The organism is Mesorhizobium sp. M0618 (genome assembly GCF_040320765.1).
In the GTDB taxonomy this organism is placed as follows: Bacteria; Pseudomonadota; Alphaproteobacteria; order Rhizobiales; family Rhizobiaceae; genus Mesorhizobium.
Genome location: NZ_JAMYQH010000007.1, coordinates 170500 through 216703, shown reverse-complemented (window position 1 = coordinate 216703; position 46204 = coordinate 170500). Strand labels below are relative to the sequence as shown.

47 protein-coding genes and 3 pseudogenes are annotated in these 46204 nt (G+C 61.8%); 24 read left to right on the top strand and 26 right to left on the bottom strand.

Annotated elements, in window-relative coordinates:
- Nucleotides 1-86: 86 nt before the first annotated feature.
- The 3 genes from NKJ04_RS10755 to NKJ04_RS10745 form a co-directional block, all read right to left on the bottom strand.
- On the bottom strand, nucleotides 87-446 hold the full coding sequence (locus NKJ04_RS10755) for a tRNA-binding protein (RefSeq protein WP_023809809.1): 360 nt from the start codon (nucleotides 444-446) through the stop codon (nucleotides 87-89).
- Nucleotides 447-472: 26 nt separating this feature from the next.
- Nucleotides 473-973 carry a type III secretion system chaperone family protein gene (locus tag NKJ04_RS10750; protein WP_013893499.1) on the bottom strand — a complete coding sequence of 167 codons (501 nt, stop codon included), beginning with the start codon at nucleotides 971-973 and terminating at the stop codon, nucleotides 473-475.
- Nucleotides 974-1317: 344 nt separating this feature from the next.
- A complete protein-coding gene (locus NKJ04_RS10745) occupies nucleotides 1318-1617 on the bottom strand; it encodes an accessory factor UbiK family protein (protein WP_352674795.1) in 300 nt (99 codons plus the stop codon).
- 166 nt (nucleotides 1618-1783) lie between these two features.
- Here NKJ04_RS10745 and lgt point away from each other — a divergent pair, with 166 nt between their 5' ends.
- From lgt to NKJ04_RS10710, 7 genes are all read left to right on the top strand, one after another.
- Nucleotides 1784-2638, top strand: a complete 855-nt coding sequence (lgt, locus tag NKJ04_RS10740) for a prolipoprotein diacylglyceryl transferase (protein WP_352674793.1) — start codon at nucleotides 1784-1786, stop codon at nucleotides 2636-2638.
- Nucleotides 2635-3723, top strand: coding sequence for a class I SAM-dependent methyltransferase (locus NKJ04_RS10735; protein ID WP_352674790.1), 1089 nt, complete (start codon nucleotides 2635-2637; stop codon nucleotides 3721-3723). The genes lgt and NKJ04_RS10735 overlap by 4 nt, the downstream gene beginning before the upstream one ends.
- A gap of 107 nt (nucleotides 3724-3830) precedes the next feature.
- Nucleotides 3831-4625 carry a peptidoglycan editing factor PgeF gene (gene pgeF, locus NKJ04_RS10730; RefSeq protein WP_352674788.1) on the top strand — a complete coding sequence of 265 codons (795 nt, stop codon included), beginning with the start codon at nucleotides 3831-3833 and terminating at the stop codon, nucleotides 4623-4625.
- Nucleotides 4625-5776: a M24 family metallopeptidase gene (locus tag NKJ04_RS10725; RefSeq protein ID WP_352674785.1), complete on the top strand. Its 1152-nt coding sequence runs from the start codon at nucleotides 4625-4627 to the stop codon at nucleotides 5774-5776. Before pgeF ends, NKJ04_RS10725 begins: the two co-directional genes overlap by 1 nt.
- Before the next feature lie 43 nt (nucleotides 5777-5819).
- Entirely contained in the window at nucleotides 5820-6407 is a 588-nt protein-coding gene (locus NKJ04_RS10720; protein WP_352440377.1) for a hypothetical protein, read from the top strand.
- Nucleotides 6408-6449: 42 nt separating this feature from the next.
- Entirely contained in the window at nucleotides 6450-6581 is a 132-nt protein-coding gene (locus NKJ04_RS10715; RefSeq protein ID WP_280940280.1) for a hypothetical protein, read from the top strand.
- Between the two features lie 63 nt (nucleotides 6582-6644).
- Nucleotides 6645-7580, top strand: a complete 936-nt coding sequence (locus NKJ04_RS10710; RefSeq protein WP_013530002.1) for a ribose-phosphate pyrophosphokinase — start codon at nucleotides 6645-6647, stop codon at nucleotides 7578-7580.
- A 117-nt stretch (nucleotides 7581-7697) separates the two neighbouring features.
- Here NKJ04_RS10710 and NKJ04_RS10705 read toward each other — a convergent pair whose 3' ends face one another.
- Entirely contained in the window at nucleotides 7698-8582 is an 885-nt protein-coding gene (locus NKJ04_RS10705) for an AraC family transcriptional regulator (RefSeq protein WP_023809816.1), read from the bottom strand.
- 173 nt (nucleotides 8583-8755) lie between these two features.
- On the opposite strand from NKJ04_RS10705, the gene NKJ04_RS10700 reads away from it, so the two are divergent.
- Nucleotides 8756-9997: an MFS transporter gene (locus tag NKJ04_RS10700; protein WP_023809817.1), complete on the top strand. Its 1242-nt coding sequence runs from the start codon at nucleotides 8756-8758 to the stop codon at nucleotides 9995-9997.
- Between the two features lie 76 nt (nucleotides 9998-10073).
- Here the strand turns inward: NKJ04_RS10700 and NKJ04_RS10695 are convergent, their stop codons facing one another.
- Nucleotides 10074-10931: an alpha/beta fold hydrolase gene (locus tag NKJ04_RS10695; protein WP_352674781.1), complete on the bottom strand. Its 858-nt coding sequence runs from the start codon at nucleotides 10929-10931 to the stop codon at nucleotides 10074-10076.
- Nucleotides 10932-11081: 150 nt separating this feature from the next.
- On the opposite strand from NKJ04_RS10695, the gene NKJ04_RS10690 reads away from it, so the two are divergent.
- Nucleotides 11082-11510, top strand: coding sequence for a MarR family winged helix-turn-helix transcriptional regulator (locus NKJ04_RS10690; protein WP_352553456.1), 429 nt, complete (start codon nucleotides 11082-11084; stop codon nucleotides 11508-11510).
- Nucleotides 11511-11606: 96 nt separating this feature from the next.
- Here NKJ04_RS10690 and NKJ04_RS10685 read toward each other — a convergent pair.
- The 7 genes and pseudogenes from NKJ04_RS10685 to NKJ04_RS10655 form a co-directional block, all read right to left on the bottom strand.
- Nucleotides 11607-12388, bottom strand: a pseudogene (locus tag NKJ04_RS10685) (ABC transporter ATP-binding protein).
- Nucleotides 12389-12437: 49 nt separating this feature from the next.
- Entirely contained in the window at nucleotides 12438-13787 is a 1350-nt protein-coding gene (locus NKJ04_RS10680) for an ABC transporter substrate-binding protein (RefSeq protein ID WP_352674814.1), read from the bottom strand.
- Nucleotides 13788-13873: 86 nt separating this feature from the next.
- Nucleotides 13874-15206, bottom strand: a pseudogene (locus tag NKJ04_RS10675) (ABC transporter substrate-binding protein).
- Nucleotides 15203-16273, bottom strand: a complete 1071-nt coding sequence (locus NKJ04_RS10670; RefSeq protein ID WP_352630040.1) for a branched-chain amino acid ABC transporter permease — start codon at nucleotides 16271-16273, stop codon at nucleotides 15203-15205. The pseudogene NKJ04_RS10675 and the gene NKJ04_RS10670 overlap by 4 nt, the downstream one beginning before the upstream one ends.
- A gap of 3 nt (nucleotides 16274-16276) precedes the next feature.
- Nucleotides 16277-17158: a branched-chain amino acid ABC transporter permease gene (locus NKJ04_RS10665; RefSeq protein WP_023809823.1), complete on the bottom strand. Its 882-nt coding sequence runs from the start codon at nucleotides 17156-17158 to the stop codon at nucleotides 16277-16279.
- A complete protein-coding gene (locus tag NKJ04_RS10660; protein ID WP_031212725.1) occupies nucleotides 17155-17949 on the bottom strand; it encodes an ABC transporter ATP-binding protein in 795 nt (264 codons plus the stop codon). Before NKJ04_RS10660 ends, NKJ04_RS10665 begins: the two co-directional genes overlap by 4 nt.
- 91 nt (nucleotides 17950-18040) lie before the next feature.
- Complete coding sequence (locus tag NKJ04_RS10655) at nucleotides 18041-19474, bottom strand: LLM class flavin-dependent oxidoreductase (RefSeq protein ID WP_352674777.1); 1434 nt, start codon at nucleotides 19472-19474, stop codon at nucleotides 18041-18043.
- Nucleotides 19475-19708: 234 nt separating this feature from the next.
- Here NKJ04_RS10655 and NKJ04_RS10650 point away from each other — a divergent pair, with 234 nt between their 5' ends.
- Nucleotides 19709-19885, top strand: coding sequence for a hypothetical protein (locus NKJ04_RS10650; protein WP_352674774.1), 177 nt, complete (start codon nucleotides 19709-19711; stop codon nucleotides 19883-19885).
- A gap of 71 nt (nucleotides 19886-19956) precedes the next feature.
- On the opposite strand, the gene NKJ04_RS10645 is transcribed toward NKJ04_RS10650, so the two are convergent.
- On the bottom strand, nucleotides 19957-21963 hold the full coding sequence (locus NKJ04_RS10645; RefSeq protein WP_128303836.1) for a putative bifunctional diguanylate cyclase/phosphodiesterase: 2007 nt from the start codon (nucleotides 21961-21963) through the stop codon (nucleotides 19957-19959).
- Nucleotides 21964-22255: 292 nt separating this feature from the next.
- Between NKJ04_RS10645 and NKJ04_RS10640 the strand changes: the two genes are divergently transcribed.
- From NKJ04_RS10640 to ychF, 4 genes are all read left to right on the top strand, one after another.
- A complete protein-coding gene (locus NKJ04_RS10640; protein WP_352674771.1) occupies nucleotides 22256-23290 on the top strand; it encodes a class I SAM-dependent methyltransferase in 1035 nt (344 codons plus the stop codon).
- Between the two features lie 248 nt (nucleotides 23291-23538).
- Nucleotides 23539-24180, top strand: coding sequence for a 50S ribosomal protein L25/general stress protein Ctc (locus NKJ04_RS10635; protein WP_023809827.1), 642 nt, complete (start codon nucleotides 23539-23541; stop codon nucleotides 24178-24180).
- 23 nt (nucleotides 24181-24203) lie between these two features.
- A complete protein-coding gene (pth, locus tag NKJ04_RS10630) occupies nucleotides 24204-24929 on the top strand; it encodes an aminoacyl-tRNA hydrolase (protein WP_352674767.1) in 726 nt (241 codons plus the stop codon).
- Between the two features lie 91 nt (nucleotides 24930-25020).
- Nucleotides 25021-26124, top strand: a complete 1104-nt coding sequence (gene ychF, locus NKJ04_RS10625) for a redox-regulated ATPase YchF (protein ID WP_023809829.1) — start codon at nucleotides 25021-25023, stop codon at nucleotides 26122-26124.
- 67 nt (nucleotides 26125-26191) lie between these two features.
- Here the strand turns inward: ychF and guaD are convergent, their stop codons facing one another.
- Nucleotides 26192-27556, bottom strand: coding sequence for a guanine deaminase (gene guaD / locus NKJ04_RS10620; protein WP_352674765.1), 1365 nt, complete (start codon nucleotides 27554-27556; stop codon nucleotides 26192-26194).
- A gap of 136 nt (nucleotides 27557-27692) precedes the next feature.
- Here guaD and NKJ04_RS10615 point away from each other — a divergent pair, with 136 nt between their 5' ends.
- From NKJ04_RS10615 to NKJ04_RS10600, 4 genes are all read left to right on the top strand, one after another.
- Complete coding sequence (locus NKJ04_RS10615) at nucleotides 27693-29027, top strand: uracil-xanthine permease family protein (RefSeq protein ID WP_128303755.1); 1335 nt, start codon at nucleotides 27693-27695, stop codon at nucleotides 29025-29027.
- Nucleotides 29028-29263: 236 nt separating this feature from the next.
- Entirely contained in the window at nucleotides 29264-30238 is a 975-nt protein-coding gene (corA, locus tag NKJ04_RS10610) for a magnesium/cobalt transporter CorA (protein ID WP_023809832.1), read from the top strand.
- Nucleotides 30239-30361: 123 nt separating this feature from the next.
- Nucleotides 30362-30838, top strand: coding sequence for a MaoC family dehydratase (locus tag NKJ04_RS10605; protein ID WP_023809833.1), 477 nt, complete (start codon nucleotides 30362-30364; stop codon nucleotides 30836-30838).
- On the top strand, nucleotides 30835-31305 hold the full coding sequence (locus NKJ04_RS10600) for a MaoC family dehydratase (RefSeq protein ID WP_023809834.1): 471 nt from the start codon (nucleotides 30835-30837) through the stop codon (nucleotides 31303-31305). The genes NKJ04_RS10605 and NKJ04_RS10600 overlap by 4 nt, the downstream gene beginning before the upstream one ends.
- 45 nt (nucleotides 31306-31350) lie before the next feature.
- Here NKJ04_RS10600 and NKJ04_RS10595 read toward each other — a convergent pair whose 3' ends face one another.
- The 6 genes from NKJ04_RS10595 to petA all read right to left on the bottom strand — a co-directional run bounded on the left by NKJ04_RS10595 (nucleotide 31351) and on the right by petA (nucleotide 36830).
- Nucleotides 31351-31896: an adenine phosphoribosyltransferase gene (locus NKJ04_RS10595; RefSeq protein WP_013529989.1), complete on the bottom strand. Its 546-nt coding sequence runs from the start codon at nucleotides 31894-31896 to the stop codon at nucleotides 31351-31353.
- A gap of 9 nt (nucleotides 31897-31905) precedes the next feature.
- Nucleotides 31906-33051, bottom strand: a complete 1146-nt coding sequence (locus tag NKJ04_RS10590; protein WP_128303835.1) for an alpha-hydroxy acid oxidase — start codon at nucleotides 33049-33051, stop codon at nucleotides 31906-31908.
- 176 nt (nucleotides 33052-33227) lie between these two features.
- The gene (locus tag NKJ04_RS10585; RefSeq protein WP_352674761.1) at nucleotides 33228-33923 is read right to left on the bottom strand and encodes an acid phosphatase; all 696 of its coding nucleotides are present in this window, start codon (nucleotides 33921-33923) and stop codon (nucleotides 33228-33230) included.
- A 127-nt stretch (nucleotides 33924-34050) separates the two neighbouring features.
- Nucleotides 34051-34923 (bottom strand): cytochrome c1, encoded by an 873-nt coding sequence (locus NKJ04_RS10580; RefSeq protein ID WP_352553445.1) that lies wholly within the window; start codon nucleotides 34921-34923, stop codon nucleotides 34051-34053.
- A gap of 28 nt (nucleotides 34924-34951) precedes the next feature.
- On the bottom strand, nucleotides 34952-36253 hold the full coding sequence (locus NKJ04_RS10575) for a cytochrome b (protein ID WP_013529985.1): 1302 nt from the start codon (nucleotides 36251-36253) through the stop codon (nucleotides 34952-34954).
- A 16-nt stretch (nucleotides 36254-36269) separates the two neighbouring features.
- On the bottom strand, nucleotides 36270-36830 hold the full coding sequence (petA, locus tag NKJ04_RS10570; protein ID WP_023809838.1) for a ubiquinol-cytochrome c reductase iron-sulfur subunit: 561 nt from the start codon (nucleotides 36828-36830) through the stop codon (nucleotides 36270-36272).
- Nucleotides 36831-37090: 260 nt separating this feature from the next.
- Here petA and NKJ04_RS10565 point away from each other — a divergent pair, with 260 nt between their 5' ends.
- From NKJ04_RS10565 to NKJ04_RS10555, 3 genes and pseudogenes are all read left to right on the top strand, one after another.
- Nucleotides 37091-37366, top strand: a complete 276-nt coding sequence (locus tag NKJ04_RS10565) for a type II toxin-antitoxin system Phd/YefM family antitoxin (protein ID WP_031212730.1) — start codon at nucleotides 37091-37093, stop codon at nucleotides 37364-37366.
- Nucleotides 37366-37788 (top strand): type II toxin-antitoxin system VapC family toxin, encoded by a 423-nt coding sequence (locus tag NKJ04_RS10560; protein ID WP_023809840.1) that lies wholly within the window; start codon nucleotides 37366-37368, stop codon nucleotides 37786-37788. The genes NKJ04_RS10565 and NKJ04_RS10560 overlap by 1 nt, the downstream gene beginning before the upstream one ends.
- A pseudogene (locus NKJ04_RS10555) lies at nucleotides 37789-38134 on the top strand (cupin domain-containing protein).
- A gap of 62 nt (nucleotides 38135-38196) precedes the next feature.
- Here the strand turns inward: NKJ04_RS10555 and NKJ04_RS10550 are convergent.
- The 5 genes from NKJ04_RS10550 to NKJ04_RS10530 are packed head-to-tail and all read right to left on the bottom strand — an operon-like array spanning nucleotide 38197 to nucleotide 43210.
- Nucleotides 38197-38508, bottom strand: coding sequence for a DUF6665 family protein (locus NKJ04_RS10550; protein ID WP_023809841.1), 312 nt, complete (start codon nucleotides 38506-38508; stop codon nucleotides 38197-38199).
- Nucleotide 38509: 1 nt separating this feature from the next.
- Nucleotides 38510-39001, bottom strand: coding sequence for a GNAT family N-acetyltransferase (locus tag NKJ04_RS10545; protein ID WP_352674755.1), 492 nt, complete (start codon nucleotides 38999-39001; stop codon nucleotides 38510-38512).
- 3 nt (nucleotides 39002-39004) lie between these two features.
- Complete coding sequence (locus tag NKJ04_RS10540) at nucleotides 39005-40888, bottom strand: ABC transporter ATP-binding protein (protein ID WP_352674812.1); 1884 nt, start codon at nucleotides 40886-40888, stop codon at nucleotides 39005-39007.
- Nucleotides 40889-40898: 10 nt separating this feature from the next.
- Entirely contained in the window at nucleotides 40899-42785 is a 1887-nt protein-coding gene (locus tag NKJ04_RS10535; RefSeq protein ID WP_352674752.1) for an ABC transporter ATP-binding protein, read from the bottom strand.
- A 29-nt stretch (nucleotides 42786-42814) separates the two neighbouring features.
- Nucleotides 42815-43210: a hypothetical protein gene (locus tag NKJ04_RS10530; RefSeq protein ID WP_352674750.1), complete on the bottom strand. Its 396-nt coding sequence runs from the start codon at nucleotides 43208-43210 to the stop codon at nucleotides 42815-42817.
- A gap of 464 nt (nucleotides 43211-43674) precedes the next feature.
- Between NKJ04_RS10530 and NKJ04_RS10525 the strand changes: the two genes are divergently transcribed.
- Both NKJ04_RS10525 and soxR read left to right on the top strand, forming a co-directional pair.
- Nucleotides 43675-44133 (top strand): tRNA (cytidine(34)-2'-O)-methyltransferase, encoded by a 459-nt coding sequence (locus NKJ04_RS10525; protein ID WP_128303746.1) that lies wholly within the window; start codon nucleotides 43675-43677, stop codon nucleotides 44131-44133.
- Between the two features lie 140 nt (nucleotides 44134-44273).
- Nucleotides 44274-44735: a redox-sensitive transcriptional activator SoxR gene (gene soxR, locus NKJ04_RS10520; protein ID WP_352674748.1), complete on the top strand. Its 462-nt coding sequence runs from the start codon at nucleotides 44274-44276 to the stop codon at nucleotides 44733-44735.
- Here soxR and NKJ04_RS10515 read toward each other — a convergent pair.
- Nucleotides 44732-44989, bottom strand: coding sequence for a hypothetical protein (locus tag NKJ04_RS10515; RefSeq protein ID WP_013529975.1), 258 nt, complete (start codon nucleotides 44987-44989; stop codon nucleotides 44732-44734). The genes soxR and NKJ04_RS10515 overlap by 4 nt on opposite strands.
- 167 nt (nucleotides 44990-45156) lie before the next feature.
- On the opposite strand from NKJ04_RS10515, the gene hemF reads away from it, so the two are divergent.
- Complete coding sequence (hemF, locus tag NKJ04_RS10510) at nucleotides 45157-46071, top strand: oxygen-dependent coproporphyrinogen oxidase (RefSeq protein WP_023809848.1); 915 nt, start codon at nucleotides 45157-45159, stop codon at nucleotides 46069-46071.
- The last annotated feature ends 133 nt before the right edge of the window (nucleotides 46072-46204 follow it).

Sequence of the window (46204 nt, the reverse complement as noted above, 5' to 3'; positions counted from 1 at the left end):
CTCGTCGAAACAATCGAGGCAGCCGAATGCAAGAACTACTTCGAAAACGCCGGATACGCTTCCGTCAAAACGTGAAAGGCTCTAGCCTAAAACAACCGCCCGCCATCCGGCACCTTGCGCTCAATCGCTCCGAGCACCACAGCGCCCTCTTCGTCGGGAAAGCCGAGCGTCAGCACTTCCGACATGAATGGACCGATCTGGCGCGGCGGGAAATTGACCACCGCGAACACCTGCCGGCCGATCAGCGTCTCCGGTGTATAATATTTGGTGATCTGCGCCGACGATTTCTTGATGCCGATGCCGGGGCCGAAATCGATCTTCAGCTTGAATGCGGGCTTGCGCGCCTCGGGAAACGGTTCGGCCTCGACGATCGTGCCGGCGCGGATGTCGACACGATCGAAATCGGCAAAACTGATCTCGGGCTTGCGCTCGCTGTTCGAACTCATCTTGGTCTTGTCTGCCTCACGGGGACTCAGGCGTTGCCGTAGGTCTCGAACAGCACGCCGGCCAGGGCGTCCTTGGCCGAGGTTCCCGACCAGACGACGAACTGGAACGCCTGGAAATAGCATTCGCAGGCTTCCAGCGCCGACGACAGCAACACTTCGACCTGCTGGCTCGACGGCTCGACCCCGCCGGCCAGCAGCAGCGACTGGCGGAACATAATCGCGCCCTCCTGCTCCCAGAGGTCGAAATGGCCAAACAGCATCTGCTCGTTGATCAACGACAAGAGCCGCATCACTTCCAGCGCGCGGGTCTCCGGCACCTTGATGTCGAAGGCACAGGCTAGGTGCAGCGCTTCGAAATCCTCCATCCACGAAAAGGAGACGTGATAGTCGGTCCAGCTTCCGGCAACCGAGATCGAAATCTCGTCGTCGCCTGCCCGCTCAAAGGACCAGTCGTTGTTGTGGGCCACCTGCTCGATAACATCCACCGGATGGATTTCGCGGGAGAATTCGAGTTCGAGAAGTTCCATGGAATGCTTCCTGTCGTTCTGTACGAGCGCCGCCACACGCTCCGCGGGAGGGCACACACAACGAACAATCTTGTCTAGAACTCGGACGGCCAGGACTTTCCTGCGCAAAAGACGACTTCTCGACGCAAAGACCCCAGACCGGACCCCACCGCCCGGTCGCATGACCCTGCTCCGAATCATGCAACAAATTCAGTCTATTGATCGGGAGTCGCGTGAACAGCCCAATTTTTCGCACTGCGTCATTCGCATGTGGAAAGCCGCTGTCACAAAGATTCATGCAATGCCGTTAAGCGATTCACGGCAAAGCGCTTTTCAGGATCGGGCTATGTGGAAAAGTTTAACGATTATTTTTTTGTGCGGGGCTTGGCCGCCGCCGGTGCGGCGTCACCGGCCAGTTCCGCAAGCTTCGCCTCGAGCACCTCGATACGGGCGGCAAGGCGGGTGTTTTCTTCCCGGGCCTTGGCGGCCATCTCGCGCGCGGCCTCGAACTCTTCGCGCTGCACCACGTCCATGGTGTTGAGGATGCGTTCGGCCTGGCCTTTGAAGGCGGTCTCCACCTCCCGGCGCACGCCCTGGGCAGCGCCGGCGGCATCGGTCATCAGCTTGGCGAATTCATCGAGAATGCGGTTCGGTCCGGTCGACATGGCAAATCCTCGCTTGCTCGAAATGAGGTAATGGCGCCGCGCGTCGAATGCAAGCATGTTGCGCCGCGCTGCGGCATCAAGTCGAGGGCGCCCACCTTGCCTTGACCCTGCCAAAACCCTGCCGCATGGTCCGCGCGCAAACACGTTCGCAACCGAGAGTTCCCCGTTGAACGAATATTTCCTGCTGCCTCTGGCCTCCCTACCCTTCCCCAACATCAACCCGATCCTCATCCAGATCGGGCCGCTGGCGGTGCATTGGTATGGCGTCGGCTATATCGTCGGCATCCTGTTCGCCTGGTGGTATGCCAAGCGGCTCGCCTCTAATGCCAAGCTATGGCCGAACGGCGTCCTGCCGATGAAGCCGGAGGATCTCGACGATTTCATCGTCTGGGCGGCCATCGGCGTCGTGCTGGGCGGCCGCACCGGCTATGTGCTGTTCTATGATCTGCCGCGCTACATCGCCCACCCGCTCGACATCTTGGCGGTCTGGCAAGGCGGTATGTCGTTCCATGGCGGCCTGCTCGGCGTCATCCTCGCCATGACGCTGTTTTCCATCAAGCGCGGCATCCGCATCTGGTCGCTGTTTGACGTCGTGGCGGCCGGCGTGCCGGTCGGCCTTGGCCTGGTGCGCGTCGCCAACTTCATCAACTCCGAGCTGTGGGGGCGCCCGACCGATGTGCCCTGGGCTTTCGAATTCCCCAATGGCGGGCCGTTTGCCCGTCACCCGAGCCAGCTCTACGAGGCGCTTCTCGAAGGCGTGGTGCTGTTCCTCGTGCTGCGCATCCTCACCCATTCGCGCCTCAAGTTGAAGACGCCGCGCTTCGTCGGCGGCGCCTTCATCTGCGGCTACGGCCTGTCGCGCATTTTCGTCGAGTTCTTCCGCGAGCCCGACCAGCAGCTCGGCTACCTCCTCGGCACCAACTGGCTGACCATGGGCATGATCCTGTCGACGCCGATGGTACTGGCCGGCATCTGGGCGATGCTGACCGCCAGGCCGGTGACGCAGCCGCAGCCGGCATGACAAGGCTGAAGACCCGCATCGTTGACCTGATCGAGGCCTTGGGGCCGCTTCCGATCAACGAATACATGGCGCTGTGCCTGTTCGACCCGGCGGACGGCTACTACACGACGCGCGAACCTTTTGGTGCGGCCGGCGACTTCATCACCGCGCCGGAAATCAGCCAGATGTTCGGCGAACTGGTCGCCGTGTGGATGTACCAGGCGTGGCAGGCGAGCGGCCGGCGGCTGCCGGCCACCATCGCCGAGATCGGCCCCGGCCGCGGCACGCTGATGAAGGACATGCTGCGTACGCTGTCGCGGCTCGATCCTGATCTGGCCAGCGGCGCCACCTTCGCCATGATCGAGACCAGCCCGCGCCTGACCGAGGTGCAGAAGCAGACGCTTGGTGCCACACCCTTCGCGGTTGGCTGGCATGAAACCATCGAGACCTTGCCGCAGCAACCGCTGTTCATCGTCGGCAACGAACTGTTCGACGCCGTGCCCATCCGCCAGTTCGTCCGCGCCGGCACCGGCTGGCGCGAGCGCATGGTCGGCCTCGACGAGACCAACGACCTTTGCTTCTTCGCCGGCGCCGGTTCGGTCGACCCAACGCTGCTGCCCGCCGATGCCACTCAAGCGCCGCAAGGTGCGATTGCCGAAGTGGCGCCTGCCCGCACCGCGCTCATGGCAACGATCGCCGAGCGCATATCCAGGCATGGCGGCGTTGGCCTGTTTCTCGACTACGGCCATCTCCAGCCGGGTGTCGGGGACACGCTGCAGGCCTTGCGCAGCCACGATCACGAAGATGTGCTGGCCAATCCCGGTGAGGCCGACCTCACCTCCCATGTCGATTTCGCCGCCCTTGCCATGATCGTGCGTGCACATGGCCTCGAAGCTCATCTGACGACACAGGGCGACTTCCTCCTCGGCATGGGTATCCTCGAGCGCGCCGGCCGGCTTGGCGCCGATGCCGGCCAGGCGGCGCGCGAAAGGATCGCCGGGGACGTCGAGCGCCTCGCAGGGCCGCAAGCCATGGGCGAGCTGTTCAAGGTGCTTGCGGTACTGCCCCGCGACGTGGCGGTTCGGCCCTTCGCCGGGGCGGATTGACTTTTTACCGCCACCCCTCCCAATCTCCCGTCCGCGCTTTGCAGCGCCTGTTCTCGACCAAGCACCTTCTTCTTGACGAAACCGCCCACACGGACAACAACGCCCGCATGCTGAATCAGACCAAACCGGATCCCGTTCGGTCGCCGCTGCTGGACAAGGCGCGGGCACAAGGCATTCGCCACGGCTATTTCACCCGCGTCGGCGGTGTCTCCGGCGGCATCTACCAGGGCCTCAACATTGGCACCGGATCGAATGACGACCCGATGCTTGTGGCGCAGAACCGCGCCCGTGTCGCGGCATGGATGGGCGTGCCGGCGAGCCATCTGTTAACCGCCTGGCAAATCCATTCGCCCGACGTCATCATCGCCAGGGAGCCCTTTGCCGGCGAGCGGCCCAAGGCAGACGCCATCGTCACCGACCGACCGGGCATCGCCATCGGCGCTTCGACCGCCGATTGCGGTCCCGTGTTGTTCGCTGATGCCGAGGCGCGCATCATCGGCGCCGCGCATGCCGGCTGGAAAGGCGCGTTCACTGGCGTGCTCGAAAACACCATCCTGGCAATGGAAAGCCTCGGCGCCCGGCGTCAAAACATCGTCGCCGTGCTGGGCCCCTCCATCGGCCCGCAAAACTACGAGGTCGGCCCGGAATTCGTCGCCCGCTTTGTCGATGCCGACGCCGAAAACATCCTCTATTTCGCGCCGTCCGCCAATGCCGGCCATGCGATGTTCGACCTCAACCGCTACACGGTTGACCGGTTGGCCAAGGCCGGCGTGACGGCTGAGGGCCTCGACCGCTGCACTTACGCCGAGGAGGGCCTGTTCTACTCCTACCGGCGCACCACGCATCGCAAGGAGCCCGATTACGGCCGGCAGGTTTCGGCAATTGTCTTGGAGAGGGAATAATGGCGCTGCATTTTGAACGATCTGAATTTGACGCGCGGCGCGACCGGCTGATCATCGAGATGGCCGAAAAGAAGCTCGACGCCATCCTGCTGTTCGCGCAGGAAAGCATGTATTGGCTGACCGGCTACGACACGTTCGGCTTCTGCTTCTTCCAGTGCCTGGTGGTGAAGGCCGACGGTTCGATGGTGCTTCTGACCCGCTCGGCCGACCTGCGCCAGGCGCGTCAGACCTCGATTATCGACAACATCGTCTTGTGGACGGACCGCAACGGCGCCAATCCGGCGGTCGACCTGCGCAATCTGCTCAACGAACTCGACCTGCTCGGCGCCCGCATCGGTGTCGAATACGACACCCATGGCCTGACCGCGTTCAATGGCCGACGGCTCGACGAACAGTTGCAGACCTTCGGCCAGATCGCCGATGCGTCCGGCATTGTCGGCCGTCTGCGCCTGTTCAAGAGCCCGGCCGAGGTCGCAAAGGCCGAGAAGGCCGCCAATCTTTCCGATGATGCGCTCGACGCGGCGCTGCCGCTGATCAAGCAAGGCGGCGACGAAGCCCTGATCCTGGCCGCCATGCAGGGTGCGATCTTTGCCGGCGGCGGCGACTATCCGGCCAACGAATTCATCATCGGCTCCGGCATCGATGCGCTGCTGTGCCGCTACAAGGCCGGCCGCCGCAAGCTCACCAAAAATGACCAGCTGACGCTCGAATGGGCCGGCGTCTTCAACCACTACCACGCACCGATGATGCGCACGGTGCTGACCGGCAAGGTGTCGAAGCGCCATCAGGAACTGTTCGACGCCGCCCGCGCGGCACTCCTGGCTGTCGAAAAGGCGATGACGCCGGGCAACAGCTTCGGCGACGTCTTCGATGCGCATGCCCGCACCATGGAGGCGCACGGCCTGACCAAGCACCGGCTGAACGCCTGCGGCTATTCAGTCGGCGCCCGCTTCACCCCGTCCTGGATGGACATGCCGATGTTCTACCAGGGCAATCCCGAACCGATCGCGCCCAACATGACGCTGTTCGCCCATATGATCATCATGGACTCCGATACCGAGACGGCGATGACGCTTGGCCGGACCTACCTGACCACCGAATCCCAGCCCAAGCCGCTGTCCCGCCATGATCTCGACTTGATCGTACAGTGAATCCACAGTGGGAGGCGTTCTTCGCCAAGGAGTTAGAAGGCAAATGAGACGATCGCATGTGACGACCGTGTCATTGCTTGTGGCATTGGCTCTTGCCGCCTGCACCAACGCAAAGGACGTGCTCGAACCGTCGGCGATCACGCCGCCGGCGACGTCGACCCAGACGCTGCCCGCCACCAGCACGGCGGGCGCTCCCGCAACCACCGCCGCACCGGTCACATCAGCCCAAAGCGCTGCCATCCTGTCGAAGACCCGCCTGCAGATCGCGCCGATCGTCGGCGCTTCGGTGGAAGCCGCGACACCTCTGACGGCGGAGTTGCAGACCCGCGCCAGGCAGCGCGGTATCACGCTCGCCGGCAGCGCCGACCAGACCGTGACACATGTGCTGAAGGGCTATTTCTCGACGATGTCGGAAGGCGCCGACATCACCGTCATCTACGTCTGGGATGTCTATGACCCCGCCGGCAACCGGCTGCACCGCATCAATGGTCAGCAGAAGGCCCCGTCGGTCAATTCCGGCGCCAGCGCGGGCGGCGACAGCTGGAAGGGGGTCTCGCCGGCCACCATGCAGACGATCGCCGACCAGACCATCGACCAATTCGCGGCCTGGCTCGGCGGCAAGGCGGGCTAGAGGCATCGGACCCAAAAGTGGAGACGGTTTTGGGAAAATCCGATGCCCGACGAGAAGAAGGGGCAGCGCAAGTCCGCTGCTCCCTGTTGCAGCCCGGCGATGGCGCGGAGCTTTCTTGAGTTTAGCCGGCGGATTCCCGATCTCGGCGCTTGCAATACCGGCGCGGGCCGCTAAAAGCCCGGTTAAAGGGCGCAAGCGAGTCCGTCAGGTCTCATCATCCTCCACCAGGAACCGTGCATGAAACTCTTCGCGGGCAATTCCAACAGGGTGCTGGCCGAAGCGGTCGCCCGGTACCTCAACGTCCCGCTGGGCAAAGCCACGGTCAGGCGCTTCGCCGACCAGGAAATCTTCGTCGAAATCCAGGAAAACGTGCGCGGCGAGGATGTCTTCATCCTGCAATCGACCTCGTTCCCAACCAACGATCATTTGATGGAATTGCTCATCATGATCGATGCCTTCATGCGTTCCTCGGCCAAGCGCATCACGGCGGTCATCCCCTATTTCGGCTACGCCAGGCAGGACCGCCGCGCCTCCGGCCGCACGCCGATCTCGGCCAAGCTGGTCGCCAACATGATCACCCGCGCCGGTGTCGACCGCGTTCTGACGCTTGACCTGCATGCCGGCCAGATCCAGGGCTTCTTCGACATTCCGACCGACAATCTGTTTTCCGTGCCGGTGATGGCCCGCGACGTGAAGGCCAAATACAAGCAGCTCGGCAACGTCGTGGTGGTCTCGCCCGACATTGGCGGCGTGGTCCGCGCCCGTGCGCTGGCCAAGCGCTTCGATGCGCAACTGGCCATCGTCGACAAGCGCCGCGAGCGTCCCGGCGAATCGGAAGTCATGAACATCATCGGCGCGGTCGCCGGCAAGGATTGCCTGCTTATCGACGACATCGTCGATTCCGGCGGCACGCTGTGCAACGCCGCCGATGCGCTGCTGGCCAACGGCGCCACCAGCGTCACCGCCTATATCACGCACGGCGTGCTGTCGGGCGGCGCGGTTGCCCGCATCAGCGGTTCGAAGCTCCAGGAACTGGTGATCACCGATTCCATCCAGCCGACGCAGGGCGTGCTCGATGCTCCCAACATCCGCGTCATCTCGATCGCCGACCTGATGGGCGAAGCCATTTCGCGCACCGCGACCGAAGAATCGGTGTCGAGCCTGTTCGACTAGAGCAATTCCAGGAAAAGTGTGAAGCGGTTTTCCGTCTAGAACCGCGTCAAAACAAAGAGTTAGAGCAGATCGCCGTTTCCGTGAAACGGTGAGATGCTTCTAGAACAGCACCTGCCGTTACGGCGCAGAGCTTTCCAACCGAACCGGCCCGATCAGGCGACGAGCGACCTCGACGCTCTCTCGTGCGCCGCGCATATAGCCGCGCGGCGAGGTCCCCAGCATGCGCTTGAACATGGTGATGAAGGCCGGCACGCTGTCATAACCGAGATCGAGCGCCACCCTGGTGATCGGCTCGCCGTCCGCCAGCCTGGGCAGCGCCGCGAACAGGCAGGCCTGCTGGCGCCATGTCGACAGCGACAGGCCGGTCTGGCGCTGGAAGGCGCGCGTGAACGAACGCCGGCTCATGCCGGCGGCATCCGCCCATTCATCGATCGTCGCGTGCGGCGACGGTGCGGCGACGAAGCGCCGGCACAGCGCCGACAGCCTCGGATCGGACGGGAATGGCAGCCCGAGAGGCCGTTCCGGCAAGGTCGGGATTTCGTGCAGCAAAAGGTTCATGATCAGCCCACCGCGTCCTTCCAGAACGCCGCCTTGCGGCAGCTTTTCCGATTCCACGATCAGGCTGTGCATCAGGTCGGTGACGCCGACGACGCGCAAGCCTTCGGGCAGCCCGGGGATCGCCTGTGGCATGACATAGACCGAACGCATCGAGACATCGCCCAGCATCTCGACGGAATGCTCGGTGCCGGCTGGAATCCACATCGCGTGGTCCGGCGGCACCATCCAGCGCCCGTAGCGCGTCGTCACCAACACCACGCCGACAAGCGCATGCAAGAGCTGGCTGCGGCTGTGGCGGTGCTGCGGCACACGGTAGCCATCGGGATATTCGGTCGGCAATGCCACCGCCGGCCCGGCCACTTGCTCAAGCCACTGCCAGCGGCTCTCGTGCAACTGGCCGAGATTGGCGTTGCCAGCGTGAAAGACTTCTTTGCCGTGCGGCATCCGATATGGCCCACTTGCGAAACTATTGGACCAAACCACGAAAGAAGTCATCCCGCAAGCAGCTTATAAGGCACCGTCCCCAAGCGCTCCACAGGAGCGTCCGACAAGGCGGCCGCAGGTGCGTCCGTCAACTGCCTGCGGGCCTGCCCGCCAAAAAGACCACGGAGCCTACCTTGACCGATACGATAGCCGCCAGCGTCGCCCCACCGGCGACCACCAGTCACGCTTCAGCCCAGGCGACGGCCTTCACCGTCATCCTGGCGGTGAGCTTCTGCCATTGCATCAACGATATCATGCAGTCGCTGCTGTCGGCCATTTACCCGCTCCTGAAAGAGAATTATGGCCTCGATTTCTGGCAGATCGGCTTGTTGACCTTCACCTTCCAGGTGACCGCGTCGCTGCTGCAGCCTGTGATCGGCATGATCACCGACAAGCGGCCGATGCCCTACTCGCTGCCCTACGGCATGGCGTCATCGCTGATCGGCCTGATTGTGCTCGCCTATGCCGGGCATTATTCGCTGCTGCTGATCGGCGCCTCGCTGATCGGCATCGGCTCGGCGATCTTCCATCCGGAATCCTCGCGCATCGCCCGCTTCGCCTCCGGCGGCCGCTTCGGCCTGGCGCAGTCACTGTTCCAGGTTGGCGGCAATTTCGGCCAGTCCATGGGGCCGCTGCTGGCGGCCTTCATCGTCGTGCCGTTCGGCCAGACCAGCATTTCCTGGTTCGCCGTCGGCTCGCTGATCGGCATCATCGTTTTGTGGCAGGTCGGCGGCTGGTACAGCCGGCTGCGTGCCGCGCAGGGCACCCGCAAGGCGGCGAGCTTCGTTTCGCCTTTCCCGCGCCGCAAGGTGACGAATGCATTGATCGTGCTGACATTGCTGGTGCTGAGCAAGAATGCCTACATCGCCAGCCTCGCCAGCTACTACACCTTCTATTCCATGCATAAGTTCGGCGTTTCGGTGCAGATGTCGCAGGTCATGCTGTTCCTGTTCCTCGGTGCCTCGGCGCTGGGCATCCTGCTCGGCGGCCCGTTCGGCGACCGCTACGGACAGAAGGCGATGATCTGGTTCTCCATCGTCGGCGTGCTGCCTTTCACGCTCGCCCTGCCCTACGCCAATCTGGAATGGACGATGGTGCTGACGGTGCTGATCGGCCTGATCCTGTCCTCGGCCTTCTCGAACATCGTCGTCTTTGCGCAGGAGCTCGTGCCGGGCCGCGTCGGCATGATCGCCGGCATCTTCTTCGGCTTCGCCTTCGGCATGGGCGGCATCGCGGCGGCCGTGCTCGGCATCGTCGCCGACATGAAGGGCATCGATTTCGTCTTCCAGATCTGCTCGTATTTGCCGTTTCTTGGATTGCTCACCGTGTTCCTGCCGAACATGAAGGAAGCACGCAAAGCGCAGTTAGTTGCCTAGATCACGCTAATCTGAACCTCACAAAAAATGCACCCGCCTGATGGCGGGTGCATTTTTGTAGGCTATTCGGAAAGCCCTATGCCTTGAAGAAGGCCAGCAGGTCGGCGTTGATGACATCGGCATGGGTTGTGGCCATGCCGTGCGGAAAACCCTCGTAGACCTTAAGCTCGCCCTTCTTGAGCAGCTTGATCGTCAGCAGCGCCGAGTCGGCGATCGGAACGATCTGGTCGTCGTCTCCGTGCATGACCAGGACCGGCACGTCGATTGCCTTCAGATCCTCCGTGAAGTCGGTTTCCGAGAAAGCCATGATACAATCATAATGCGCCTTGGTGCCGCCCATCATGCCCTGGCGCCACCAATTGTCGATGACGCCCTGCGAGATGTCCGCGCCCGGGCGGTTGAACCCATAGAATGGACCGGCGGGAACATCGCGGAAGAACTGGGCGCGATTGGCTGCCTGGGCAGAGCGGAAGCCGTCGAAGACCTCGATCGGCAGGCCGCCGGGATTGGCAGCGGTCTTGAGCATGATCGGCGGCACCGCGCCGATCAGCACCGCCTTGGCGACACGGCCTTCGGCGCCGTATTTGGCGACATAGCGCGCCACTTCGCCGCCGCCGGTCGAATGGCCGACATGGATGGCGTTCTTGAGGTCCAGATGAGCGGTGAGTTCCGCGACGTCGGCGGCATAGGTATCCATCTCGTTGCCGATATCGGTCTGGGTCGAGCGGCCGTGGCCACGACGATCATGTGCAATGACACGGTAGCCCTGTGACAGGAAGAACAGCATCTGAGCGTCCCAATCGTCGCTGCTCAACGGCCAGCCGTGATGAAAGACGACAGGCTGCCCGGTCCCCCAGTCCTTGTAGTAAATCTGCGTTCCGTCCTTGGTGGTGATCGTACCGCTGCCGGAACTGGGCTTGGTTTGCGAGGTCATCTCAATCTCCTGCTGTTGTTTTCGCGATAAACGATATCGCGATAACGATTTAGCTAGCTCGACTCAAAACCCTTGTCCACAAAAATATATATCGCGATATCATTTTTAGTGGTATCGAATTGACGCCCATATTGGCAAAAGGAATGCGCCGTGCCTCTCCCGTTGGACAATCAGCTCTGTTTCACGCTCTATGCCACCAGCATGGCCATCAACCGCAGCTACAAGCCTATGCTGGACGAGATGGGCATCACCTATCCGCAGTACCTGGTACTGAACGCACTTGGAGAGGCTGACGGCATGTCGGTCGGCACGATCGCCCACAGGCTCGCTCTGGAATCGAGCACCGTCACGCCGCTGGTAAAGCGAATGGAGCAGGCCGGGCTGGTGACCCGCCAGCGCAGCCAGACCGACGAACGCCAGGTGCAGGTCGACCTGACATCAGCCGGGCGCGGGCTGCTGGTGCAATGCAACTGCCTGAATGAAGCCTTGATCGAGCGCTCGGGCATGACGCTGGCGCAGCTCGATGCCTTGAACCGGCAGATCCAGGCGCTACGCACCGCGTTGATCGGCGACCGGTAGCCGGCCCGGCCTTCTCGACGGTCGGACCTCACCCGCCGGCCTCTGCCCGCGAGATGCATCCTCGAAGACATTCGCGGATCGAACGCGACGACTGCGTCAGGGCGCGTCGCCCAGATAGATGCGGTGGAGATCGTCACGCGCTGCAAGGTCGGCCGCCGGCCCTTCGAGCGCCACGCGGCCGGTGTCAAGAACATAGCCGCGCTGTGCGTAGGCAAGCGAGAGAGCCGCATTCTGCTCCGCCAGCAGAAAGGCCGTCCCTTTCTCCCGGTTAAGGCGCGCGATGATCGCGAAGATTTCCTGAACGATGCGCGGTGCGAGCCCCATGGAGGGCTCGTCGAGCAGGACGAGCCTTGGTTGCGTCAACAACGCCCGGCCGATGGCCAGCATCTGCTGTTCGCCGCCGGACGCAAGCCCGGCATGCGTGCGCCGCTTGTCGCGCAGGCGTGGAAACCAGCCGTAGACGTCGTCGAGCTGACGCTGCAGCTCCTTGCGGCTTGGCCGGTGCAGAAATGCGCCGGTCAAGAGGTTCTCCTCGACCGTCAGATGCGAAAAGCATGGCGCCCTTCCATGACGTGGACGATGCCCCGCGTTGCCAGTCTGTTGGCCGCAAGCCCGAGAATATCCTCACCGTCGAGGCGAATATGCCCCCGGCGCACCTTGGCCCGATCGGCGCTGGCCAGGCCCGAAATCGCCTTGAGCACAGTACTCTTGCCGGCACCGTTCGCTCCAAGCAAAGCAACGATTTCGCCGTTGCCGATCGTCAGCGACACATCGGCGACGGCCAGAATGGCGCCCCCATAGACGACTTCGATGCCCGACACTTCGAGAAGGGTGTCCTGATCAGCCGCCGGGGCGACGGGCTTCGATGTCGTGGTCATGGCGTTTCTCCTTATCGTGGGAAACCGTCAAAGCGGCCGCCGCGTCCTGTCAGTTGCTGCCGATATCGCGGGGCGTAATTCCATGCTCCTTGGCATAGGCCTCGGATTTCGCGTCGATCAACGGACGCAGCGTTGTGCGATCGGCCTGCACCCAGTCGCTGACGAGAGACCATTTGGACCCGTTCCATTGCTGCACGCGCACCGCGCCGCCGGCCTCATGGTCCGCGGGCGTCAGTTGGAGGTTCTGCACCAGGCCTCGGAAACCTGCCCTTTCAAGGGCTGCGTCATCAAGCTTCAGGTGCTCCAGCGCCCACTGGCCTTCTTCTCCGGTGATCGGGCGGTTGCCGAACTTGGCCTGGGCCTGCCGAACGATCTCCACAGAGAGCAGGGCGCCGACGAGACCTGAATTGTAATAGACGCTGCCGAAGGCCTTGGTATCGCGCAGGTCGGACTTGCCGGCGTCGATGATGTCCTTCTTCAAACGCTCGTGGATCTTGAAGTCGGCGCCGGCCGGATAAGGCGTCAGCGCCAGATATCCCTTCGCCGCTTCGCCGGCCGGGATCACGTCTTCCTCGGACGAAGCCCAGACATCGCCGATGATGTGGTCGGCGGGAAAGCCGAAACGCACCGCGGTCTTGATGGCTACCGGCGTCGAAACACCCCAGGTTCTCAGGAACACCCAGTCCGGCTTTGCTTCGCGGACCTGCCGCCACTGCGAGGATTGTTCGCTGCCCGGATCGGCAACGGGAATCTGGATATTCTCGAAACCGTATTTCTTTGCCAGAAGGGCGAGCGGATCAAGCGTCTCGCGGCCATAGGCGCTGTCATGGTAGACGGTGGCGATCTTCTTTCCCTTGAGCTTGTCGAAGCCGCCTTCGCGCTCGGCAACATAGTTCACGACCGCCGACGCCTCGCTGTAGAAGGTCACCATGACCGGAAAGATATAGGGGAACACACGCCCGTCGGTGGCCTCGGTGCGACCGTAGGCAAGTGTTACCAGCGGTATCTTGTCCGTGGCCGCGCGGTCGGAAAGCGCATAGGCGGCCGGCGCGCCGTTCGGGAAATAGGCGGCGACCGGAGCGCCGTTCAACCCGTGCTTGAAGCGCTCATAGCATTCGATGCCCTTTTCGGCCGTCCATTCGGTCTCGCATTCCTGCCAGACAATCTTGACGCCGTTTATGCCGCCTTCGACTTCGTTGATATAGCGGTAATAATCGATCTGCCCGGCCCAGATGGAAGCGCCCGACGCCGCATAGGGGCCGACGCGATAGCTGGCGATCGGGAAAAACTGTTTGTCGCTGTCGGGACCCGGCTGGGTTTCAACGGCCTTGGCTGCACTGGCAAGCAGCAGCAACGAAGTGGCAGCCGCCAGGGCAGCGCGCAAGAGCTTTTGGTGCATGGCGAGCTTTTGGTGCATGGTGAACTCCTGTTTCAGGCAAGGAGGGGCACGACGCCCCTCCCCCGGTGGGACTATCAAGTGGAATATCAATTGGTTTCGGTATCTGGCGTACGCGGTGCGATGCCGTGTTCCTTGGCATAGGCGGCGGCTTGCTGCTCGATCAGCGGCCGTAGCGCTTCGTGGTCGGCCTTGATCCAGTCGGTCTGGAGAACCCACTTCTTGCCATCCCAGCTCTGGATGCGGGCAGCGCCGCCGCCTTCATGGTCAAGCGGCGTGATCTGGATCGGCTGCAGCAGGCCGACAAAGCCGATCTCCTTGAGACGGTTTTCGTCGATGGTCAGATGCTCGAAGGCCCACCGGCCTTCCTCGCCATTCAGGGGACGAGCGCCAAACTTCTTGTAGCCGGTGCGGAGCGCCTCCACGGCGAGCGCGGCATTGACCAGACCGACATTGTAATTGACGGCGCCGAAATACTTCTGATCGCGCAGGTCGGACTTGCCGGCGTCGAGAATGAATTTCTTGAGCCGCTGATGGATCTCGAAATCGGCCCCCGCCGGATAAGGCGCAAGGGCGGAATAGCCGATCGCCGCCTTCCCGGCCGGGATGACGTCGGATTCGGAGCCGGCCCAGACGTCGCCGATGATATGATCGGCCGGAAAGCCGAAGCGGGCTGCCGTCTTGATGCCCACCACGGTGGAGACACCCCAGGTGCGCAAGAACACCCAGTCCGGCTTCAGCTCATGGACCTGGCGCCATTGCGGCGACTGTTCATTGCCTGGATCGGCGACGGGGATCTGGATGTTCTCGAAGCCGTATTTCTTGGCGAGCAGGTCGACAGCGGGCTGGGTGGCACGCCCATAGGCGCTGTCGTGATAGACGGTTGCTATCTTCAAGCCCTTGAGCTTATCGAAGCCACCGACCCTTGGACGCGATATAGTTGATGCCGGTCGAGGCCTGGCTGTAATAGCTGAACAGCAGCGGGAAGGCATACGGGAACACCCTGCCGTCGATGGATTCGGTGCGCCCACCGGCCGGATCGATCAGCGGGATCTTGTCGGCGGCAGCCTTCTCGAGCAGCGCATAGGTCGCGGGCGTGCCGTGCGTGAAGAAGAAAGCGATCGGCGAACCATCCTTGCCGCCCTTGACCCGCTCGTAGACCTCGACAGTCCGGTCCGGGCTCCACTCGGTCTCGAACTCTTCGTAGTTGAGTTTTATCCCGTCGATGCCGCCCTCGACCTCATTGATATAGCGGAAATAGTCCCTTTCGCCTGCCCACCAGAGTTCGCCCGAAGAGGCGTAGGCACCGACACGATAGGTCGGCAGCGGGATATATTGCGACACGTCCGCGGCGTTGAGCGTGGCGGGGCTCGCCACGAAGGCGCCACCCGCCAAAAGCGCGGCAATGATCAGTTTCTTCACGTCTGTCTCCTGATTTTGAGCCGCGCAAGGCGGCGATTGCCTAAATCTCCACGCTGTCTTTGCAGCAAGCGGGCTAGTCCCTCCGGTTCCTTGATGAGAAACCAGAGGATGAGGACCCCGAAGATCACCTTCTGGATGTTTTGAAGCAGTCCGGCGTCGACATGGCCGCCGAGCAGCCGCTGGAACAGCCAGTCGAGCGCCAGCGGCAACAGGCTGACGAAGGCGGCTCCGAAATAAGCGCCGCGAATGGTGCCCATGCCGCCAATGATGATGATGAAGAGTATCTGGTAGGATCGCGTCAGGCCGAAGCTCTGCACGCTGGCCGATCCGAGATACGCAAATGCCCAGAGTGCGCCCGCAATGCCCAAGATGAAGCTCGATACGGCGAAGGCCTGGAGTTTCGCGCGCAGGATCGGCACACCGATCACGGCCGCTGCCGTATCCATGTCGCGGATGGCCATCCAGTTGCGACCGGTCTGGCTGCGCACGAGATTGTAGGAAAGCCAGGTCAGCACGGCGACGCTGGCGAGCGTCAGGTAATAGCGTCCGTGCGGGCTGTTGAGATCGATGCCGAAGACGGACAGACCCGCTGGAAGCGAGATCGTGGCGGACGGATCACCGTTGTAGAACCACGGAAATTTGAGAAACAGCCATTCGAAGAAGAACTGCGCGGCAAGCGTGCTGACGATCAGATAGAAACCCTTGATGCGGGTCGAGGGAAAGCCGAAGGCGAACCCGACCGCGCCGGCGACGATGCCGGCTGCTATCAGTGCCAATGGCAGCGGCAGTTCGGGCAGCCGCAGCTGGAAGGCAAATGCCGCATAGGCGCCCACCATCATGAACGCACCGGCGCCGAGCGATATCTGGCCGGCATAACCCGTCAAAAGGTTGAGGCCGAGACCTGCCAGCGACAGAATAAGGAACGGCACGGCGATAGCATTGATCCAGTATTCCGTGGCGAGGAAAGGTAGGGCAACAATGAGGGCAGCCGCGGCTATGCCGACCAGTGTCCGGGTGCTTGCGCCCTCGCCTATGCCGCCGGTAAGCCGGAGTTCAATATCGGACATGATTCAGACTCTTTCGATTTTCTGTTCGCCAAACAGACCTGCGGGGCGGATGAAGAGGAAGGCGAGCGCCAGCGCATAGGCAAACCAGGGCGTGATGCCGCCGCCGAGGAAGGGGCCGATATAGGTTTCGGCTAGGCTTTCCGTTGCACCGACAACGAGCCCGCCGACGATGGCGCCGGCGATAGAGGTGAAGCCGCCGATGATGAGCACCGGCAGGGCCTTCAGCACCACCAGCGACAATGAGAACTGCACGCCCTGGCGGGCGCCCCAGAGCAGACCGGCCACAAGCCCGACGAGCCCCGCAATGGTCCAGACGATCTGCCAGATGCGGTTGACATCGATGCCGATGGAGAGAGCGGCGCGAGTATCGTCGGCCACGCCCCTGAGCTCAACTCCGAGGCGGGTCTTGTTGAACAGCAGCGACAGGGCCACCACCAGGACGAGCGCGACTGCGGCGGCGGTGAGATCAAACTGGCTGATCATGATGTCGCCGAGGAAGATCGGCAGATCCTCGATGCCGAGATCGAGCGCCCTGACCTGCGACCCCATGAGCCCTTGGGCTGTCCCTTCGACGATGTAGGCCAGCCCGAGCGTCGCCATGAACAGCGTCATCGGGCTGCGGTTGACGAGCGGGCGCAGGATCAGCCTCTCGATCCCGACTGCCATCAGCGCAAGCACGACCACCGTGATCGCCAGCGCCACCAGCACCGGCACACCCTGATCGGTCAGCGACACGAAGGTCAGGGCTGCAAACAGCAGGATGGACCCCTGCGCGTAGTTGAAGACGCCGGAGGCCTTGTAGATAAGCACGAAGCCGATGGCGACGAGCGAGTACATCGTGCCCGCCAGCAGGCCGCCGATGAGGGTTTCGAGAAACATGTTCATGCGGCGATCTCAACCTTGTCGTGGCCCAGATACGCGGCGATGACCTCGGGATTGTCGCGAATGGTATCCGGCGCGCCATCGGCCAGCTTGCGCCCGTAATCGAGCACGACGACATGGTGAGCGAGCTTCAGCACGATGCCGATATCGTGCTCGATCAGCACGATCGTCAGCTTCAGGTCGCGGTTCAGCCTGGCAATGATCTGCGCGATTTCCTGTTTCTCGGCGCTGTTCATGCCTGCCAGCGGTTCATCGAGAAGCAGCAGGCGGGGAGCCGCGACAATGGCGCGCGCTAGTTCGACCTTCTTCTGCACGCCGTAGGGCAGCAAGGCCACGGTGGTCTCGGCATGCCGCTCCAGATCGAAGAGGCGCAGGACTTCATGGGCGCGCTCGCGGAAACGGCGCGCCTCGGCGCGTGCGCGCGGCAAAAGCAGTGCTTCTTCCAGGAGCGTTGCGCGAGCATGCCTGGACAGGCCGGCAATGACATTGTCGGCGACACTCATTCCCGAAAACAGCGCGTTGTTCTGGAACCCGCGGCCGATGCCGCGGCGCGCGGCCTCCAGCGGCTGCATCCGATGGAAATGTTCGCCCTCGAAGATGATCTCGCCTGAATCGGGAACATAGACGCCGTTCAGTATGTTCAGCAGCGAGCTTTTTCCCGCCCCATTCGGGCCGATCAGGGCGCAGATTTCCTGAGGCGCCACCTCGAAACTTAGATCGGAGATCGCCTTCACGCCTTTGAATGCGAGGGAGATGTTCTTGACTTCCAATGCGGGTGCGGATGGCGTTGTCATGAATTCAGCGCTCCATGGTGGCTAACAGAGGCAAAGTCCGACGGTCCGGCGGCGCGGGCCGCTTTCCCTTCGGCGCCGTGCAGGGATGATGTCAGGCCGGTTCGGATTGGCGGGCGTGCCCTTCGGTCAAGGTTGATTGCGCCGCGGCCTCGTCGCGCTTGACGCGTTCGATGTCGCGGAAGCGATGGGCCGGATGGTTTGCCGGCAGATAGGGGCCTTCGCCGAACAGCTTTTCGCGCAGTGTGCCCTCGCGATACTGCGTCGCGTAGACCCCGCGCTTCTGCAGTTCCGGCACGACGTATCCGATGACGTCGGCAAAGCTGTCATGCGCCAGCGCATAAGCCAGGTTGAAGCCGTCGATGTCGGTTTCCTCGACCCACTCCTGCAGAAGATCGGCGATCGTCGATGGCGATCCCACGAAAAGCGGCCCGAGACCGCCAATGCCGCCCCATTTTGCAAGCTCTTCGATGGACCAGACCTTGTCGCCTCCGGCCAGATGCTCGACGGCGGAGATGATCGCGTTTGTCTTGACCTTCTTGACCGTATCCGTCGGTTTGTAGTGTCCGAAATCGATGCCGGTCCAGCCAGACATCAGGACCAGGGCGCCGTCATAGGAGGCGTGGTTCGCGTAATCCTGATATTTAGCCCGTGCCTTTTCGTCGGTTTCATCGACGATGATGGTTGCCATCGCGTAGATCAGCACCTTTTTCGGATCGCGACCCTGCTCGGCGGCGCGCTTGCGGATTTCCGCGACATAGGCGCGGGTGGCATCCTTCAGAGGCGTCGAGATGAACACGCATTCGGCGTGGCCGGCGGCGAACTGCTTGCCGGCACCCGAGGCGCCGGCCTGGAAGAGAACGGGCGTACGCTGTGGCGAAGGTTCGCATAGGTGAAAGCCCGGCACATCAAAATATTTTCCCTTGTGGCCGATCTCGTGGATTTTTGTCGGATCGGCAAATATCCCGCGCTCCTTGTCGCGCAGCACGGCTCCCTCTTCCCAACTGCCCTCGAACAGCTTGTAGAGGACTTCGACATATTCGGTTGCAACGTCATAACGATTGTCGTGGCTGCGCAGCCCGCCCTGGCCGATGTTCTTGGCCCCGCTCTCCAGATAGGACGTGACGATGTTCCAGCCGATACGGCCCTTGGTATGGTGGTCCGCCGTCGAGAGGCGGCGTGCGAAGGTGTAGGGATGCTCAAAGCTCGTCGAAGCCGTGATGCCGATGCCGAGATGTTTGGTGGCCAAGGTGATCGGGTTGGCGAGCTGCAACGGATCGTTCACCGGGATTTGCACGCCTTGCAGCAACGCATTGTCGAGGTTGCCCTTGTAGACATCATAATAGCCGATCACATCGGCGATGAAGACGGAGTCGAAGAATCCGGTCTCCAAAAGCCTGGCGAGATCTGTCCAATACTCCAGATCCTTGTAGTCCCAGGACCGGTCACGCGGGTGGCGCCAGAGGCCAGGCGACTGGTGACCGACGCAGTTCATTTCGAAGGCATTGAAGCGGATGGTCTTGCTCATTGTCGGTTCCGGAATCCTGCAAGCAATCGTGGTTGAGCTGGCAGGGTAGGGCCGGGAGCCAAATATCAAAGTAAATATATGGTTTTAAATAGACTAATCTAGGGAATAGCATTCCTCGATCGAGCCGTTTCGCGGAAGCAAGGTGTTTGCGCGAGATCCCCATCAGGAAAAAGTAGACGCAATCACCTTGCCGCCGGTGGCGATCTTGACCCGGTCCGCCAAGCGGATGGTGCGATGATCCTGACGGCGATGGTCGGGCTGATCTGGCGCCGGCCTTCTCCACGTGGTCGTCTTTGGTGCCGGGCCGCGTCTCGACATCCGCCGCGGCTCAGCCCGCTGACGGTGTTCCTGCCGAATATGAAGCAGGCCAGAAACTGGAAGCCGGCGCGGCGCTCAGGTGAAGTCAGCTAGACTTCGGCTTTTGGCCCGTCGCGGCCAAATAGCGGCCTAAGCTCTAAGCCAAATGCCACCGCCCACACGTATCATGCGGACTTAAGCACGGCAAATGACCGTTTGCGCATGGCCCGCTTTGCCTGGAAACTGACGGCGGGAGCGGGGCGGCCGACATGGAAGCCCTGGATCTTGTCTATGCCGAATTCGCGCATCAAGACCATCTGCTCGTCGGTTTCCACCCCTTCGACCAGGATCTTGTGGCCGCGATTTCGGACCAGGGTGATAATGTCCTGCAGCATTGCCTTGCCGCTCGGGGAACTGCAGTCGTGAAGAAACGAGCGGTCGATCTTCACCGTATCGAAATCGATCAGGCGAAGCCACGAAAGGCCCGCGAAGCCCGTCCCGAAATCATCGAGCCATATCTTGATCCCGAGCAGCTTCAGGTCGCTGATGCAGCGCAGGATGTCCGAATGCATCTCCATCTCCAGCCCTTCGGTGATCTCGAAGGCCAGTCTGCTGCCGGCGACGCGGGTCTCGCCCAGAATGGTCGCAACAGACGTTGCGAAGCCCGGTGTCTTAAGCTGGATCGGGGAGACGTTGACACTGACGACATGGACGTGATCGTCTGCCAGGAGCTCGGCGCACACTGTCCTTATCGCCCAGCGCCCGAGTTCCAGGATCGCGCCGGTTCGTTCGGCGACGGGAATGAACAGGCTGGGCGGAACCGATGTGCCGTCCAGCATCTTGAGGCGCATCAGAGCCTCTACCGCTTCAACCCGGTCCGATTTGACATCCTGGATGGGCTGGTAAACGAGTGAAACGAGATTCTGGCCGATCGCTATCTTCAGCAAGGCCGCAATGTTCTCACTCTCGTCGCTGCTTTGCGGATCGGTTGGATCGAACAGCCGGGCACAATTTCGGCCGCCGGCTTTTGCCAGATAGAGAGCGCGATCGGCCTCGTGGATGATCTTCTCCAGCTTGGCCCCGGTCTGCGTCCTGGTGAATGCGGCGCCAACGCTCACCGTTACGATCGAGACGCCGTCGCGCCGGAGCTCGTGGGTAAGCGCCAGGTTCTCCACCGTGCTGCAAATGGCTTCGGCGATGTTCAGGATCTGCTCTTTTGTCTCCATGCGCGCCAGGACGATGAACTCTTCGCCGCCGTAGCGGCCTATGGAACCATTATACTGTTTGATCATCTCGCTCAGGGCATTGGCGACATGGATCAGGCAGCGGTCGCCTTCCTGATGGCCGTAGCAGTCGTTGAATTTCTTGAAGAAGTCCACGTCGATGAGGATCGCCCCGAAGCTGGTGCCGACCTTTTGCCAATCGCTCCAGTAGTCCCGCAGCTTCTCGTCGATCGCGCGCCGGTTCTCCAGACCTGTAAGCGGATCGGTCCGCGACAATCTCAGCAGGGCCTTGCCGCGTTCGGTCGCCTCATTGTGCTGGATCTTGGCTTCCAGGGCATTCAGAAAGACGTTGTAGCGTTCCTCATTTAGTTTCCAGTTAACATACGAGGTGAACGTAAAACAAGAAACATAGAAAGCCCCAAAAACCATTTTGTATGTGAGGGTTGAAGGAACAAAGTAGTTTACAATGTAAAGTATACATAAAATTATTGCGGAAGTTACGATAGAAAGCTTGAAATTGAACGTAAAGAAAAGATTGGCGCTCATCATGAATATGGTCCCAAAGACCATATAGTAAGAGACACTTTCCTTGTCCGCGCCCATAATCGCCGGACACAGCCAACCAACATAGCCAAAGATAATGGCCCCGGCGCAGGTCACGTCGAGCCATTCCGTCCCGACGCCATGGCGAAGCTGCGCTTCCAGGATCAAAAGCGCGCTCAATCCGACCGTGAAGCGCGCCGTGATCGTATAGGCGGCCACATCCGGGATCAGCAGCAGATCGGTTGCCGAAAACAAGAGATAGATCGCAACCGCGATCCAAAGCCCTGGCCTGGCTTCCCCTCTTCGCGTCGCCTGCGCTTCCGTGCGGTAAAGGGTGCGAAGCTCGTCGGCCCCCAGTTCGTAGCGCGGCTCGTACGGCTCCGCATCAACCGCATCGACCAATACGGATGACAGGTGTTCGTTCATCACAATAGACCCCGTTTGAAAGGGATTTTGTTTCCCGAACTCATTTCCAGCTTCTGCCCCCACGCGGGCCGGCTCCTTGGACGCGACGGCGATTGCGACGCCGGGCAAACAAATGCAATCGCGCAAGACAAGTTTCCGTTAACTCGAACCCGGAATTAGGGCCGAAAGCCGTCTAAAGAGGAACATGGTTGGCGGGAAATTAATCATAACGATAAAATGCCGTCGGCTCGACATTGGCAAAGGGAGCATTCTACGCAATAAGTTAACCGACTGTTAACTATGGAGTGATGGCGTGCAGACCGTTCTTGATGGCAAAAGCTTGATTACTGCCGAGATGCTCGCCGGCACGCTGCCTCGGGGAAAGCTCGAGCATCATGGCGAAGCGTTCGAAACCGCTCGCGCGGAGCTGGCCCTCATTCTCCACGCGACACAGCAGCAGGTCGAACAGGACAAGAACCCGGCCGAGATCGTCGGTCGCTTGCTGTCCTTCCTCAATGGCCTGCATTCCAAAGTTCATCCCGACGTCTGGCATGCGTTGATACCGGTTGCGCAGAACCATCCGATCCTGAAGTATTTTCTCGAGGATCCGCTGACGCACTGGTCCTTCACCAAGCCCAGGGGCTATTCCGGCGACGCGCAGTTGCTTGATTACATTTATTGCGATCCGCATGTGGCAGAGAGCGTGGCCAGCGCCTCGGAGGTCGGCAAGGCCCTGTACAGCCATACCCAGAACGTACCGTCATGCGTCGCCGCACGGGAGCGGCGCGATCTCTTGACCCGATACGTCGATCAGATCGCAACCAAGAACGGACCGGAAACCGAGGTCCTGGCGATCGCGGCCGGCCATTTGCGGGAAGCCAATCGTTCGGTCGCCTTGGCGGAGGGCCGGCTCAAGCGTTGGGTAGCGCTCGATCAGGACCCCCAGAGCGTTGGGCTGATCGCGCGCGATTTCCAGGGCACCGCGGTCGAAGCCATCGACGGCTCGGTGCGGACCGTGCTCACGCGGGGTCACAAGCTTGGCAAGTTCGATTTCGTCTATGCCTCCGGCCTTTATGACTACCTCGCCCACAACGTCGCGGTGAAACTCACGAAGACCTGCCTGCAGATGTTGAAGCCGAACGGGACGTTCCTGTTTGCCAACTACGCCGAGGGCACGCCTGACGCCGGCTACCGGGAGACATTCATGGACTGGGTGTTGCTGCTGCGGTCGGAGGTCGATATGTGGAACATCGTCAATGCCAGCGTCGACCGCAACGCCGTCGAGGCGCAGGTGTTCTTCGGCGAGAACCGCAACGTGCTTTATGCCGTCATCGAAAAGCGCGGATAGCGACCGCCTGGACTGCACCAGGCCGGGCGTGCCTTTGGCTTGCACCTCCGGCCGCCTTCCGCTATAGAGCCGCCACCCGCGTAGACACCCTTGGAGGCAACGCGGCGGAAGGCCGCCTTCCCGCATGATCCCGAAAGTGGATTCCGGTTTTCGGACCAGATCATGCATGGGCATGTCGGCTTTCGACGTTTACGGTCCAGGCACTCTGCCCACCGTGAGCGCTCCAGAACAAACCGAAAGGAAATGCCATGAGCCACGACACTTACGAGCTCAAGGCCGAAGCACGCGAACAGGTCGGTAAGGGGTCCGCCCGTGCAGTTCGCCGCAACGGTAAAGTGCCTGCAGTAATCTATGGTGACAAGCAGCCTCCCCTGGCTATCGCGCTCACCTACAAGGACATCTACTACAAGATCCATGGCGGCGGGTTTCTGACCACGATCGCCACGATCGATGTCGACGGCAAGAAGATCCAGGTCCTGCCGAAGGACTTCCAGCTCGACCCGGTCAAGGATTTCCCTGTCCATGTCGACTTCCTGCGCATCGGCAAGGACACCCAGGTCAATGTCGACGTGCCTGTCCACTTCATCAATGAAGACAAGTCGCCCGGCATCAAGCGCGGCGGCGTGCTCAACATCGTGCGTCACGAAGTCGAGTTCCACTGCCCGGCCAATGCGATCCCGGAGTTCATCACCGTCGATCTCACCGGCGCCAACATCGGCGACTCGATCCACATCTCGGCGGTCAAGCTGCCGGCTGGCGTCAAGCCTGTGATCTCCGACCGCGACTTCACCATCGCGACCATTGCCGGTTCGTCGGCGATGAAGCCGGAGACGGAAGAGACGGCTGAAGCGGCTGCACCTGAAGCGGCTCCTGCCGCCGAAGAGAAGTAACTCTTTCACGCCCGGAGCAGGCGATGCTGCTGTTTGCAGGTCTCGGCAATCCGGGCGCGAAATACGCTGACAACCGCCACAATGTCGGTTTCATGGCGGCGGACGCAATCGCCCGCCGCCATTCCTTTTCGCCTTGGTCGAAGAAATTCCAGGGCCTGATTTCCGAGGGCACGCTCGGCGGCGAAAAAATCGTCCTGATCAAGCCGCAGACCTTCATGAACCTGTCCGGCCAGTCGGTCGGCGAAGCACTGCGCTTCTACAAGCTCGAGCTTTCCGCGCTCACCGTCTTCTATGACGAGATCGACCTTGCCGAAGGCAAGCTGCGCATAAAGACTGGCGGCGGTGCCGGCGGCCATAACGGCATTCGCTCGATCGACGGCCATGTCGGCAACGCCTATCGCCGCGTACGCATCGGCGTCGGCCATCCCGGCGTCAAGGAAATGGTCCAGCACCATGTGCTCGGCGATTTCGACAAGGCCGACCGCGAATGGCTCGAACCGCTGCTCGACGCGATCGCCGACAACGCCGCCATGATCGCCAAGGGCGACGAGTCCGGCTTCATGAACAAGACCAGCCCCGCCGTCCAGGGCAAGGCCGGCTCGCAACCGGAAAAGCCGGCACCGAAGCAGCCGGCGCAGAAGCAGCAAAGTCACGTCCGCCAGGCACGGCCGCAGCAGGTGCCAGCCAAGCTGCCGGAAAGCGGTCCAATGGCCGCCATGCTGAAGAAGCTGTTCGGCGGCAAGGACTGAGCATCAAGGGGACCGAAGGGCTTGACGTTGATCACCCCTATCGCCCATAGCCCTGATCAAATTTCTATTTTCCCGATAGGACCGAACAAAAATGGGTTTCAAATGCGGCATCGTTGGCTTGCCCAACGTCGGCAAGTCGACGCTTTTCAACGCGTTGACCAGAACGGCTGCGGCGCAAGCCGCCAACTATCCATTCTGCACCATCGAACCGAACACCGGCGAGGTGGCGGTGCCAGATCCGCGCCTGCAGAAGATCGCCGCGATCGCCAAGTCGAAGGAGATCATCCCGACCCGCATATCCTTCGTCGACATTGCCGGTCTGGTGCGCGGTGCCTCGAAGGGCGAAGGGCTGGGCAACCAGTTTCTCGCCAACATCCGTGAGGTCGACGCCATCGTGCATGTGCTGCGCTGCTTCGAGGATGACGACATCACCCATGTCGAGGGCCGCATCGACCCCGTCGCCGATGCCGAGACGGTCGAGACCGAGCTGATGCTCGCCGACCTCGACAGCCTCGAACGCCGCATCGTGCAATTCCGCAAGCGCGCCGGCAGCAAGGACAAGGAAGCGACGACCGTGCTGCCGCTGATGGAGGCAGCGCTCGAACTGCTGCAGGCCGGCAAGCCGACCCGCATTCTGCTCAAGGGTATTTCGCCCGAAGATTTGCGCATCCTGCAGGGCTTGAACCTTCTGACCTCGCATCCCGTGCTCTATGTCTGCAATGTCGCCGAGGCCGACGCCGCCACCGGCAACGAGCACACCAGTGCCGTGGAAAACATGGCCACCGCCCAAGGCGCCGGCACCGTGGTGATCTCGGCGGCGATCGAGGCGGAAGTCGCCCAGCTCTCCGACGAGGAAGAAATGGAATTCCTGTCGTCGCTGGGCCTCGACGAACCCGGCCTGAACAAGGTCATCCGCGCCGGCTACGACCTGTTGCATCTCATCACCTATTTCACCGCCGGGCCGAAGGAGACGCGCGCCTGGACCATCCATAAGGGCGACAAGGCGCCACAGGCCGCCGGTGTCATCCACACCGATTTCGAGCGCGGCTTCATCCGCGCCCAGACCATCTCCTACAACGACTTCGTCACACTGGGCGGCGAAGTGGCGGCCAAAGAAGCCGGCAAGGCGCGCGACGAAGGCAAGGAATATGTCGTCCAGGACGGGGACGTGCTGTTGTTCAAGTTCAACACCTGATGTGACGGATGTCACGCCGCCGTGGCGGCGTGATCAGCGCCCTCTCCGGCTAGCCCGGGAAAACCAGCTATTGCCCAACTACCCTCCGGCCACTCACCCAGACCGTGGCGATGTTGGCCCGCGCTGCGTTGAGCACGATCTTCTGGAATATCTCCTCAAGCGTATCGTCGGCCATGCCGATGTGGATGTTCGATGCCCTGGCGCTGGTGTCGATCAGCAGCGCGTCAAACTCATAGCCGACGCGAAAATTGCCCGTCGGCAGATCAAGTGCTTCCGCACCGCCGGCGGTCGCCAGCCAGAACGCCTCCTGGTGCGTGATGGGTTCGCCGGGCGCACCGCGTTGCTCCGGCGGCAGGCCGGCATGCACACCGCTTTGCAGCGTCCTCGACGCTGACAATGCATGTCGGCAGCCATCGAACAGTGACGGGCTGTAGCCTCCGGAAATGTCGGTTCCGAGCCCGACGTGCATGTGCCGGTCAAGTGCTGCGCGCAGCGGAAATGCGGCATTGGCGAAATAGAAATTGGACAGCGGGCAATGGGCAACAGCCGCGCCCCTCTCCTCTATGAGGTCCATATCCTGCTCATCGATGAAATTCGAATGCGCCAGGATCGTATGCCGGGTGAGCAGGCCGAAACCATCAAGGCTTGCCGCATCGGTGCGGCCGAAGCGCGTCTCGACGAACTGCTTTGCCCAGTCGCTCTCCGAGCAATGCGTCTGCACGTGGCAGCCGAATTCGGTTGCCAGCTCGCCGAGTCCTTGCAGCGCCGCATCCGTGCAGCTTGGGATGAAGCGCGGTGTGATCGCCGGCTGGACGAGCGGCCTGTCGCGCGGATCCAGCGACTTGACCGCCTCGATGAACCGTCTGGTGTCCGATACCGCGCTTGCCGCATCGGCATCGCGGTAGAAAGGTGGACACTGCTCTGGATCGTCCATCACCACCTTGCCGACGAGCGCGCGTTGACCCTTCTCAAGACAGGTCTCGGCAAGCGCCAGGCTCGCGTCAACATGGACCGTGGCGAAATAGAGCGCCGTGGTGGTTCCGTTGGCCAGCAGGTTATCGACCAGATCGGCATAGACCTCGCGGGCATAATCGACATCCGCATAGCGGGCTTCGAGCGGAAAGGTGTATTTCTGCAGCCAGACTTCGAGCGGCACATCTAGCGCCTTGCCCATCTGCGGCCATTGCGGCGCATGGATATGCAGGTCGATGAGACCGGGCAGCAGGAATTGGCCATTGGCAAGCTCAACAAGCGTGCCCGCCAGGCGGGCAGCGTTCTGCGTGACCTCGTACTCGCGATGATCCGGCGCCAGCATTTCCGCGATGCGCCCCTGTGCATCGACGCTGAACAGATGGTCCTTCAGCACCTCCAGCCTGCCGCGTTGGGGCGTGTGGAAGGCGGTGCCGAGCAGCGTGAAGGGTTCTCTCGTCATTGCGGCTCCGGTTTGGCTAACGGTCTGCTTGGCCTACAAAAAAACAGTTGGCAAATGTTGTGGCCGCTGTCCTTCGGCACCGACTGATCCCATGATCGAGCGGGAATTTCCAGAGGGGTCAGAAGGGGAACGGTACATGGAACGCGTTGCGTCAGAGATCACATTGATTGCCCAACCGGACGATCCGCTGCCATGGGGCAAGGCAGCGCTGCTCGGCCTCCAGCATGTACTGGCGATGGACGTCTACATCGTGCCGTTTATCATCGCATCGGTGCTCGCCTTCAGCGTCGGCGATGCCGGCGCCTTTATCCAGTCCGCATTCGTGGCCGCAGGCATTGCCACACTGATCCAGTCGCAGCTTTTGATGCGGCTGCCGGTCGTCCAGGGGCCGTCCTTCGTCCCGATCGGCGCGGTGCTGGCCATCGCCTTCGGAGCAGGCGGCGGCGTTGGCGGTCTCTCCGCCGTGGTCGGAGCGCTCATTCCGGGCGCCATACTGGTCATCCTGCTCGGTTCGCCGACAAGAATCTTCCATCGCCTCGTCAACCGCTTCGTACCGCCCATCGTCGGCGGTGCGATCATCATCGTCGTCGGCGTCGCCTTGATGCCGGTGGCGCTCAAGGAGAGCGTGTTCGCGGTCCACGGCACCGCCACGGTCGGCGGCAACATCGTCCTCGCTTTTATCGCCGCTGCCTTCCTCGTCGGCTGCATGCTGACCGGCATGGCACTTGGCGCGAAGGGCGCCTGGCTGCGCCTGCTGTCCGTGATCATCGCCCTGGTGGCAGGCAGCGTGGCCGCCGCCTTCATGGGCCAGTTGAACATGGCGGGCGTTGCGGACGCGACATGGTTTTCCATGCCGCGAATCGCCTTCCTCAATCTCGACGTGACGTTCTCGCTGTCGGCGACACTGACGATGCTGATCGTCTATATCGTCGTTCTCGCCGAAACCACCGGCACCTGGTTCGCCGTCGGCGCCGTCATCGACAAGCCGCTGTCGGACGAGCAGCTCGACAAGGGCGCGACAGGTGAAGGCCTCGGCTGCCTGGTCAGCGCGCTGCTGTGCAGCACCCCGGTGACCGGCTATTCGTCCAATGCCGGCATCATTGCCATCACCGGCATTGCCAGCCGCGCCGCCTTTGCCGCCGCCGGCATCTTCCTGGTGCTGTTCGGGCTGATCGGCAAGCTTTCGGCGGTCATCGCCGCGATACCGGGGCCTGTCATCGGCGGCGTTTTCGGCGTCCTCTGCGTCGTCATCGCCATGAACGGTTTCCGCGTCGTGCGCGGTACACCCCTGACCGAGCGCAACATGCTGGTCATCGGTCTGCCGATCCTGATGGCGCTGTTTGCCACGCTGGCGCCGCCGGATTTCGTCAAGACGCTCCCCGACCTCGTGCAGTACATCCTCGGCTCATCGATCGCCTTCGGCGCCGTCTGGGCCATCGTGCTGCACCAGATCCTGCCAAACTCCCGGTAGACGTATCCTAAGATGGCGGGCGGCAATGTGCCGTCCGCTATCTCTCTGCATCGTTGACAGCACTTGCCGTTGACCTGTTTTGCGGGCGGCATGGCCTGCCTTGACCTTGTCACATCACGGGTCTAATCGGCTGGGGCACGCGGTCGGCGCTTTCGGCGAAAGTGTCCGTCTCGTGCAATCCAACACGACGCGTCAATCCGAACGCACCCTTTGGCCCCAGCAAGGGATATCAGGCGATGATCAAGGCCTTCGTCGTGGACAATGACCGCCTGCGCGTCGTCGACGATCTCCTGGCAAACAGCGAGACCATCGTCTGGGCGGACCTGTTCAACCCGACAAAGGAAGAGGAAGCGACGATCGAGAGCTGGCTCGGCGTTGCCATTCCGACGCGCGAGGAGATGGAGGAGATCGAGATTTCGAGCCGCCTCTATGTCGAGGACGGCGCCTACTTCATGACCGCCACCCTGCCCGCCCAGACCGAGGTCGACGATCCCTTGATGTCGCCGGTCACCTTCGTGCTCGCCGGCACAAGGCTGATCACGGTGCGCTACCACGAGCCGAAGGCCTTCAAGACCTTTCCGCAGCGCGCCGAGAAGGTGGCGACCGGCTGCACCAGCGGCGACACCATCCTGATCGGCTTGCTGGAGGCGATCGTCGACCGTCTCGCCGACATTCTGGAACGCGCCGGCCGCGACATCGAGGCGATCTCGCGCGATATCTTCGAGGCGCGGTCGACCAAGGTTTCCAAGCGCAACCGTGATTTCCAGGAGTTGCTGAAAGCCATCGGCCGCAAGGAGGACATTGCCTCCTCGATCCGCGACAGCCTGATCTCGCTGCAGCGCCTGGCAGGCTTTTTCGCCCATGCCTCGACCCGCACCAAGATGAGCAAGGACACCAAGGCGCGCATCAAGACGCTGTCGCGCGATGTGCTGTCGCTGGCCGACCACGCCACCTTCCTGTCGCAGAAGATCTCCTTCCTGCTCGACGCCACGCTCGGCATGATCTCGATCGAGCAGAACGCCATCATCAAGATCTTCTCGGTCGCCGCCGTCATCTTCCTGCCGCCGACTTTGGTCGCCTCGATCTACGGCATGAATTTCGACGTCATCCCCGAGTTGAAATGGGAGCTTGGCTATCCCTTCGCCATCGCCATGATGGTGCTGTCGGCGATCCTGCCCTTCTGGTACTTCCGCCGCCGCGGCTGGCTCTGAGTGGCCCTGTCGATCGGCTGCCACAGGCTGGCGCAGTAGAAATCGCTTGACCAAATGAACGCCGGCCTGCATCCGGAAACCCCGATCCTGGGGATCGTGGGTCGACAAGCCGGATTCCAGACCATGACTGCAGAGATAAAAACATGGGCCTATGAGGACTTCATCGAGGGCGCGTCGATCGACCTCGGCTCGAAGCTCGTGAGTGCCGCCGAGATCGTCGAATTCGCCGGAGAATTCGACCCGCAGCCGATGCATCTCGACGAGGAAGCCGGCAAGGCCAGCATCCTCGGCGGGCTGGCAGCGTCGGGCTGGCACACCTGCGCAATGTTCATGCGCATGCTGTGCGATGCGTTCCTGCTGGACTCGACCTGCCAGGGCGCGCCCGGAGTCGATCAGGTCAAATGGAAAAAGCCGGTCCTGGCCGGCGACCAACTGACCGGCACCCTGATGGTTATTGCCAAGCGCCTGTCGAAATCGAAGCCGCAACTCGGCTTCGTCACCATGCGCAGCGAACTGTTCAACCAGCGTGGCGAAAGCGTCTTCGAGCTCGAGAACTCCGTCATGTTCCTCACGCGCGATGCCGCGGGGAGCCAAGCATGACACTGGACGAGTTCTTCCGTATCGGCACCACCGTCACGCTCGGCTCGCACTCATTCGAGCCCGAGGCGATCAAGGCCTTCGCCCGTAAGTACGACCCGCAAATCTTCCATATCGACGAGGAGGCCGCGAAGAAAAGTGTGCTCGGCGGCCTCTGCGCGTCCGGCTGGCACACGGCCGCGACCTGGATGAAACTCAATCTGGAAAACCGTATGGACGCCGAGATCGCTGCGTGGAGCGGTCCCGGTCCAGTGCCGGAATTCGGTCCCTCGCCCGGCTTCAAGAACCTGAAATGGCTGAAGCCGGTCTATGCCGGGCAAACCATCACCTTCACGCGCACCGCGCTGTCGCACCGCCCAATCGCCTCACGCCCCGGCTGGCGGCTGCTGGCGCTGCGTTCGGAAGCTTTCGATTCCACCGGCGACAAGGTGCTCGAGTTCGAAAGCGCCGTTCTGGTGAAGGCCGAGTAACGCCACTTTCCCTCTCCCTTCTTGTAGGAGAAGGGAGAGCACTCCTCAATGTCCTTCGAACCCTATCAGCGTTCTGACCGGCACACCGAGGGCTTCGAGCTTGGCGCGGCCGCCGAGGTCCGGCAGGTCGATGACAAAACAGGCAGCGAGGATGTCGGCGCCGATCTGGCGCAGAAGTTTGACCGCCGCCTCCGCGGTGCCGCCGGTGGCGATCAGATCGTCGACAAGGATCACCTTCTCGCCCGGAGCAACGCCGTCCTTGTGCATCTCCATCTCGTCCAGCCCATATTCCAGGCTATAGGCGACGCGCACCGTCTCGTAGGGCAGCTTGCCTTTCTTGCGGATCGGCACGAAGCCGGCCGAGAGCTGATGGGCGACGGCGCCGCCAAGGATGAACCCGCGTGCCTCGATGCCGGCGATCTTGTCGATCTTCTGGCCGGCATAGGGATGCACCAGTTCGTCGATGGCGCGGCGGAAGGCGCGCGCATTGCCGAGCAGCGTGGTGATGTCGCGAAACAGGATGCCGGGCTTGGGATAATCCGGAATGGTGCGGATCGCGGCGAGCAATGTGTCTTCGAGGGAGGATTTCATGGGTCGAGATTACCTGAAACGGAGGTTCTTGCGCGACAATTGTTCGATCGAACTGCAGCCCATCAGCTTCATGCCGCGTTCGATCTCGACCCGCATCTGTTCAAGCGCCCGTTCGACGCCGGGCTGGCCGGCCGCCGCGAGCGGAAACAGATAATAGCGTCCGACGCCGACGGCCTTGGCACCGAGCGACAGCGCCTTCAGCACATGGGTGCCGCGCTGCACGCCGCCATCCATGATGACGTCGATCCTGTCGCCAACGGCGTCGACGATCTCGGCAAGCTGATCGAACGCCGCCCGCGAGCCATCCAGCTGCCGCCCGCCATGGTTCGACAGCACGATGCCGCTGCAGCCGATGTCGACGGCGCGTCTTGCATCCTCCACCGACATGACGCCCTTGAGGCAGAACGGACCCGACCAAAGCTTGACCATCTCGGCCACGTCGTCCCACGTCATCGACGGGTCTAGCATCTCGGTGAAGTAGCGGCTGATCGACATCGTGCCGCCGCCCATGTCGACATGCTCGTCGAGCTGCGGCAGCTTGAACCCCTCATGGGTGAAATAGTTGATCGCCCAGGCCGGCTTGAGCGCGAACTGTGCCATTCCGGCGAGATTGAGCTTGAAGGGAATGGCAAAGCCGGTGCGTTTGTCGCGCTCGCGGTTTCCCCCGGTGATGCTGTCGACGGTCAGCATCATCACCTCGACGCCAACCGCCTTTGCGCGCTGCATCATCGCCCGGTTGAGGCCGCGATCCCGGTGGAAATAGAACTGGTAGACCTGTGGGCTGCTGCTGATGCCGCGCGCCTCCTCGAGGCTGACGGTGCCAAGCGAGGAGACGCCGAACATGGTGCCGTATTTGGCGGCGGCCCTGGCGACCGCGCGCTCACCCTGATGGTGGAACAGGCGCTGCAAGGCGGTCGGCGAGCAATAGAACGGCATCGCCAGCTTCTGGCCCATGACCGTCACCGACATGTCGACCTCGCTCACTCCGCGCAGCACGTTGGGAACAAGGTCGCAGGTCTCGAAGCTTTCGGTGTTGCGGCGATAAGTGACCTCATCGTCGGCCGCGCCGTCGATGTAGTTGAAGATCGGCCCGGGCAGCCGCTGCTGTGCCATCCGCCGGAAATCGGAAAAGTTGTGACAGTCGCTGAGCCGCATCATCGAATTCCAAAGGCCATGGCGGGACGAGCTTCTCGCCACCGTTCGATGCGTCGAATATCAACCTGATGCCGCCATGCCAACGGACTAATTGCCGAACTTTCGCTTGAGCACGAGCGTTAACAAAAAAGGAGCGCCTTAAGCGCCCCTTCCCGTCTAAATCCGGCTGACGAGGATTACATGCCGAGATCGGAACGAAGCTCGGCCCTGGCCACTTCATATTCAGCCTTGAAGTCGTCCCGGTTGAGCAGGACCGCGGCAATAACGCTGCCGGAAATCTTGCCCATCTCGACGTCGGACGCATAGTGGATGCCGCCGACCTCGCGGTTGTGGGCGTATTCGGCCGCACGCGCCATGATCTCGGCGCGCTTTTCCGGGACCATGTCGGACAGGATGATGCCCATCATCGTGCCTACGGTGGCATGGCCAGACGGCCAGGAACCGGAGCTCGACAGCTTGACCGCCGGCTTGACGAGATCGCTGAGCTGATGCGGGCGCGGGCGCTTCCAGACATCCTTGGCCGGGTCGACGACAGCCCCTTCGGTAACCACCACGCGATCGAAGAAAGCGCTGAATTTCGGCAGCGTTTCCTTGTTGAATTTCGGCCCCATGACGTCGGCAAAGCGCCAGACATTCTCCTCGGCATCGGCCACCGCGCTGGCGACCATCTCCGGGGTGCGCGTCACCTGCAGCGTCAGCACCTCGCCGAGTTCGGCCTTGGTCTGCGCCGAATCGTTTGCCGGCGGCGGCGGCAGGATCATCGTCAGGTCGACGTCCTTGTTGGTGACGAAGGGCTGGGCGTCTTCCGCTTGCGCGGCCGAGCCGAGGATGAGCAGCAACAGGCCTGCCGCGAGCGATGCGTATCTTTTCATGAATGCGATCCTTTGATGAGAGCAGCACAGGATCGCCGGATGCGATGACGGCCATGTGACATGACCAGCCTCCGGAAATGCAAAAGGGCGCCTCTCGGCGCCCTTCGCGATCACTTGATTGTGTGGTCTAGTGGGCCACGCCTTCCCACACCTTGCGCTTGGTGAGATAGACCAGCGCGCCGAACAAAAGCAGGAACACCAGAACGCGAAAACCGGTCTTCTTGCGGTCTTCCATATGCGGCTCGGCCGCCCACGCCAGGAAGGCGGAGACGTCGCGGGAATACTGGTCGACGGTCTGCGGCGCACCGTCATCATAGGTCACCTGGCCGTCGGAGAGCGGCTTGGGCATTTTCAGCGACACGCCGGACATGAAGTACGGATTGTAGTGGGTGCCTTCCGGGATCACCATGCCGGCCGGCGGCGTCTGGTCGTAGCCGGTCAGCAGCGAGTGGATATAGTCGGGACCGCCGGCATCGTATTGTGTGAAGATGTCGAAGACGAATTGCGGAAAGCCGCGCTCGACGCCGCGAGCCTTGGCCAGCAGCGACATGTCGGGCGGGGCAGCGCCGCCATTGGAAGCGGCGGCCGCTTCGTCGTTGGCGAACGGCGGCGGGAAGTGGTCGGACGGCTTGCCTGGACGGTCGAACATGTCGCCGGCATCGTTGGGACCGTCATGGATCGTGTACTCGGCCGACAGCGTCTTGATCTGCGCATCGGAATAGCCGAGGTCCGACAACGTTCGGAACGCCACCAGGTTCATCGAATGGCAGGCCGAGCAGACTTCCTTGTAGACCTTGAGGCCGCGCTGCAGCTGCGCCTTGTCGTAAGTGCCGAACGGGCCGGTGAAACTCCAGTCCATTTCCTTTGGCTCGTCGATCGGGAAATGCGTCGGATTGGCCACATTGTGTGCCTCTTCGGCGGCGATCGCCCGAGTGCCCGCGGCCCCAGCGGCGACGGCCACGAGGCCGATCAGCGCCAGCGAGGTGAGAATCTTTTTCATGCCAAATCCCCTTAGATTCTCTACCCGCTCAGCCTTTGGTTTCCGGCGCCGCCGTAGCGCCCGCCGGATGTCCGCTGCCGCCCTTGTTCTTCTCGAGGACCGCCTCGGTGATCGAGTTCGGCAGCCGTCGCGGCGTCTCGATCAGTCCGAGCACCGGCAGCGCGATCAGGAAGAAGGCGAAGTAGAACAATGTCGCCATCTGCGCCATGAACACATAGCTGCCTTCGGCCGGCTGCGAGCCCAGCCAGCCAAGCAGGATGGCATCGGCCACGAACAGCCAGAAGAACAGCTTGTACCAGGGCCGGTAAACGGCCGAGCGTACCTTCGAAGTGTCGAGCCACGGCACCAGGAACAACATGACGATGGCGCCGAACATGCACAGCACGCCGCCGAGCTTGGAGTTGATCGGCCCGACATTGAAGGTGATGGCGCGCAGGATCGCGTAGAACGGCAGGAAGTACCATTCGGGCACGATGTGGGCCGGCGTCTTCAGCGGGTTGGCGACGATGTAGTTGTCGGGATGGCCGAGATAGTTCGGCAGGTAGAAGACGAAATAAGCGAAGAAGAACAGGAACACGATCATGCCGAACGCGTCCTTGATGGTCGCGTAGGGGGTGAAGGCGACAGTGTCGGTCTTCGACTTGACCTCGATACCCGTCGGGTTCGACTGGCCCACGACATGCAGCGCCCAGATGTGCAAAACGACGACGCCGGCAATCATGAACGGCAACAGATAGTGCAGCGCAAAGAAACGGTTCAGCGTCGGGTTGTCGACGGCAAAGCCGCCGAGCAGCAGCTGCTGAATCCAGTCGCCGACCAGCGGAATGGCGCTGAAGAAGCCGGTGATGACGGTGGCGCCCCAGAAGCTCATCTGGCCCCATGGCAGCACGTAGCCCATGAAACCGGTCGCCATCATCAGGAGATAGATGATGCAGCCGAGGATCCAGAGCAGTTCGCGCGGCGCCTTGTAGGAGCCGTAATAGAGGCCACGGAAGATGTGGATGTAGACGGCGACGAAGAAGAACGAGGCGCCGTTCGAATGCATGTAGCGCAGCAGCCAGCCGGAATTCACGTCGCGCATGATCTTCTCGACCGAGCCGAAGGCCAGATTGGTGTCAGCCGTGTAATGCATGGCCAGCACGATGCCGGTCAGGATCTGCGCCACCAGCATGATCGAAAGGATGCCGCCAAAGGTCCACGCATAGTTGAGGTTGCGCGGCACCGGATAGGCAACGAAGCTGTCATAGACCAGCCGCGGCAGCGGCATGCGGGCGTCGAACCAGCGTCCGAGACCGGTTTTGGGCGTATAGGTCGAGTGTCCCTCGCTCATCGAAATATCCCCTGCCTCAACCGATAAGGATCTTGGTATCGGAAATGAACTTGAATACCGGAACCGCCATGTTCTCAGGCGCCGGGCCTTTGCGGATGCGGCCGGCCGTATCGTATTGCGAACCGTGGCACGGGCAGAACCAGCCGCCGAAATCGCCTTCCTGGCCAAGCGGAATGCAGCCGAGATGCGTGCAGACCTGAACCATCACCATCCAGGCCTCCTTGCCGGGCGTGGTGCGATTGGCGTCGGTCGCCGGCGCATCGGACGGCAGATTGGCATTGCGGGCGATCGGATCCTTGAGATCGGCGAGATTGACTGCCTCGCCGTCCTTCATCTCCTGTTCGGTGCGGTTGCGCACCACGACCGGCTTGCCGCGCCACTTGACGATCAGCGACATGCCCGGCGTCAGCGAGGCGACGTCGACTTCGACGGAAGCGAGCGCCAGCGTCGAGGCATCGGGGCGCATCTGGTCGATGAACGGCCACGCGAAGGCACCCGCGCCAACCACTGCGGCCATGCCGGTGGCGACGTAGAGAAAATCACGACGGTTGGGATCCTGGGTGTCGGTTGCGCTCACGGGTGCCTGATCCTTTCGCCTCTTCCGTGCCGGTGGCTGAGCCTTGTTCCCCGCTCAATTACGCCAACCCGACAGCGCATGGCGAACAGGCTTGCGAATTCCTCCGGCATTTGGACTTCGGTTTATGCGTGAAGCCCGTTTTTGTCCAGACGGGTGAAGGCACAAGGGCAGATTGTCGCGGGCGTTCCGCACAGCGATGAATTTGACGTGCTTGGCTAAATGTAGCAATATGTCTACATCTACTCGACGGAGGTGCTGAAATGAACATCTCAACGAAGACGATCACCATCATGTCGAGCCGTGAATTCAACCAGGACACGGCGCTTGCGAAGCGGGCTGCCAGGAACGGACCGGTTATCATCACCGATCGCGGCAAGCCTTCCCATGTGCTGATTTCGATGGAGGAATACGAGCGGTTGGAGAAGAAGCCGAGAAGCCTCGCGGACGCGATTGCCGACGATCGCCCCGAAGCAGACTTCGACTGGGAACCACCTCGCCTGGAAGGACCGTTTTTCAAGATTCCCGATCTCGACTGATGTTTATTCTCGACACCAATGTCGTTTCGAATCTGCGTCGTCGGGACAAGGCCGATCGCAACGTTTTAGCCTGGTCTGAGACCCACGACGTCGCCAGCTTTTTCATGTCGGTGATTTCGATCCTGGAACTCGAAATCGGAACACTGTTGTTGTCGAGGAAGGACACCCGCCAGGCCGCCATGTACCGTGAGTGGTTGGATCAAATACTAATTCCACAGTTCGACGACCGGATACTGAGCATAGACACGGCCGTTGTCGTGCGTTGCGCAAACCTCCACGTTCCTGACCCTAAGCCGGAACGCGATGCTCTCATTGCCGCCAGCGCGCTTGTCAATAATTTGACAGTCGTGACACGCAATACCAAGGATTTTGAGGGCACCGGGGTGAAGCTTTTCAATCCCTGGATACCCGCGAAGGGCTAGATAGCCAGGGCACAAATCATAGACCGCGACACCTGGTCTGTTCGCTCCGACCATTGGAAGGGCGAATTGCAATGTGGCGCCTACGGCTCTCCTGCCTGATCTTCAACTATCTGCCTGGCGTCGGAGGCGGCCCCGCCTGCATACACATCCCTACGCTGAGATCTTCATCATTCGCCAGGGCACCGGCCTGTTCACCGTCGGCGACCAGGAGATCGAGGCATCCGCCGGCCAGATCCTGATCGTGCCGCCCAATACGCCGCACAAATTCACCAATCTCGGCCCAGGCCCGCTGGAGACGACCGACATCCACGAGAATGGCAGCTTCATCACCGAATGGCTTGAGTAGACCATGATCCCGAAAAGTGGGAACCGGTTTTCGGAATAAGATCATGGTCCAACAAAAGAGAGTTATTTCGCGCCGAGCCTGGCCAGCACCGCTTTCGGGATGTTGTATTCACGAATGACGGTATCGTGCTTGCGCAAGCCGCACAGCTCGCGCTGGATGAAATAGCCATGCACCGCCTCGGCGGCATCCTTGAGCAGCCGGGGGCGCAGTTGCTCGTCGGCATTGTCGCGCAGCCTGGCCAACGTTTCCTCTACCCGCTGGCCGGCGCGGCCAAGTGCTGCCGCCTTTTCCGCCAATATTTCATGGCCGAGCGCGTCGAAGGCGGCTTCCGCGGACGAGGCGCCGGCTAGATGAGATGGCGGACGCAAGGACATTTCAGCTTCCTTTCCCGAAGACCATGCGGTGTGTGACGAATTCTTCGCCTTCCACGCGCTGAAAGCCAAGCCGTTCGTAGAAACCGAAGGCTTCTTGCGGCGCGCGGGTGTTCAGCACGGCGAAATGGTGACGTGCCCTGTCGATAACGGTCTCGACCAGCATCCGGCCAAGACCGTTGCGACGGTGGCGCGCACTGACGAACAGGTGCCGGACCCGGCCGTGGCCCCTGGCCTCGAAATAGGGATCGATGTTCAGCCCGCACACGCCGGCGAGTTCCCGGCCATTCCAGGCTCCGTAGAGTGCCTCGCCGCGCTTCAAGAACTTGTTGCGGCCGCTAGCCCAGCCATCCGCCAGGCGCACCAGCATCCAGTAGCCCCCAAACCGGCTTTCCTGCTTCAGCGCGTCGAAGGCCGGCGTGGTTGGCCGGAGCCGCTTGAGCACATAGCTCACTCCGGGGCCGATCTCTGGAATTACCTCTGCCGATGCAACCATGCCCTACTCCGCAGGCCGCGTCTCTTCGAGCACGCTGTCCTCGTGATAGAGAAAACCGCCGGACTGCCGCTTCCACAGCCGCGCATAGAGCCCGTCGAGCGCCACCAGCTGGTCATGCGTGCCTTGCTCGACGATGCGGCCGCCGTCGAGCACCACCAGCCGGTCGAGTGCTGCGATCGTCGACAGCCGGTGGGCAATGGCGATGACCGTCTTGTTTTCCATCAGCCTTGTCAAATTCTCCTGGATCGCCGCCTCGATGTCGGAATCGAGCGCCGAGGTCGCTTCATCGAGAATCAGGATCGGCGCGTCCTTGAGGAAGACGCGGGCGATCGCCACGCGCTGGCGCTGGCCGCCTGACAGCTTGACACCGCGCTCGCCGACAAAGGCCTCGTAGCCGGCGCGGTCCCTGTTGTCGCGCAAGCCAAGGATGAACTCGTGCGCCTCGGCCTTTTTCGCCGCCGCGATCACCTCGGCGTTGGTCGCGTCAGGCATGCCGAGCTTGATGTTGTCGCGCAGCGAACGGTGGAACAGGGCCGTATCCTGGCTGACGACGCCGATATTGGCGCGCAGCGAATTCTGCGTCACCTCAGAAACGTCCTGGCCATCGATGGTGATCGACCCGCCTTCCAGATCGTAGAGCCGCAGGATCAGATTGGCGAGCGTCGTCTTGCCAGCACCCGACGGCCCGACCAGCCCGACCTTCTCGCCCGGCCGCACGACGAGGTCGATGCCGTTGAGCACACCGAATCCTTTGCCGTAATGGAACTCGACGTTCTTCACCGCGATGCGTCCGCCGGCCACGACCAGTTCCTTGGCGTCGGGCGCATCGACCAGGCCAAGCGGCTGCGAGATCAGCGCCTTGGAGTTTTCCAGCACGCCGAGGTTCCGCAATATGCTGTTGAGCTGCATCATCAGCCGGCCGAGCAGCATATTGAGCCGCAGCACCAGCGACAGCGTGAAGGCGACAGCGCCGACGGTGATCGAGCCTTCGACCCAGAGATACACGGCAAAACAGCCGATCGCGGTGATCATGATGCCCGACAGCGTCGTCAGGGCCATGCGCACGCCGGTCAGCCGACGGGTGAACGGGCGCAGCGCGTCGAGATAGATGTCGAAGCCGTTCTTGATGTAGCGGTCGTCGCCGTCGGCCGAGAACAGTTTCAGCGTCTGCACGTTGGAATAGGAATCGACGATGCGGCCGGTGATCATCGAGCCGGCCTCGGCGGTCTCCTCGGCATGCTTGCGGATTGCCGGCAGATAGAGCTTGGCCAGCCAGCCGAAAGCGGAAATCCAGATCACCACCAGCACCGCCAGCCTGAGATCGAGGCCGGCGACCAGCGCCAGCGTCGTCACCGTGTAGACGATCATGAACCAGACGACCTCGATGAAGCTTTCCATCAGGTCGCCGGTCGCTTGGCCCGCCTGCCAGACCTTGGTGGCGATACGGCCGGCAAAATCGTTCTGGAAGAAGGCGTAGGACTGTCGCGACACATGCCGATGCGCTTGCCAGCGCACCAGATTGTAGAAGCCGGGCGTGATCGTCTGTTCGTCGACCAGCGCCGACAGGCCGACGACGATGGTGCGGATGACCAGCACCACCGCCATCATGAACACCAGTTCAGGGCCTGCGGCGTTCCACAAGGCGTGCCAACTGCGCTCGGCGGGAAGCTGGTCGAGAATATCGACCAGCCGCCCGACGAAGTAGAACAGGCCGGCCTCGACCAGCGGCGCGATGCCGCCGATGACCAGCATGGCGAAGAAGGCGAACTTCGCCTGGCCGACATAGTGCCAGAGAAAGCCGCCGACGCTGGTCGGTGGCCGAAGATTCGCTGGCTCCCTGAACGGATAGACCCAGTTCTCGAACCAGCGATAGACGGCTGTCATCATGCGGCGGCCATCATTCTGCGGCTTGCCCCTTTGCAAGTGCGTCATTTGCGGCGTCGGCGGGACCGTCCTCAAGCAGGAATCCGCCCGATTGACGCTGCCAGAGCTGCGCGTAGAGCCCGCCCTTGGCGACGAGTTCCTCGTGCGAACCTTCCTCGATGACACGACCGTTGTCCATCACCACCAGCCTGTCCATCGCCGCGATGGTCGACAGCCGGTGCGCTATGGCGATGACGGTTTTGCCTTGCATGAGCTTGTAGAGATTCTCTTGGATCGCCGCCTCGGCTTCGGAATCAAGCGCCGAAGTCGCTTCGTCAAGGATAAGTATAGGTGCGTCCTTCAACATAACGCGAGCAATGGCGACGCGTTGCCGCTGGCCGCCGGACAATTTGACGCCGCGGTCACCGACATGGGCATCGAAGCCCTTGCGGCCGCTGGCATCCGAAAGCCCGCCGATGAAATCCAGCGCCTCGGCGCGGCGCGCCGCCTCGACAAGCATCTCGTCGGTGGCATCGGGCCGGCCATAAAGGATGTTCTCGCGCACCGAACGATGCAGCAGCGAGGTGTCCTGCGTGACCATGCCGATCTGCGCACGCAGCGAATCCTGCTTCACACCGGCGATCTCCTGGCCGTCGATCAATATCTGCCCGGCTTCGAGGTCGTAGAAGCGCAGCAACAGGTTGACCAGCGTCGACTTGCCGGCGCCGGAACGGCCGACGATGCCGACCTTCTCGCCCGGTTTCACCGCCAGCGACAGGCCTTCAATCACACCCTTCTGCTTGCCGTAGTGGAAGCGAATGTCCTCAAAGCGGATCTCACCCCTGGAAACGCTGATCTCCTTCGCGTCCGGCCTGTCCTCGACAAGGCGCGGCAGCGAGATTGAGGCGATGCCGTCCTGCACCGTGCCGATGTTCTCGAACAGGCCCGACATTTCCCACATGATCCATTGCGACATCCCCCACATCCTGAGCACAAGGCCGATGACCACGGCGACCGCGCCGATCGTCACTGCTTGCCCCAGCCACAGCCACAACGCCATCGCGGTGACAGAGAACAAGAGCAATGCATTTAGGATGTAAAGCGAGCCAAAAAGCACTGTCACCAGCCGCATCGACCGGTAGACCGTTTCGAGAAAGCCGGACATGCCGTCTTTGGCGAATGACGCTTCGCGGCGTGCATGGCTGAACAGCTTGACCGTCTGGATGTTGGAGTAGCTGTCGACGACACGGCCCGTCATGATCGAGCGCGCATTGGCCTGTTCCTCGCCAACCTTGCCCAGCCGGGGAATGAAAAACCGCAGCAAAAGGATATAGCCGACCAGCCAGACGCCGAGCGGCGCGGCCAGCCGCCAGTCGGCCGAGCCGACGATGAGCAGCATGCCGAGGAAATAGACGATAACGTAGTTCAGGACGTCGATCACCTTGATGACGCATTCGCGCACGGCGAGAGCCGTCTGCATCAGCTTTGTCGCGATGCGGCCGGCGAACTCGTCCTGGTAGAAACTCATCGACTGCTTGAGCAGATAGCGGTGCACCTGCCAGCGGATGCGCATGGGATAATTGCCCATCAGCGTCTGCTGGTTGAGAAACGAATGCAGCCATACCGTGCCCGGCAGCGCGAACAGCACGATGAAGGCCATGCCGGCGAGCTTCCAGGCTTCCGTCTGCAGGAAGGTTTCGCGATTCTGCCCCGACAGCCAGTCGACGATGCGGCCGAGGAAGCCGAACATCCACACTTCCGCGATCGCGATGGCCGTCACCAGCACCGCGTCGAAAAGGATATAAGGCCATGCGCCGCGCGTATAATGCAGGCAGAAGGCAACCAGCGTCTTGGGCGGCTCGACCGGTTCCGCTGCGGGGAACGGATCGAGCCTTTTTTCAAACCAGCTAAACAACAACATAGGTTATGCCTGTGAAATGTGTTTGCCGCTTACGCGGCACGTGAGCGTACGAAATCCCCGGTACCCATGGCATCAAGGGCCGACGGTCTGGAATCACCCGGACCGTCGGCCATGCCTCGTGCAATATAGGGGCTCGCGGGCTTTTCGCCGACAGCTGCGCCAGTCGATCCTGACGACACGGTGCCGCCAGCCCGGTTTTTCGCGCCCGGCCTGACCAGCCGGATGATCCGGCGCACCAGCGACGGGCGGCTCGGATCGGGAACCGCGCGCGAAAAATCGACATCCGGCAGCATGCCGCGATGCGGCCGGCGGCGAACCTCGGCGTGAACCGCAGACGAATAGGTGTCGCCGATCAGCAGCGCCCAGGTCGGCAGTCGGTGGATATGCAGGCTCCTTGAGCCGGGTATTCTGTAGGGATCGAACATCGATCCGTCCTCCGTGTGAAAATAGAGATAAAAAGGCGAAGCAACATCGTCCGCCGGCATTCGGCCGGAGGCACGCATTGCGTCGGTCTGGACACGATAAGCATCGGTCGGGGCACGATAAGCATCGGTCCGGACAGCTTCAGTTGGGGCGTTTAGCCCTTTTGACTTTTTGAAAAACATCGCAGGATTCCTTCGAGAGCCGAAAAATCGTTTCGGCGGGAATCGGTGCGATCAAGTCTTAGAGAGTCAGGAGAATCGTCGTACCGAAACCGCCGGCAGGCAGGTAAGCCCACGAGAGGGGCGCTGGATGTGCATGGTCATCATGAATTACCCCTCCATCGGTTCGGGTTGACAATGGAGCTGACATACCCGACTTCGCAGAAAATGGCCACCCGCAGGTCCAGCAATTTCCAAAACCGCGAGCCCGCTGTGGCCGATTTGCCACTTATTAGAAAGACGCGGAAATGAACTGTCGTCTCCGCATCGCGCTCTACCAGCCGGATATCGCCGGCAACACCGGGACAATCCTGCGCTTCGCCGCTTGCCTCGGACTTGGCGTCGACATCATCGAACCGGCCGGATTTCCGCTCTCCGACAAAGCGCTCAAACGAGCCGGCATGGACTACCTCGAAATGGCTGCCCTGACCCGGCATGTCGACTGGCACGCCTTCGAGGAACGGCGCAAGGCTGGTTCGCACCGGCTGGTGCTGCTGTCGACCAAAGCCACGACGGCCTACACCGACTTCACCTTCGCCGAAGGCGACATTCTGCTGTTCGGTCGCGAATCCGCAGGCGTGCCGGATCCTGTCCATCAGGCGGCGGATGCGCGGCTGACCATCCCCATGCAGGGCACGGCGCGCAGCATCAATGTCGCGCTTTCCGTCGCCATGGTGGCGGGCGAAGCCATCCGGCAACTGGGATAGGGGTTCGCCGGCAAGCCCGTCTCCCGTCATCTTGACCCAGGCGCACATCGCCTTCTCCTTCGTTTGCAGATCCTGGGTTTCTTCGCTACAAGCTCAACTTAACTTGAGGTCAAGCGGAAAAATCGGGACGAAAAACAGAGATGGCACCGGTAACGGAATTGACGGTCGGCCAGGTCGCCATGCGCAGCGGTGTGGCGGTGTCGGCATTGCATTTCTATGAGGCCCGCGGCCTGATCCGCAGCCACCGCACGGCGGGAAATCAGCGCCGCTACGGCCGTGACGTGCTGCGGCGCGTGGCGATCATCAAGGTGGCGCAGGAGGTCGGCATTTCGCTGGCCGAGATCGGTGAAGCCCTGGCATCGCTGCCAGAAGGCCGCACGCCGACGCGCGATGACTGGAACCTTTTGTCGACCGCCTGGCGCGACGGGCTCGATCACAAGATCGCCCAGTTGAAGAAACTGCGCGACGGGCTGACCGACTGCATCGGCTGCGGCTGCATGTCGATCGACAAATGCCCGCTGCGTAACAAGGGCGACCGGCTGGCGCGCGAGGGGACAGGGGCAAGAAGGCTGGTTGCTCCGCCTCTCTCGAGGACATCCTAGTCAGCCGCAGGCAAGCGCCTGATGGTGAACTCAATCAAGTCGCCCGGCCGCTCGAACCAGCTTTCGATCTCGGTCCAGTAGGCCTGCTTGGGAAAGCGCTCGAACCATTCCTTGGCCTTGAGCCGCGCATCGGAGCGCGGCAGCACGAAGGTCTCGCGCAGGAAACCGTCGCGCGGCATACGAACACGCTCGGCACGGCTTTGGTCGAGCCTTTTCTTCAGGCCATCCAGCGGCGGTCTTGCCGGGGTGCGCACGAAACAACTCCTTGCACCTGGCGCATGACCCCGAAATCGGAATCGAGTTTCGGAAAGGATCATGCGCAAAACCAAAGTGACTTGACCCTTGCCCTTAAGAGATTAGGGATCGCGCCGGCAAAAGACGAGTCATTTGTGGGACTCGCCGCCCCAACCGGAGACGGCACTTGGAACGACCAGAAATACCGGCAGGCCTGCCCGCCGACATCGAACAGAAGAAGATGAAGGCAAGGCTGTGGTTCGAGGCGCTGCGCGAACGCATCTGCGCCACCTTCGAGCAGATCGAGCAGGATCTTGGCGGGCCGCTGGCCTCGTGGTCGCCCGGCCGCTTCGAAAAGACGCCATGGGAACGTGACGAGGGGCGCGGCGGCGGCGGCACCATGTCGATGATGCACGGCCGCGTCTTCGAAAAGGTCGGCGTCCACACCTCGACCGTCCACGGCGAGTTCTCACCCGAATTCAGGAAGCAGATGCCGGGCGCCGAGGAAGACCCGCGCTTTTGGGCATCTGGCATTTCGCTGATCGCGCATCCCTGGAACCCAAACGTTCCGGCCGTGCACATGAACACGCGCATGGTGGTCACATCTCGCCAATGGTTCGGCGGCGGCGCCGATCTAACGCCGGTGCTCGACAGCCGCCGCACGCAGGACGACCCCGACACGGTCGCCTTCCACCGCGCCATGCAATTCGCTTGCGAGAAGAACGCCGACGTCGCCGATTACCCGAAATACAAGGCCTGGTGCGACGAGTATTTCTATCTGTCGCACCGCAACGAGCCGCGCGGCACCGGCGGCATCTTCTTCGACTGGCTGCATTCGGGCGAGGACAAAGGCGGCTGGAATGCCGATTTCAACTTCGTCCAGGATGTCGGCCGCTCTTTTCTCGTCGTCTACGGCCACCTCGTGCGCGCCAACTTCAACGAGAACTGGACCGATGGCGACCGCGACGAACAGCTCATCCGCCGCGGCCGCTATGTCGAATTCAATCTGCTTCACGATCGCGGCACCATCTTCGGACTGAAGACCGGCGGCAATGTCGCGTCCATCCTTTCCAGCCTGCCACCCGAGGTCCGCTGGCCGTAACAAAATGGTGAGCCCGGCGTGAGCCGCATTGATGTCCCATTCGCTCGAAATGGGCATGGAATGTGGCACACGGTGCGGCGAAAAATTTCTTTTTCGTCTAATAGGCTGTTGAAAAGACTAGTCTATTTGTGGC

What these genes read in the sequence shown, in the direction of transcription:
- NKJ04_RS10750 (WP_013893499.1), bottom strand. Translation starts at nt 973, where the DNA reads ATGGAACTTCTCGAACTCGAATTCTCCCGCGAAATCCATCCGGTGGAT.
- NKJ04_RS10695 (WP_352674781.1), bottom strand. Translation starts at nt 10,931, where the DNA reads ATGACCTCGCAAACCAAGCCCAGTTCCGGCAGCGGTACGATCACCACC.
- NKJ04_RS10715 (WP_280940280.1), top strand. Translation starts at nt 6,450, where the DNA reads ATGCCCGACGAGAAGAAGGGGCAGCGCAAGTCCGCTGCTCCCTGTTGC.
- corA (WP_023809832.1), top strand. Translation starts at nt 29,264, where the DNA reads ATGATCAAGGCCTTCGTCGTGGACAATGACCGCCTGCGCGTCGTCGAC.
- NKJ04_RS10605 (WP_023809833.1), top strand. Translation starts at nt 30,362, where the DNA reads ATGACTGCAGAGATAAAAACATGGGCCTATGAGGACTTCATCGAGGGC.
- pth (WP_352674767.1), top strand. Translation starts at nt 24,204, where the DNA reads ATGCTGCTGTTTGCAGGTCTCGGCAATCCGGGCGCGAAATACGCTGAC.
- NKJ04_RS10670 (WP_352630040.1), bottom strand. Translation starts at nt 16,273, where the DNA reads ATGTCCGATATTGAACTCCGGCTTACCGGCGGCATAGGCGAGGGCGCA.
- NKJ04_RS10710 (WP_013530002.1), top strand. Translation starts at nt 6,645, where the DNA reads ATGAAACTCTTCGCGGGCAATTCCAACAGGGTGCTGGCCGAAGCGGTC.
- NKJ04_RS10565 (WP_031212730.1), top strand. Translation starts at nt 37,091, where the DNA reads ATGAACATCTCAACGAAGACGATCACCATCATGTCGAGCCGTGAATTC.
- ychF (WP_023809829.1), top strand. Translation starts at nt 25,021, where the DNA reads ATGGGTTTCAAATGCGGCATCGTTGGCTTGCCCAACGTCGGCAAGTCG.
- NKJ04_RS10635 (WP_023809827.1), top strand. Translation starts at nt 23,539, where the DNA reads ATGAGCCACGACACTTACGAGCTCAAGGCCGAAGCACGCGAACAGGTC.
- NKJ04_RS10530 (WP_352674750.1), bottom strand. Translation starts at nt 43,210, where the DNA reads ATGTTCGATCCCTACAGAATACCCGGCTCAAGGAGCCTGCATATCCAC.
- NKJ04_RS10535 (WP_352674752.1), bottom strand. Translation starts at nt 42,785, where the DNA reads ATGTTGTTGTTTAGCTGGTTTGAAAAAAGGCTCGATCCGTTCCCCGCA.
- NKJ04_RS10680 (WP_352674814.1), bottom strand. Translation starts at nt 13,787, where the DNA reads ATGCACCAAAAGCTCTTGCGCGCTGCCCTGGCGGCTGCCACTTCGTTG.
- NKJ04_RS10745 (WP_352674795.1), bottom strand. Translation starts at nt 1,617, where the DNA reads ATGTCGACCGGACCGAACCGCATTCTCGATGAATTCGCCAAGCTGATG.
- NKJ04_RS10525 (WP_128303746.1), top strand. Translation starts at nt 43,675, where the DNA reads ATGAACTGTCGTCTCCGCATCGCGCTCTACCAGCCGGATATCGCCGGC.
- guaD (WP_352674765.1), bottom strand. Translation starts at nt 27,556, where the DNA reads ATGACGAGAGAACCCTTCACGCTGCTCGGCACCGCCTTCCACACGCCC.
- NKJ04_RS10660 (WP_031212725.1), bottom strand. Translation starts at nt 17,949, where the DNA reads ATGACAACGCCATCCGCACCCGCATTGGAAGTCAAGAACATCTCCCTC.
- pgeF (WP_352674788.1), top strand. Translation starts at nt 3,831, where the DNA reads ATGCTGAATCAGACCAAACCGGATCCCGTTCGGTCGCCGCTGCTGGAC.
- NKJ04_RS10755 (WP_023809809.1), bottom strand. Translation starts at nt 446, where the DNA reads ATGAGTTCGAACAGCGAGCGCAAGCCCGAGATCAGTTTTGCCGATTTC.
- NKJ04_RS10585 (WP_352674761.1), bottom strand. Translation starts at nt 33,923, where the DNA reads ATGAAAAGATACGCATCGCTCGCGGCAGGCCTGTTGCTGCTCATCCTC.
- NKJ04_RS10720 (WP_352440377.1), top strand. Translation starts at nt 5,820, where the DNA reads ATGAGACGATCGCATGTGACGACCGTGTCATTGCTTGTGGCATTGGCT.
- NKJ04_RS10595 (WP_013529989.1), bottom strand. Translation starts at nt 31,896, where the DNA reads ATGAAATCCTCCCTCGAAGACACATTGCTCGCCGCGATCCGCACCATT.
- NKJ04_RS10705 (WP_023809816.1), bottom strand. Translation starts at nt 8,582, where the DNA reads ATGCCGCACGGCAAAGAAGTCTTTCACGCTGGCAACGCCAATCTCGGC.
- NKJ04_RS10550 (WP_023809841.1), bottom strand. Translation starts at nt 38,508, where the DNA reads ATGTCCTTGCGTCCGCCATCTCATCTAGCCGGCGCCTCGTCCGCGGAA.
- NKJ04_RS10580 (WP_352553445.1), bottom strand. Translation starts at nt 34,923, where the DNA reads ATGAAAAAGATTCTCACCTCGCTGGCGCTGATCGGCCTCGTGGCCGTC.
- NKJ04_RS10575 (WP_013529985.1), bottom strand. Translation starts at nt 36,253, where the DNA reads ATGAGCGAGGGACACTCGACCTATACGCCCAAAACCGGTCTCGGACGC.
- NKJ04_RS10560 (WP_023809840.1), top strand. Translation starts at nt 37,366, where the DNA reads ATGTTTATTCTCGACACCAATGTCGTTTCGAATCTGCGTCGTCGGGAC.
- NKJ04_RS10655 (WP_352674777.1), bottom strand. Translation starts at nt 19,474, where the DNA reads ATGAGCAAGACCATCCGCTTCAATGCCTTCGAAATGAACTGCGTCGGT.
- NKJ04_RS10600 (WP_023809834.1), top strand. Translation starts at nt 30,835, where the DNA reads ATGACACTGGACGAGTTCTTCCGTATCGGCACCACCGTCACGCTCGGC.
- soxR (WP_352674748.1), top strand. Translation starts at nt 44,274, where the DNA reads ATGGCACCGGTAACGGAATTGACGGTCGGCCAGGTCGCCATGCGCAGC.
- NKJ04_RS10725 (WP_352674785.1), top strand. Translation starts at nt 4,625, where the DNA reads ATGGCGCTGCATTTTGAACGATCTGAATTTGACGCGCGGCGCGACCGG.
- NKJ04_RS10650 (WP_352674774.1), top strand. Translation starts at nt 19,709, where the DNA reads ATGATCCTGACGGCGATGGTCGGGCTGATCTGGCGCCGGCCTTCTCCA.
- NKJ04_RS10545 (WP_352674755.1), bottom strand. Translation starts at nt 39,001, where the DNA reads ATGGTTGCATCGGCAGAGGTAATTCCAGAGATCGGCCCCGGAGTGAGC.
- NKJ04_RS10645 (WP_128303836.1), bottom strand. Translation starts at nt 21,963, where the DNA reads ATGAACGAACACCTGTCATCCGTATTGGTCGATGCGGTTGATGCGGAG.
- NKJ04_RS10665 (WP_023809823.1), bottom strand. Translation starts at nt 17,158, where the DNA reads ATGAACATGTTTCTCGAAACCCTCATCGGCGGCCTGCTGGCGGGCACG.
- NKJ04_RS10590 (WP_128303835.1), bottom strand. Translation starts at nt 33,051, where the DNA reads ATGCGGCTCAGCGACTGTCACAACTTTTCCGATTTCCGGCGGATGGCA.
- NKJ04_RS10540 (WP_352674812.1), bottom strand. Translation starts at nt 40,888, where the DNA reads ATGATGACAGCCGTCTATCGCTGGTTCGAGAACTGGGTCTATCCGTTC.
- NKJ04_RS10735 (WP_352674790.1), top strand. Translation starts at nt 2,635, where the DNA reads ATGACAAGGCTGAAGACCCGCATCGTTGACCTGATCGAGGCCTTGGGG.
- NKJ04_RS10615 (WP_128303755.1), top strand. Translation starts at nt 27,693, where the DNA reads ATGGAACGCGTTGCGTCAGAGATCACATTGATTGCCCAACCGGACGAT.